51 protein-coding genes, 2 tRNA genes and 4 pseudogenes (1 of these 57 running past the window's edge) are annotated in these 57,671 nt (G+C 37.2%); 32 read left to right on the forward strand and 25 right to left on the reverse strand.

The features are described from left to right. Nucleotides 1–92: 92 nt before the first annotated feature. From ACFINY_RS03785 to ssb, 5 genes are all read right to left on the reverse strand, one after another. Complete coding sequence (locus ACFINY_RS03785; RefSeq protein ID WP_375612036.1) at nt 93–413, reverse strand: hypothetical protein; 321 nt, start codon at nt 411–413, stop codon at nt 93–95. Between the two features lie 387 nt (nt 414–800). Then, nucleotides 801–1,133: a type II toxin-antitoxin system PemK/MazF family toxin gene (locus tag ACFINY_RS03790; RefSeq protein ID WP_375612037.1), complete on the reverse strand. Its 333-nt coding sequence runs from the start codon at nt 1,131–1,133 to the stop codon at nt 801–803. Next, on the reverse strand, nt 1,133–1,390 hold the full coding sequence (locus tag ACFINY_RS03795) for an AbrB/MazE/SpoVT family DNA-binding domain-containing protein (RefSeq protein WP_375612038.1): 258 nt from the start codon (nt 1,388–1,390) through the stop codon (nt 1,133–1,135). Before ACFINY_RS03795 ends, ACFINY_RS03790 begins: the two co-directional genes overlap by 1 nt. A gap of 95 nt (nt 1,391–1,485) precedes the next feature. Continuing rightward, a complete protein-coding gene (locus ACFINY_RS03800; protein WP_375612039.1) occupies nt 1,486–2,034 on the reverse strand; it encodes a hypothetical protein in 549 nt (182 codons plus the stop codon). A 10-nt stretch (nt 2,035–2,044) separates the two neighbouring features. Further along, complete coding sequence (gene ssb, locus ACFINY_RS03805) at nt 2,045–2,497, reverse strand: single-stranded DNA-binding protein (RefSeq protein ID WP_375612040.1); 453 nt, start codon at nt 2,495–2,497, stop codon at nt 2,045–2,047. A gap of 181 nt (nt 2,498–2,678) precedes the next feature. Between ssb and ACFINY_RS03810 the strand changes: the two genes are divergently transcribed. Next, a complete protein-coding gene (locus tag ACFINY_RS03810; RefSeq protein WP_252619286.1) occupies nt 2,679–2,960 on the forward strand; it encodes a type II toxin-antitoxin system RelE/ParE family toxin in 282 nt (93 codons plus the stop codon). A gap of 16 nt (nt 2,961–2,976) precedes the next feature. Beyond that, the gene (locus ACFINY_RS03815; protein WP_004856691.1) at nt 2,977–3,270 is read left to right on the forward strand and encodes a HigA family addiction module antitoxin; all 294 of its coding nucleotides are present in this window, start codon (nt 2,977–2,979) and stop codon (nt 3,268–3,270) included. Nucleotides 3,271–3,418: 148 nt separating this feature from the next. On the opposite strand, the pseudogene ACFINY_RS03820 reads toward ACFINY_RS03815, so the two are convergent. From ACFINY_RS03820 to ACFINY_RS03845, 6 genes and pseudogenes are all read right to left on the reverse strand, one after another. Beyond that, a pseudogene (locus ACFINY_RS03820) lies at nt 3,419–3,935 on the reverse strand (hypothetical protein). Continuing rightward, nucleotides 3,922–4,269 (reverse strand): hypothetical protein, encoded by a 348-nt coding sequence (locus ACFINY_RS03825; protein WP_375612041.1) that lies wholly within the window; start codon nt 4,267–4,269, stop codon nt 3,922–3,924. Before ACFINY_RS03825 ends, ACFINY_RS03820 begins: the two are co-directional and overlap by 14 nt. Before the next feature lie 253 nt (nt 4,270–4,522). Continuing rightward, entirely contained in the window at nt 4,523–4,861 is a 339-nt protein-coding gene (locus ACFINY_RS03830) for a hypothetical protein (RefSeq protein WP_375612042.1), read from the reverse strand. Beyond that, a pseudogene (locus ACFINY_RS03835) lies at nt 4,845–5,958 on the reverse strand (DUF1376 domain-containing protein). Before ACFINY_RS03835 ends, ACFINY_RS03830 begins: the two are co-directional and overlap by 17 nt. Continuing rightward, the gene (locus ACFINY_RS03840) at nt 5,948–6,283 is read right to left on the reverse strand and encodes a DUF1376 domain-containing protein (protein ID WP_375612043.1); all 336 of its coding nucleotides are present in this window, start codon (nt 6,281–6,283) and stop codon (nt 5,948–5,950) included. Before ACFINY_RS03840 ends, ACFINY_RS03835 begins: the two are co-directional and overlap by 11 nt. Then, nucleotides 6,273–6,752 (reverse strand): annotated as a pseudogene (locus ACFINY_RS03845) (crossover junction endodeoxyribonuclease RuvC). The gene ACFINY_RS03840 and the pseudogene ACFINY_RS03845 overlap by 11 nt, the downstream one beginning before the upstream one ends. Nucleotides 6,753–6,789: 37 nt before the next feature. On the opposite strand from ACFINY_RS03845, the gene ACFINY_RS03850 reads away from it, so the two are divergent. Then, the gene (locus ACFINY_RS03850; protein ID WP_375612044.1) at nt 6,790–7,656 is read left to right on the forward strand and encodes a hypothetical protein; all 867 of its coding nucleotides are present in this window, start codon (nt 6,790–6,792) and stop codon (nt 7,654–7,656) included. An 8-nt stretch (nt 7,657–7,664) separates the two neighbouring features. On the opposite strand, the gene ACFINY_RS03855 is transcribed toward ACFINY_RS03850, so the two are convergent. Continuing rightward, nucleotides 7,665–8,057, reverse strand: a complete 393-nt coding sequence (locus ACFINY_RS03855) for a hypothetical protein (protein WP_375612045.1) — start codon at nt 8,055–8,057, stop codon at nt 7,665–7,667. Nucleotides 8,058–8,129: 72 nt separating this feature from the next. Next, on the reverse strand, nt 8,130–8,462 hold the full coding sequence (locus ACFINY_RS03860; RefSeq protein ID WP_375612046.1) for a hypothetical protein: 333 nt from the start codon (nt 8,460–8,462) through the stop codon (nt 8,130–8,132). Nucleotides 8,463–8,572: 110 nt separating this feature from the next. Between ACFINY_RS03860 and ACFINY_RS03865 the strand changes: the two genes are divergently transcribed. The 7 genes from ACFINY_RS03865 (at nt 8,573) to ACFINY_RS03895 (ending at nt 12,675) form a co-directional block, all read left to right on the forward strand. Further along, nucleotides 8,573–9,190, forward strand: coding sequence for a S24 family peptidase (locus ACFINY_RS03865; protein ID WP_038473481.1), 618 nt, complete (start codon nt 8,573–8,575; stop codon nt 9,188–9,190). Between the two features lie 240 nt (nt 9,191–9,430). After that, nucleotides 9,431–9,805, forward strand: a complete 375-nt coding sequence (locus ACFINY_RS03870) for a hypothetical protein (RefSeq protein WP_375612047.1) — start codon at nt 9,431–9,433, stop codon at nt 9,803–9,805. Between the two features lie 67 nt (nt 9,806–9,872). Continuing rightward, on the forward strand, nt 9,873–10,307 hold the full coding sequence (locus ACFINY_RS03875; protein ID WP_375612048.1) for an antA/AntB antirepressor family protein: 435 nt from the start codon (nt 9,873–9,875) through the stop codon (nt 10,305–10,307). After that, the gene (locus ACFINY_RS03880) at nt 10,300–11,028 is read left to right on the forward strand and encodes a Rha family transcriptional regulator (RefSeq protein ID WP_375612049.1); all 729 of its coding nucleotides are present in this window, start codon (nt 10,300–10,302) and stop codon (nt 11,026–11,028) included. Before ACFINY_RS03875 ends, ACFINY_RS03880 begins: the two co-directional genes overlap by 8 nt. A 356-nt stretch (nt 11,029–11,384) precedes the next feature. After that, a complete protein-coding gene (locus ACFINY_RS03885; RefSeq protein WP_375700859.1) occupies nt 11,385–12,116 on the forward strand; it encodes a phage antirepressor KilAC domain-containing protein in 732 nt (243 codons plus the stop codon). Then, complete coding sequence (locus ACFINY_RS03890) at nt 12,113–12,391, forward strand: hypothetical protein (RefSeq protein ID WP_375646213.1); 279 nt, start codon at nt 12,113–12,115, stop codon at nt 12,389–12,391. The genes ACFINY_RS03885 and ACFINY_RS03890 overlap by 4 nt, the downstream gene beginning before the upstream one ends. An 80-nt stretch (nt 12,392–12,471) precedes the next feature. Next, entirely contained in the window at nt 12,472–12,675 is a 204-nt protein-coding gene (locus ACFINY_RS03895) for a helix-turn-helix transcriptional regulator (RefSeq protein ID WP_375619679.1), read from the forward strand. 99 nt (nt 12,676–12,774) lie between these two features. Here ACFINY_RS03895 and ACFINY_RS03900 read toward each other — a convergent pair. Then, nucleotides 12,775–12,850 (reverse strand) — tRNA-Phe (locus ACFINY_RS03900). Nucleotides 12,851–13,250: 400 nt separating this feature from the next. On the opposite strand from ACFINY_RS03900, the gene ACFINY_RS03905 reads away from it, so the two are divergent. From ACFINY_RS03905 to ACFINY_RS03915, 3 genes are all read left to right on the forward strand, one after another. Beyond that, complete coding sequence (locus tag ACFINY_RS03905; protein WP_375612053.1) at nt 13,251–14,414, forward strand: phosphoserine transaminase; 1,164 nt, start codon at nt 13,251–13,253, stop codon at nt 14,412–14,414. A 382-nt stretch (nt 14,415–14,796) separates the two neighbouring features. After that, nucleotides 14,797–16,086: an adenylosuccinate synthase gene (locus ACFINY_RS03910; RefSeq protein ID WP_375612054.1), complete on the forward strand. Its 1,290-nt coding sequence runs from the start codon at nt 14,797–14,799 to the stop codon at nt 16,084–16,086. A gap of 237 nt (nt 16,087–16,323) precedes the next feature. After that, nucleotides 16,324–17,745 carry a hypothetical protein gene (locus tag ACFINY_RS03915; RefSeq protein WP_375612055.1) on the forward strand — a complete coding sequence of 474 codons (1,422 nt, stop codon included), beginning with the start codon at nt 16,324–16,326 and terminating at the stop codon, nt 17,743–17,745. A gap of 203 nt (nt 17,746–17,948) precedes the next feature. On the opposite strand, the gene rpoH is transcribed toward ACFINY_RS03915, so the two are convergent. The 3 genes from rpoH to ACFINY_RS03930 form a co-directional block, all read right to left on the reverse strand. Beyond that, complete coding sequence (rpoH, locus tag ACFINY_RS03920) at nt 17,949–18,833, reverse strand: RNA polymerase sigma factor RpoH (protein WP_375612056.1); 885 nt, start codon at nt 18,831–18,833, stop codon at nt 17,949–17,951. A gap of 148 nt (nt 18,834–18,981) precedes the next feature. Further along, complete coding sequence (locus tag ACFINY_RS03925) at nt 18,982–19,986, reverse strand: RluA family pseudouridine synthase (protein WP_375612057.1); 1,005 nt, start codon at nt 19,984–19,986, stop codon at nt 18,982–18,984. A gap of 29 nt (nt 19,987–20,015) precedes the next feature. Further along, nucleotides 20,016–21,446 carry an aldehyde dehydrogenase family protein gene (locus tag ACFINY_RS03930; protein ID WP_375612058.1) on the reverse strand — a complete coding sequence of 477 codons (1,431 nt, stop codon included), beginning with the start codon at nt 21,444–21,446 and terminating at the stop codon, nt 20,016–20,018. Nucleotides 21,447–21,906: 460 nt separating this feature from the next. Here ACFINY_RS03930 and ACFINY_RS03935 point away from each other — a divergent pair, with 460 nt between their 5' ends. Next, a complete protein-coding gene (locus ACFINY_RS03935; protein ID WP_375650662.1) occupies nt 21,907–24,480 on the forward strand; it encodes a DNA translocase FtsK in 2,574 nt (857 codons plus the stop codon). Between the two features lie 1,154 nt (nt 24,481–25,634). Then, nucleotides 25,635–27,341, forward strand: coding sequence for an ATP-binding protein (locus tag ACFINY_RS03940; RefSeq protein ID WP_375650666.1), 1,707 nt, complete (start codon nt 25,635–25,637; stop codon nt 27,339–27,341). Nucleotides 27,342–27,359: 18 nt separating this feature from the next. Here the strand turns inward: ACFINY_RS03940 and mscL are convergent, their stop codons facing one another. Then, nucleotides 27,360–27,767, reverse strand: coding sequence for a large conductance mechanosensitive channel protein MscL (mscL, locus tag ACFINY_RS03945; RefSeq protein ID WP_026500234.1), 408 nt, complete (start codon nt 27,765–27,767; stop codon nt 27,360–27,362). A gap of 1,316 nt (nt 27,768–29,083) precedes the next feature. Here mscL and ACFINY_RS03950 point away from each other — a divergent pair. From ACFINY_RS03950 to ACFINY_RS03975, 6 genes and pseudogenes are all read left to right on the forward strand, one after another. Next, nucleotides 29,084–30,166, forward strand: a complete 1,083-nt coding sequence (locus ACFINY_RS03950) for a quinone-dependent dihydroorotate dehydrogenase (RefSeq protein WP_375700860.1) — start codon at nt 29,084–29,086, stop codon at nt 30,164–30,166. A 137-nt stretch (nt 30,167–30,303) separates the two neighbouring features. Then, nucleotides 30,304–30,380: transfer RNA gene (locus ACFINY_RS03955), tRNA-His, on the forward strand. A gap of 71 nt (nt 30,381–30,451) precedes the next feature. Continuing rightward, nucleotides 30,452–30,649, forward strand: a complete 198-nt coding sequence (locus tag ACFINY_RS03960; RefSeq protein ID WP_375700861.1) for a hypothetical protein — start codon at nt 30,452–30,454, stop codon at nt 30,647–30,649. A 46-nt stretch (nt 30,650–30,695) separates the two neighbouring features. Further along, entirely contained in the window at nt 30,696–32,039 is a 1,344-nt protein-coding gene (locus ACFINY_RS03965) for an MATE family efflux transporter (protein WP_375700862.1), read from the forward strand. A gap of 341 nt (nt 32,040–32,380) precedes the next feature. After that, a complete protein-coding gene (locus ACFINY_RS03970; protein ID WP_375700863.1) occupies nt 32,381–32,737 on the forward strand; it encodes an NADPH-dependent FMN reductase in 357 nt (118 codons plus the stop codon). A 457-nt stretch (nt 32,738–33,194) separates the two neighbouring features. Further along, nucleotides 33,195–33,560: pseudogene (locus ACFINY_RS03975) on the forward strand (hypothetical protein). Between the two features lie 623 nt (nt 33,561–34,183). Here the strand turns inward: ACFINY_RS03975 and ACFINY_RS03980 are convergent. The 3 genes from ACFINY_RS03980 to ACFINY_RS03990 are packed head-to-tail and all read right to left on the reverse strand — an operon-like array spanning nt 34,184 to nt 37,228. Further along, a complete protein-coding gene (locus tag ACFINY_RS03980) occupies nt 34,184–34,516 on the reverse strand; it encodes a hypothetical protein (protein ID WP_375612066.1) in 333 nt (110 codons plus the stop codon). 59 nt (nt 34,517–34,575) lie between these two features. Then, nucleotides 34,576–35,796 (reverse strand): MFS transporter, encoded by a 1,221-nt coding sequence (locus ACFINY_RS03985; RefSeq protein WP_375612067.1) that lies wholly within the window; start codon nt 35,794–35,796, stop codon nt 34,576–34,578. A 10-nt stretch (nt 35,797–35,806) separates the two neighbouring features. Next, entirely contained in the window at nt 35,807–37,228 is a 1,422-nt protein-coding gene (locus tag ACFINY_RS03990; protein WP_375612068.1) for a coproporphyrinogen-III oxidase family protein, read from the reverse strand. A 1,594-nt stretch (nt 37,229–38,822) separates the two neighbouring features. On the opposite strand from ACFINY_RS03990, the gene ACFINY_RS03995 reads away from it, so the two are divergent. The 5 genes from ACFINY_RS03995 to edd all read left to right on the forward strand — a co-directional run bounded on the left by ACFINY_RS03995 (nt 38,823) and on the right by edd (nt 45,780). Then, a complete protein-coding gene (locus ACFINY_RS03995; protein WP_375612069.1) occupies nt 38,823–40,250 on the forward strand; it encodes a glutamine synthetase family protein in 1,428 nt (475 codons plus the stop codon). An 11-nt stretch (nt 40,251–40,261) separates the two neighbouring features. Continuing rightward, nucleotides 40,262–41,545, forward strand: coding sequence for an NAD(P)/FAD-dependent oxidoreductase (locus ACFINY_RS04000; protein ID WP_375612109.1), 1,284 nt, complete (start codon nt 40,262–40,264; stop codon nt 41,543–41,545). Nucleotides 41,546–41,665: 120 nt separating this feature from the next. After that, nucleotides 41,666–43,138, forward strand: a complete 1,473-nt coding sequence (zwf, locus tag ACFINY_RS04005; protein WP_375650687.1) for a glucose-6-phosphate dehydrogenase — start codon at nt 41,666–41,668, stop codon at nt 43,136–43,138. Nucleotides 43,139–43,148: 10 nt separating this feature from the next. Beyond that, nucleotides 43,149–43,901 carry a 6-phosphogluconolactonase gene (gene pgl, locus ACFINY_RS04010; protein ID WP_375612071.1) on the forward strand — a complete coding sequence of 251 codons (753 nt, stop codon included), beginning with the start codon at nt 43,149–43,151 and terminating at the stop codon, nt 43,899–43,901. A gap of 55 nt (nt 43,902–43,956) precedes the next feature. Then, on the forward strand, nt 43,957–45,780 hold the full coding sequence (gene edd / locus ACFINY_RS04015) for a phosphogluconate dehydratase (RefSeq protein ID WP_375638021.1): 1,824 nt from the start codon (nt 43,957–43,959) through the stop codon (nt 45,778–45,780). A 66-nt stretch (nt 45,781–45,846) separates the two neighbouring features. Here edd and folD read toward each other — a convergent pair whose 3' ends face one another. Then, nucleotides 45,847–46,746 (reverse strand): bifunctional methylenetetrahydrofolate dehydrogenase/methenyltetrahydrofolate cyclohydrolase FolD, encoded by a 900-nt coding sequence (folD, locus tag ACFINY_RS04020; protein ID WP_375629801.1) that lies wholly within the window; start codon nt 46,744–46,746, stop codon nt 45,847–45,849. Between the two features lie 315 nt (nt 46,747–47,061). Here folD and ACFINY_RS04025 point away from each other — a divergent pair, with 315 nt between their 5' ends. Then, nucleotides 47,062–48,942, forward strand: coding sequence for an AsmA family protein (locus tag ACFINY_RS04025; RefSeq protein ID WP_375700864.1), 1,881 nt, complete (start codon nt 47,062–47,064; stop codon nt 48,940–48,942). Between the two features lie 315 nt (nt 48,943–49,257). On the opposite strand, the gene ACFINY_RS04030 is transcribed toward ACFINY_RS04025, so the two are convergent. Continuing rightward, on the reverse strand, nt 49,258–49,401 hold the full coding sequence (locus tag ACFINY_RS04030) for a hypothetical protein (RefSeq protein ID WP_273790383.1): 144 nt from the start codon (nt 49,399–49,401) through the stop codon (nt 49,258–49,260). A gap of 234 nt (nt 49,402–49,635) precedes the next feature. Between ACFINY_RS04030 and ACFINY_RS04035 the strand changes: the two genes are divergently transcribed. Both ACFINY_RS04035 and ACFINY_RS04040 read left to right on the forward strand, forming a co-directional pair. After that, nucleotides 49,636–50,379 carry a 16S rRNA (uracil(1498)-N(3))-methyltransferase gene (locus ACFINY_RS04035; protein ID WP_375700865.1) on the forward strand — a complete coding sequence of 248 codons (744 nt, stop codon included), beginning with the start codon at nt 49,636–49,638 and terminating at the stop codon, nt 50,377–50,379. 68 nt (nt 50,380–50,447) lie between these two features. Next, entirely contained in the window at nt 50,448–51,821 is a 1,374-nt protein-coding gene (locus tag ACFINY_RS04040) for a glutamate--cysteine ligase (protein WP_375681149.1), read from the forward strand. A gap of 1,124 nt (nt 51,822–52,945) precedes the next feature. Here the strand turns inward: ACFINY_RS04040 and ACFINY_RS04045 are convergent. Then, nucleotides 52,946–53,383, reverse strand: a complete 438-nt coding sequence (locus ACFINY_RS04045; protein WP_375700866.1) for a type ISP restriction/modification enzyme — start codon at nt 53,381–53,383, stop codon at nt 52,946–52,948. An 815-nt stretch (nt 53,384–54,198) separates the two neighbouring features. Here ACFINY_RS04045 and ACFINY_RS04050 point away from each other — a divergent pair. Continuing rightward, entirely contained in the window at nt 54,199–55,554 is a 1,356-nt protein-coding gene (locus ACFINY_RS04050; protein WP_375638025.1) for an L-cystine transporter, read from the forward strand. Between the two features lie 7 nt (nt 55,555–55,561). Here ACFINY_RS04050 and ACFINY_RS04055 read toward each other — a convergent pair whose 3' ends face one another. Beyond that, a complete protein-coding gene (locus ACFINY_RS04055; RefSeq protein WP_375700867.1) occupies nt 55,562–56,440 on the reverse strand; it encodes a methyltransferase in 879 nt (292 codons plus the stop codon). 196 nt (nt 56,441–56,636) lie between these two features. Here ACFINY_RS04055 and ACFINY_RS04060 point away from each other — a divergent pair, with 196 nt between their 5' ends. After that, nucleotides 56,637–57,422 carry a ComF family protein gene (locus ACFINY_RS04060; protein ID WP_375612080.1) on the forward strand — a complete coding sequence of 262 codons (786 nt, stop codon included), beginning with the start codon at nt 56,637–56,639 and terminating at the stop codon, nt 57,420–57,422. 47 nt (nt 57,423–57,469) lie between these two features. Then, on the forward strand, nt 57,470–57,671 hold the 5' portion of the coding sequence (gene grxC, locus ACFINY_RS04065; protein WP_375612081.1) for a glutaredoxin 3. Its footprint extends 53 nt past the window's final position; only the first 202 of its 255 coding nucleotides appear in the window; it begins with the start codon at nt 57,470–57,472; the stop codon falls past the right edge of the window.

A 57,671-nucleotide genomic window follows, 5' to 3' on the forward strand; every position in this document is an offset into this window, starting at 1 on the left:
AGAGCCCAATTAAGGCGAGGGGCTTGAAGGCTTGTGAAGGTATCTTTTGCCTGTTGAAGATACCATTTTTGGTGGATGATTAACTTCAACTTCTAAGCCTTTTTGGGGGTAGGTGTTGATGGCTTGGAAGCTTTAGGTGTTTTGGGTTGTTCGAGTGGAATTTCCTCAGCTGCTGATTCAGTTGATGTTTGTACGGCTTCTTGTTCTATCTGCTTAATTTGTTCAACTCCCTTGTCAGGCTTTATCTTTGTTTTAACATCAACAAAAGGTTTAGCAGCATTTGCACGCTTGAGACGTGCGTAGACTTGATTAGAAATCTCCACAAATGGATTATTGGGAGTTGAAGTTTCAAAACGAACAGTGCTTTTATTATCGCCAACAACACACATTGGCTTGGTGATGATTGCTTTCATCTTCGCTCCTTTTGAGGCAATGAATTAATGACATCATTGGTTACTGAATGGCTTTTGATATGTGCAAAATAGATTAGTCTGTTTTAACAATAAAAACAGCAACTTAATCCTTTTTGAAAGCTTAAGATTTTACCAAACTTTAGGAGATATTTTTGAATTTTAGACACAACACACCTAGAGACAGCACAGCCATTAAATAAAAATTTTTACACATTGTCAAGAGAAAAAATCTATATTTTGTACATTTTTTGTTTCTAAAAATCTAGACTTAGTATTCAGATAAACAAGAGATGCAATAATAATCCCATTTAAATGAATCTTTTACTTGGCTTTTTGCCTCGTTTCAAAGAACGATGTTTTACGGCACGAGATAAAGATTTGAACCAACTACGTAAGAAATGTTGCTAGCTTAGCAAGGACTTCGTTCATAATCATGGGGGGAACTGCTTCCATTTTCTTTCCCTGACGCACTCCAATATCAAGAGCACGTGGTTGGTCACAACGTATTATGCCCGTTGTATGTAATCCCACTCCCATTAATGAGACAGCAAAGCCTGCTGTTCTAGCAAAATTTCCTCCGCTTGTAATAGGCAAGACAATAGGTGTTTTCGTTACACGATTAAACGCTTCCGGTGATACAATTAATACAGGACGCGTTCCTTTTTGTTCATAACCCGAAGATGGATCAAGAGATACTAGCCAAATTTCGCCTCGCTTCATCACAACAGCTCTTTACCAACAGGTTTAGCATCAAACCATTCTATATCCTCATCTACAAAATCATCTGACGGATTACATTGGGCTAACAATTCATCAAGAGTATAATTAGGAAATGTTTGTGGTTTCACAACTAATTGTCCATTATCAATAGTCAAACCAACTTGCGCATTTTCAGTAAGATGAAGGACATCAAGCAGTGAAGGTGGTATAGAAAGCATCACTGACCCTCCAACTTTACGTAATTTCGTTGTATGCATAAAAACAACCTCTCTAAAATATTATATAAAAATATAACATTTTAAAAGCTATTTCAAGAGCTTCTGATGCTTTTATAAATATACTAGTAAAACATTTAGCATTTATTTTTTTGGTTAAAATATTTCTGGAGAGCGTTAAGGACTATTCGCAATGAAGGTACAAGGTACGGTAATTCTTGATCTTCACTAACAAGATACTGTAGCGCAGCATAAAAATTATGCTGTCTGTAAAGGTGTTGTGTTTCTTTTATTACCTCTTGCATATTCAAAAATTGTTTTGTTGCAAATTCAACCCATTTTTTTCTAGCTTCTTCATTAGAAGATGAGGGCATTTTATCATAAATTGCACTAGGCAATGTTTTTGCACAGAGATAATCATTTCTCACTTCAAGATATTTTTGTGCAGCATCATACTGATCTTGATTAATCACACCTTGCAGATAAAGCCGTCCGATATAAGTAGCAGAAAGCGGATTTTTTGCTTCTTCTATGGTCAAGCCAAAACGTTTGGCCCGTATTTCTATTGCCAACTTATCAATGGGATCATGAGGCATTTTTGTCCGTGAGATACGACCATTTGGTTCTCTGATACATCCTTTAATTCGAGGACGACCACGTTTTGCATGTTTTTTTCTTTTAGCCATATTTTTTCAATCAGAATGGGACGCTATTGTTAAGAGCTGTTCTATAATCTTGAGCACCTGAAGCGATAGCATAATTTTGAGAAGTAATGGGTGAAGGGGTAGGGGATGCTGATTGCTCTTTCTTCGCATCAAGCAAATACAACTCGCCTTTGAATTGTGGTAAAACAATCTCTGTTGTGTAACGGTCATGCCCATTTTTATTTTGCCATTTGCGCGTTTGTAATTTTCCTTCTACGTAAACTTTTGAACCTTTGTTTAGATACTGAAGTGCAATTTTTGCTAAATGTGGATTAAAAATCACAACTGAATGCCATTCTGTTTTCTCTACTTTTTGATTGGTTTTTTTATCTGTATAGCTCTCAGAAGTCGCTATACTAAAATTGACTATTTCTGCTCCAGAATTCATTGTTTTGCTTTCGGGATTAGCACCAAGGCGTCCGATTAATGTCACTTTGTTTAGCATGTTTTTTCTTACCTTAAATTTGTATTTAAATATGTAAAAAATCTTAGCGTAATTTTATTATTTTTTCAATTATTTCAATGATATATTATTAATTATTAACATATAAAATTATGTTTAATATGCTCTTTGATAAATAATCAATTGACATAAATGCATGGTGTATAGTATCAAGAGGGTATATATGGCAATCGTTAGTTTTAAGCATAAAGGGTTGAAATTATTCTTTGAAAGAGGAGTCTGCAAAGGCATACAACCCGCGCATGCTAAAAAATTAGCAAACATTTTAGTAATTTTAGATACAATATCCGCGCCTGAACAAGTTACTCTTAAATCGTATCGTCTACATGCGCTTACGGGCGATTTAAAAGGTTACTGGTCAATGCGTGTCAATGGAAATTGGCGTGTTACCTTTCGTTTCATTGGGACAGACGTTGAACTGGTTGATTATCAAGATTACCATTGAGTTTTGAGGTGTTCTTATGATGTACAATCCTCCACACCCTGGCGGCATTTTGAAAGAAGAATTGCTTGATGAATTAGGGTTAACAGTAACAGAAGCTGCAAATCGTCTTGGCGTTGCACGTTTAACTTTATCCCGCGTCTTAAACTGCCATGCGGCGATTAGTATTAACTTAGCTTTACGGTTAGAAAAAGCGGGTTTAAATGATGCGGAATTCTGGCTTAAATTGCAACAAAAGCATGATTTGTGGCAAGCTCGGCATAACAGCCCAATCCCACATATTTCACCTCTAGAGCAAGTAGGGCATCTTTAAAAATACTTAGTCCATCTTTCTTCACACCTAGAGGTCATGTTCTTTAAAATCAAGCAGCCCACGATAGTTTTTTATGCTCTTGTTGATTTTATCGAACGTTGAGAAGAGACAACGTAATCTGAACAGTTTTATAAAATCGGAAATTTTACTATAGCTTTTTAACGGAGCACTGTAGTGTGTAAATAGATATATTTATTAAACTGCGTGTACGTAACATAAGGAAAAATACACAGACTAAAAAAGAATACCAAAGAGCAATATCTGAGTACCAAAGTACGGTATCCAATGGAAAAGAAAGCTTGTACTCCACATACTTAGAAATGAAAGGTAAAGAAACAGTTTCTTTATAACTATTTGGAAAAATTAAAACGATAAGCGCTAAACTTATTAGCTTTAAAAGTCTGTGCATATACTGTTGTAAATCACGTGTTAATGTCTTCCAACCTGTTGTATTGCCGCGTTTGTATTTTGGATTGTTCTGCAACTCAAAAGGAATATGAGAATTGCATAAAATTGCAAAAACCGCTGTGACTATTACCAAAGAAACAGATGCGAATGTCAAAATACTTTGAATAAAGTAGGGATTTTTTTTTAATTCCTAAAAAACATAAAAATATAAAAGTTATAATGCCAAACAAGGCTCTTAGCTGTTTATCTGTGAACATATTTATTTCCTGCGGTTTTCGATAATTTTTTGATCTCTCTGTTGATCTCATCTATAAGAGGTTCGTAATTGAGAATGCTTTTCGGAATAGCACCACCGTAAACCCATGCTTTCACCTGCGCTTTGGTACTAAAATCCGCATTTTCTGGTGTGGTATAATACTGTCCGCCATCAAACTTTTCACACTCTCTTGTACCGTCTTCATATTCGTAGAGGTTGTAAAAATACTCCTCTGCTCCATCCCCCCAAGGAACATAACCAACAGCTGTTGCAACAAACTCTTTTTGCATTGGCTGTTGACGGTTTTTTAAGAACAGGTGTTTTAATATTTTCATGTTTTTAGTCCATAATTTTACCAATTGGTCTATTTACCTAAAATTTGACCGTACAGAGCGTTTTATATTGCGGATATGGTTTCCCCATCGTAAAATCTTTAAATCGCTTTTTACGGTACATTTTTGTCGATTTAAATGCATGTCTAATCGTAAAATGATCAGCACTTTTCACTATTTTGCTAACTTGCAATGTTTTTCATTGTTCCCCCAATCCCATTTAAAACCTTTTCAAGCTCTTGCTTGTGAACAAGCGTTAGTGGTCTAAAATGCTCTTTCGCTGTTTTTTCTTTGAGTGCTTTCTCACGTGTGTTTTCAATTGCTCTACGTACACTTTCGGCTTTTGAAAAAGGGTATTTTCTAGTGCCTGGCAATAAGTTAAAAGCTCTCCACAAGTTGGCATAAATGTTTTTGATATCCCAATTGCTTGACCAGTTACGATATCTTCAACGCCCTTTTTCAGAGCATATGACGAAATGCGGTCCAGCATCATGCCATAGGATAAAACGACGGCTTTAGCGTCTGTATTCGCAGGGACTCTCATGCTTGAGAGTAGGAAAGAAGCTTGTTCAATTTGTTTAACTGAAGCTTTCACAGAGAGCAACGCTTGTAGACGATTGCAAGCATCTAAGGTTTGCGCTTCCTCCTGTTTCGTCAATGTATTCCCAGCCTTCAGCGTCAATGGATACCCCGGACTGATCATTTCCATAATCTTCTCCAGATGAGAGATGATCTCTGAGTTCGTTGAAGCCTTCTGCAAGCTGTTCTGTGAAAGTTTTCTGAGTGAATTTTCCATGATAACCACCTAACCGTTTTTCCTGTTCTAATCTTGCTTTTTTCTTTGCTAGCGTTCCGATAGGGCTTGTAACCCAATTGTACCAAGTCCTTTGCCAATCTCGTTTGTTTGCATTTTTACCTGGGTTTGCTATCCAGTAATTTGTGAACCGTTCGAACTCTAACAGCGCCTCATCATGCGTTAATCCTTGATCGATTGCGTATTGCAAATTAGGTTCAAAATCTTCTGGCAATCGACAACTGCGATTAGCTTGCGCTCGTTTTGCTTTTTTGGGAACGTTCTCTTGCTCGTGAATGGGGGGTTGGTTGTCTACACCCGTTGTGATTTGCTCTGATGTGGTCTCAACAGCAGCAACCTCTGTTGGTTCGTCAACCAAATCGATTGTTGCTAAACTTTCAGAACCAATTTCTTTTTTTGCTAAAACGATAGTTTTAGTTTTTTTATTATATATGTTTGTATTGTTTGTTATAGCATCACAAGCATCATGCTTAGCATCCTTAAGCATGCTGTTAGCATCATGCTTAATATCACAAGCATCATTTGTATGTTTATCCCATCTTGCCTTCGCTGCCTTCTGCGCTCTCTCTGAAAACTTATTCAAATTCTCATTAGAGTTGTTGAGTTCCTCTTCAACCTGTAAACTCCATAAACGACCGTCTTCTAAACGTATCAGTTTCTCATCACTCAATAAAAAATCTAGCGCTTTATTAAAAGCTTTTACTGAACAACCAGAAATGCGTGCTAATATAGAGGCATTCTCAAGAATTGGCTGTCTCTTCTTATACATTAAGCAATATCAACATCATATAAGTCGATATTTGATGCGACGTCATTCCACTAGCATCAGATACCCAATCAGAAGGAAAACAACGAACCCAAGTTAACTTAGTTGACATATTTCCCCTCCTGTTCTTTATTATTATTTAGATCTTCATTGAAGTTATTGAGTTCCTCCTCAACTTGTGAACTCCACAAACGACCATCTTCTAAACGAATGATGTATCCCTCTTCTAGCAAAACATTCAATGCTGTCTCAAATTTCTTTACTGAATAACCAGTGTAATGAGCTAAAACTTTAATATTATAAAAAAGAGGTTCACCAGTACGAAGCATGCGAAATCGCAATCTCATATAGATATTACCTTCTACAGGAGGTAAATAATCGACGACCACCGCCCATTTATCGGCAAACAGTCTCGTCCATGGTATTTTACTGGACATGTATATCCCCTTCTTTCATCAAATATAAAATTGCTAAAGCATCTGCTTCGTTGTCGTCTTTAGGTACATGTCCTTTTGCACATACCGCCTTAATCATTTCTTCTTTTGAGGCGTTGCCTTTTCCTGTCGTCGCCTTCTTAATTGTGCCAACAGGAATGCCTTCATATGGTATCTGATGATGTTCACATCACGCTGTTAAGGTTGCTAGAAAGCCCCCATAAATATGAGAAGCATCTGTACCCACATGCCGGCGCACCTCTTCAAAATACACCGCGTCAATTTCATCAACAGATCTCTTTAGTTCAGTAAGCCACCGTTTAAAGCGTAAATAACGCATACCACCGCCTTCAAAACGGCGTGATTGAAAATCTTCTGTATCGCTTGTTATATGACCATCCGCACCACGTATCGCCCAGCCTGTCTTAGTCCCTAGATCAAGACATAAAATGGTTTGTGCGTTAGTGATCATAATCCCCCTTAAGGCTCTACGTATTTATATGTGTGCTATGACAGAGCGTGTTGTGATTGCTTGTCTTGAAAAAATGTTTATGAAAAAGTATCCTCCCAGCGATTCTAAAAAATTGGGGGGAGTTATGATGCAAGAATGGGTAGTTGATAAGGTTGTATTTTTATTGCACCGGATAAATGATAGTGCTGTATTTTTGCTGCACTGGATAAGTGATAATCTTACGATTGCTCCTATCATTGCTACGATAGTTACTGGAATGGTGACACTTTTTGTACAACAACGAAGCTTAAAAAAACAACTTAAAATCTTCCAACGACAAACTATAGCATCAGAAACCCAGACAGCTATTCTATTAGAAGATAAAAAAGCACGGGATTTGGGACCATATTTGAAATTGAAGGCAGTATTCTTCCCACAAAAATATGAAGGCACTTTACGCGTTAGGGTGAAATTGTGCATTAAAAATCTTACTAGAGAAGATATAATGATAAGGAATATACGCATATCGAAAAAAAGTCCCTTTAAGTTTGTTAAAAATGCTTGCCCTTTCGTTAGATGGCCATCTAAAACTTCAGGTGAACACCTCGTCATTAAAAGAACAACTCCAAAACTCATTGCGTTATGTCCCCAAAATATAAAATCAAATGCTTCATCAGAGTTCGCTTTGAATTTTTTTATTATACGTGCTAAATGCTACACTTTTTTAGATTTCATAATTAGCTGCCGTAAGCCTAATTCCCGCAACATTGCAAATTTTACACTTGACCACACTTCGATTGTTAACCCAGAGGAAACATTCACTGTTCATTTTTGGGCCTCATATCCACGCTCAAAAGATACATATGACGAATTTGGCCCTGAATATTCCTTTTTGGCTGATAATCCTCATTTGTGGTTTTTTTGATGCCAAAATTAAAAGCATTCTCCTGCAAAAATAAAATCGATCAATCTTGGTTCTTCTTTTTTGTTGATTAACTCAATGATTTTATTGTTTAATTCATCAATAACTTTCATCTGTGAAGCTAACTTTAGCCTTTGGCTGTATAGCGTTTCATTTTTTTGCTTAATTAAAGAGGATAGGTTTTCAAGTACTACTTGCTGTTGTTCAATTGACTTATCTCGCTCTACAAGAGTTGCTTCATGCCATCTCATCCAATTATCAAATTGTGACTTATGCCATTCTTCTTGTTTTGCAAGAACTTTTGTATGAGTTCTATGTCGTTTTATAAGATCTTCTATGCTACAATCACGATCCGGTATTTGTATAAATTCTTTCACAAACTTATCTCCATTCTCAATTTTCATATTACAACCTATTAATCTACAAAACTGTGTGTAGAGTTTCTTTAATATTCCGTTTCTCATGATCTTTCTTCTTTAAGAGTGTGAATGATGCTGTGGGTGTTTGTTGTTATCTGTAGAATTATTCATACGAATTGCCCCATCCGATGTTGTAAATTTCTCCGTTAAAGAAATCGTACTTTTTCCTTGTTCTGTTATTAAAAGAGAAACACCATGAGATTTATTCTCATACATATGAAGAAACCAATCTAGTGTAACCCAAGGTGGACCTTTGGATTCAGACAATTGGATAATTATGTTCCAATATTTTGGAGAAATACTATTGCGATCGCGCATTTTACGTGCAGCTTCATAGCTACAACCGATTTCCTTCGCAAATTGACCTATAGATCCCCAAGACTCAATCAAATTTTTGACATAAAAATTATTAACTATGATCAAAATAGTATATTACGTACAATTTTAAATCAAGATAAAATCGTACACAATGAATGAAAAAAATAGTGGATAATGTACGAATGAGTTATTTGCCAAAAGATAGACTTAAAATAGCGCGTAAAAATGCTGGGTATGCAACACCGAGCGAGGCTGCGCGCGCTATATCAGCTCTTAATCAAAATACTCTAATTAGTCATGAAAATGGAAATCGTCCTGTTTCTCGACAAAAAGCCGAACTCTATGGACAAGTATTTAACGTCGATCCGGGATGGATTTTATATGGTGAATCTCCTCAAGAAAATCCTAGTCTTAATATAAGTATTCCTCTTATTTCATGGATTAGTGCTGGAGAGTTAAGCGAGCAAGATGGGATAATGGATTTTTCAGATTATCCTATGACAGAAGCTGTTAATCTTCCTGCCGGTGAATGGATTGCATTGCGTGTAGATGGTGCATCCATGAATAAAATTAGTCCTCCAGATTCCATAATACTTGTAAATATGCGAGACAAAAAGCTTGTACCTAATGCCTGCTATGTAATTGCAGATGAAACTGGGCAAGCTACATATAAGCGATATAGACCAAATGATAATCCTCCTTTTCAGCCTGCTTCGTACGATAAAACAATAAAAGCTCCAAAACTTGAAGGTGCCATTTCTATAATAGGTCGTGTACGACGCACTATTCTTGACATGTAAGTACAATTAAGATTCTCTATTTAAGTTATCAATTAGATGCCATCAGCAAGTCATAGCAGATTATTGATTCTACAATAAACTGCATGCTTATTGATTCTTAAATTAGTCGATGATTCGTCATTTTTTATTTTTTTGAAAAAATAGTACACTTTGTACTCGACTGTATTTCATTCATATTGTACTAATATATCCATAAACCACGCACAAACAATCGCCAAGAGGCGTTAGGGAGGAGAAATTATGGAAAATCCAATTCTTATAAATTCTGATGAAATCTTATTAGTTGTCTATGATGATGATCAAAACATTGGTCGGTCGGGACCACTGGATGAAAGCCAAGTTCTAAAAATTATTGACGAGGCAGATGATGCAATCCAAATCTTTCGCATCAATCCTTCTGAGAATAATTGTGAAGATATCTCTGAAGAAATTGCAGAAGTATATGTAAAAGAAAATATCGAACATCTCCATGATGAGAGTAAAGTTCATGACTTTGTACGCGAAAGTGATGCTTACCAAGAACTTTTAGACGAAATCGCAGACGAAAAATATAATGATGAGATTTACGGTACTTATGAACAACAACACCGTTTGCGTCCTTGTGATGTGCTTTAAAAATTCTAAAGGGCGCTTTTAAAAGCGCCCCCTTTCATTCATCAATCCCATCAACATGAGGTTCGTAATGGAAAAGCTTCTTGCTACTCAATACAATATTATTCAGCATCAAAAGGTTCAAACTATTAGCGCTCGTGATTTATATACCTTTTTAGAGGTAAAAACCGAGTTTAGAAAGTGGATAACAAACTGTATTAAAGAACTTAGCTTTAGAGAAGATGTCGACTTTGTACTTTCTACTAAAGAATTATCAAACTCCTCACGTGGAAATCCTTTTAAAGATTATGCTCTCACTTTAGACACAGAAAAACACATTGCCATTTGTGAACCTGGTCTCAAAGGTAAACAAGTGCGTGAATATTTTCTGAAATGCGAAAAAAAAGTAAATTCAAAAATCGATTATTCAAATCCTGAAACATTAGAAGATTTCTTAAGACATCTAAGACAGCAAATCAAGCACAATGACAATGTTGTCACAACGAATGGAGTGAAGCATGCATAATTTTATCACAACATCTGAAAGAAATTTTCAAAACACAACAGTTCAAACGATGTCTAGTCGTGAAATTGCAGAGTTATGCGGTAAGCAACATGCGCATATTATGCGTGATATTCGACAAATGTTAGGAGAATTATATCCTGAAGGGGGTCAATCCAAATTTGGATCCACCTATTTAGATAAACAGGGTAAGCCCCAAAACTGTTACAACCTCCCTAAACGCGAATGCCTCATTTTAGTTTCTGGTTACAGCATGACATTACGTGCTAGGATTATAGACCGTTGGCAAGAATTAGAAAAGCAAGCAGCAATACCACAAATCGACTACTCAAGTCCTCAAGTTATGCTTGGTGTTTTAACGTATCTCAAAAATGAAAATGAACAAAAAGATAATATTATTGCAAATTTAAAACCAAAGGTAATGGCTCTTGAAAGCTTACAGCGCCATGATGGACTCTTCGGTCTTACAGAAGCCGCTAAAATACTCGAGATGCAACCAAAACAGTTCATTCTCTTCTTACAGCAAAAAGGTTGGGTTTACAGACGAGCAGCAGGTGGAAATTTGCTTCCTTATCAAGACAAAATCCAAAAGAAACTTATGGATTGTCCAACCATCACATTTCAAACCGCAAGTGGAATAGAAAAGGTCATTCCTTGCGCAAAAATCACAGCAAAAGGAATTGGTGTGTTGTCTCAAGAACTTAAACGACAAAGCATGCATTAAGAGAAACAATCATGGAAAAGAAATACGAATTTACTGATAAAATCGATATAGTTTATAAGCGCCGATTTTTTAATTTTTTATTTGACAAAATACTATCAGTATGTCTATTGTCGAATCAGGTGCCTAGAGAACACCTTAAAATACCAAGCGGATTGGTTGCCGAAATAATCAGTCTTCTGAACATTAAAGATTTTGACTCATTATATGCTGTAGCATATAACGGTCTTGTCGGGTGTAGTTACACTATACAATACCCTCACGGGAAAGGTGTGACGACGGACTTGGTACCGTGTTTTCTAGCACCCGGCACTCTTTTAGAGTGTCAATAGAAAACCTCTATTACCAAGGAGTTCACAGTGAACACACTTATAGAAATTAAAGAAAGCACTGCTAATAGTGCTACCACTCAGACTATGTCGAGTCGTGAAATTGCAGAATTATGTGGTAAAGAACATCGGAATGTTATGCGGGATATTCGGCAAATACTCACTGAGCTCAAAATTGAGCTGAGTGATTTTTCAGGATTATATAAAGATTCCACAGGTCGTACCCTTCCTTGCTACAATCTTCCCAAACGTGAGTGTTTAATTCTTGTTTCGGGTTACAGCACTGCTTTACGAGCAAAGATTATTGACCGCTGGCAAGAATTGGAAAGACAAGTAGCAACACCACAAATAAATCTTGCCAATGCTTTGGAAAATCCTCTTACGATTAAACAGCTCCTTTTAGAGAGTATCAATCAATTAGAAGACTTAAGAAATGAGGTGAGTACACTCAAGCCTAAAGCAGAAGCTTTGGAAGGTTTAAAACGCTCTGATGGTTTATTCGGTCTTATCGAAGCAGCGAAGATGTTGGAGGTGCGCCCAAAGGACTTAACCAATTACTTGCGTAAACATGATTGGGTGTATCGACGGGCTCCAGGGGCGCCTCTGTTACCTTATCAGGATAAAATCAAAAAAGGTTTCATGGACTGTCCTGCTATCACTATCCAAAGACCAGATGGTACAGAAAAGGTACTCCCTTCAACAAAAATCACATCCAGAGGATTGGCTTGTTTGAGAGAACAAATCTTTGGGGGTGTGCAATGAATACCAGTATCGACTTTTTATGTGATTTGTGGATAGCGTTGTCTCAGTTTGTCAATTGTGAATACGTAGATGACAAAGACTGTAGTGACTTGGTTGACATCATGAGCATAGTAGAAAAAGCTTTGATTTTAAAACTTCAAGATGAAATTCCAAATATTACAAAGATTCTAGCAGTTTTAACGGATTTTGGAGATTCAGAGCTGCCCCATAGAATGGATTCTTTGTTGCGAGCTTATGATCCGAGTTTGCAGAAGCCTGTCACGAAAGCGGCTTAGTTTTAAACAATTGATTTCATCTCCTCGTCCTATAGGACGAGGAGGGGATTAAGTAACATAAAAAAAAGAAAGGTAATGAGATGATATTTGATGATGGAGATAGATATGTAACGACACGTGAGTGTGCACAGCTTTTTAGTGTATCCACAACAACGATTCGCAATTGGGTGCTTCAGGGGTTGTTTCCGGAGCCATATAAGCTAGGGAGAGCAGTGAGGTGGAGAAAAAAAGAGATCTTAGCCTTTATTCCAAAGAAAAATAAGGAGCAAATAAGAACAAATTAGATAAAATTATATAAGCTGTAGAAGGTGGTCTAAAAGGTGGTCTGAAAATGGCTATTTAAAGAAAAAATCTATATATTTCAATATGCTAAAAACAAAAAGTGGTGCCCAGACGCGGATTCGAACCACGGACACGCGGATTTTCAGTCCGCTGCTCTACCAACTGAGCTATCTGGGCATGCTTCATAAAAAATATAAAGCGTTTGCGGTTATAACATTAAAATTTTCTCTGTCCAGTCATCAAAAGAAAAATAATTGATTTTTTAATAAGTTTATCTCCCTATTCTAGAGCGTTATCAATGAATCTTTATCATAAAATAAATTTGATAGGTATATTGGACACTTTAGTGTATTGTTATTAGAATGCTGTCTAATCGTGGTGGTAATACGAAAAAAATTAAAAGAATCAATCGAGAAGAATGATTAAGAAAGATTTTTTTATAAAGTTTCCCTAAATTTTAAGCATACGAAATAATAGACAACATTTTTGACTTTTTTCTAAAAAGATTATTGATTAGTCTTTATAATAATTTGTTTTTCTTTATAAAGAAAGAGAAACATCTAAAAGGGGAGAAATAATGATAATGTTACAAAAACCAAGTAATCGTCCCAATAATACTAATTTTTCTTCAGGTCCTTGTAGCAAACGGCCTGGTTGGACTCTTGATGTTCTTAAAAATGCATTAGTTGGGCGTTCACATAGATCTAGAGAAGCAGAATTAAAACTTGCTGAAGTTGTTAATTTAACCCGTGAGATTCTTGAGGTTCCTTCTGATCATCGTATAGGAATTATGCCAGGATCAGATACCGGTGCTGTTGAGGCTGCTCTATGGTCTCTATTAGGTGAGCGTGGCATTGATATGGCAGCGTGGGAAAGTTTTGGGTTTGGGTGGAATAAAGATGTTGTCGAGCAATTAAAGCTTTCTGATGTGCGTCGTTTTGAAGCTCCTTATGGTGAAATACCAGATTTAACACAACTTGACTTTGATCGGGATGTTGTTTTTACATGGAATGGGACAACTTCTGGTGTGCGTATTCCTAATGCGGATTTCATTCCGCATAAGCGGGCTGGATTGACCATTTGTGATGCAACATCGGCAGCTTTTGCGCAATATCTTGATTTTTCAAAATTAGATGTTGTTACTTTTTCATGGCAGAAAGTTTTGGGAGGCGAGGCTGCACATGGTATGGTGATTTTAAGTCCTCGTGCTGTTGAGAGGCTTGAGAATCATGTTCCAGCTTGGCCTATGCCCCAACTTTTCTATATGACAAAAAATGGAAAATTGAACGAAGATATTTTTAAAGGAAAGATCATCAATACACCTTCTATGCTTTGTGTTGAGGATTTCCTTGATGGGTTGAAGTGGGCAAAATCTCTAGGAGGTGCAGCGGCATTAAGAGCACGGGTTGAAAAAAATTTTTCTGTACTTGATGCTTTTGTTCGCAAAACGCCATGGTTAGAATATTTGGCAAAAGATCCTGAAGTGCGTTCTAACACCGCTATTTGTTTAGATATTGTGGATCCAGTGATTACTGCTTTGGATACGGAAAGGCGAGTATCTTTTATAAAAGCGGTTGTGAAGCGTCTTGATGAGGAAGGGGTTGCTTATGATATCGGTTCGTATCGCGATGCTCCTCCTGGGCTTCGAATTTGGGCGGGTATAACAATTGAGGCTTCCGATCTTGAAATTTTAACACAATGGCTTGAGTGGGCGTTCCAAGTTGAAAAAGCACAGCTTTAAATAATTACGGGTGATTTTCAAAACGTGTTTTTAAACAAAAAAGGATACGAGAGATTATGATGATCTTTCATATTCTTGTATCAGACAAACAGCCTCTAAATATTACATGAATTGTAAAAGATTAAGACGGGGAATGAATGCTTTGTCAGGTGTTGGATACGCACAAATTAAAATCTCTAATGTTTTTACTTTTTGTAGCAAAATGACAGATTTAAAATATTTGGGTATTTGCTTATCTTTATTATCATAAATTTGAAAATTTAATCACTTGAAGATTGAGAAAAATCTGAAATGAGGAGTCGCACTTGCTTTAAGGTTTCGTTATAAAGAAGAGTTTGTTTTTGAATGCTGGTTTTTTTGACCAAACACGACGGAGAAAGTTATGGCCAATGTAGTTGTTGTCGGTACACAATGGGGTGATGAAGGCAAAGGTAAAATTGTAGATTGGTTGTCTGAGCGAGCAGATATCGTGGTGAGATATCAGGGGGGGCATAATGCTGGCCATACATTGGTTGTTGATGGAGTCAGTTATAAATTATCACTTTTACCGTCTGGTTTAGTGCGTGGCAAGTTATCAATTATTGGTAATGGTGTTGTTGTTGACCCTCATCATTTTGTTGCAGAAGTAAAAAAACTATGTAATCAGGGTGTAAAAATCACACCAGAAATTTTGCGTATTGCTGAAAATGCTCCTTTGATTCTTTCTTTGCATCGTGATCTTGATGCAATTCGAGAAAGCGGTTTATCTGGTTTAAAGATTGGTACAACAAAGCGCGGTATTGGACCGGCTTATGAAGATAAGGTGGGACGTCGTGCTATCCGAGTGATGGATTTAGCAGAAAAAGATACACTTATGGCTAAGATTGAGCGGCTTTTGAGGCATCATAATGCTTTGCGTCGTGGGATGGGTGTTTCAGAGATTGATTCTCGAGCACTTTATGATGAATTGATGCAAGTTGCGGATAAAATTTTGCCCTTTATGGATTGTACGTGGCGTCTTTTAGATGAAGGTTATCGAGGAGGGAAACACATTCTTTTTGAAGGTGCGCAAGGTGCTTTATTAGATAATGATTTTGGAACTTATCCTTATGTAACGTCATCTAATACAGTTGCTGGGCAAGCATGTACAGGTTCGGGGATGGGACCTGATGCAATTCATTATGTTTTGGGTATTGCAAAAGCTTATACTACACGTGTTGGAGAAGGGCCGTTCCCGACAGAGCAGATAAATGATATTGGTGAATTTCTAGGAGTGCGTGGACATGAATTTGGTGTTGTAACGGGTCGAAAGCGTCGATGTGGTTGGTTTGATGCTGTCTTAGTACGTCAGATGGTAACAATTTGCGGTGTTCAAGGTATAGCATTGACAAAACTTGATGTTTTAGATGGTTTGGATGAAATAAAAATTTGTATTGGTTATGAGCTTGATGGTAAAAGGATTGATTATTTACCTTCTTCCATGGGAGCTCAGGATCGGGTGAAGCCTATTTATGCAACATTAGAAGGTTGGAAGGAAGAAACAGCACATGCATTGAGGTGGGAAGATTTACCAGTGCAGGCTATTAAATATATACGCTATATTGAAGAACTGATTAATACAAAAGTGGCTTTATTATCCACAAGTCCAGAGCGTGAAGATACTATTCTTATTACGGATCCCTTTGTTAATTGATTATTGTTTTTAGATTTCTATATATGCTCTCTGTTCGTTTTTGTATCTTTTTACAAAAAAAGTTTTTAAGAGCACGTAAAAGAAAGGTGCAAAATAGCATTGTTTATTTTTCATATTCATTTTACATTATTGCAATAGTTGTACCAATATTAAATGGCAACCAATTTAGAAGGCTAAAATAAAGTTTTTTGGCTTTACTATTGATTTTTTCTCAGTTTAAGAGAGATTATAGAGGAAATGGTAGATTTCGTTGGAATCTTAAAAAAGACAATTAATGCACAAAATAATATTACACCACAAGTGCGTAAGCGGATTTATAAGCGGGCTACCGAAACACTAGAACATCAATTTGTAACAGCAAAAATACCACAAGCAATAGCGGATGAACAAAGAAAGATTCTTCAAAGTTCTATTGCAACTGTTGAAGGAGAATATTTAGCAGTTGAAAAGAAACGGCTTTCTTCAGTTATTGGGTGGAATCCCACAAATATAAATGAAGATAAGAAATATACAAAAAAAACTATATTACCAAAAAATAATGAATTGTCAGAGGTAAACATAAAAAGAAAGCAAGATTTTGTTACACGTTCAAAGGATAACAAGGTATTTGTTGAGCTTTGTGTATCAGATATACCAGATGCAGAACCTGTTAATATGGAGGCTGATGTGCCTTCTCAGCATGTTAATAGCAGTGTGTTAAAGATTTCTCCTTCGCAGGAAGATAATCCGCATATTGTTTCGCACATTTTTTCTCAGGCTTTACGTCGTGCTAATAAATCGTTAGTGCAAAGGCGTATTGTGATAAGTGCTGTTTCTGTTGTTAGTTTTGTTGTTTTACTTGTTGGTATTTTTTTTGTTGGTGAGCGTGTATTTGTATCAAATGATCATCAGTTTTTAGAAGAAAATCTTCAAGCTTCTCACAGAGTACCAAAGGCATTTCCAATTAAGAGAAAGTTAACACAACGCTTATTAGAGGATGGAAGTGAAATTGATGTTGGTTTAAAACAAGCGATAGATTCTTCGGATGAAGAAGTACTCTCAACAGTTGTTGATAGCAATTTGCAATCGCTTGAAAAATCAGGTGAAGCTGTTTTCTATCAAGCACGTACAAATTATGATGCAGAAAAGATAGCAACGGGAAGTGCTCGCTGGACGCTTATAAAAGAGTCTCAAGTGAAGGGGGCTCCAGAAGAAACAACTATACAAGGTGATATAACAATTCCTGATGAAGGGGTATCATTACGGTTAATTTTACGTCGTAATACCGATCAGTCATTTCCTGCTGCATATATTATGGACCTTGTTTTTATTCTTTCTGATAAATTTTCAGGTAAAGCTATAAGCAATGTTCAAGCATTAACCTTTAAAGCAAGTGAACAATCCATTGGACAGGCTTTAACAAGAACCATTGCTGCAAAGATTAACGATGACTTTTTTCTTGTCGCATTGAGTGGAAATCATCCATTTCTTGATCGAAATTTACAATTGATGCGAGAATTAGATTGGATGCGTTTGGTGTTAACGGATAAAAACGGGCGTATAAGTGAATTAACCTTTGCAAAAGGACCAACAGGTAAGTCTATTTTTAATGAAGTTATTGGACAATGGCTTGCACAACAAGATAAGTTAACAGTTCTTGGTCAAAAAAATAAAACATAGATGCAAAAAAATAAACGGCTGTGAAGAATTTTCTACGACCGTCTTTATCAATTATATACCAAATATATTAAATAAAGCTTTACATATCAATAACTTAAAGAATTCTATAGGCTGATTTACAAGTATAAAGCCAAGGCATGCTTTTTTTCATTTTCACATTTAAAGAATGTGCAAACCATTGGCTTTATACTTAACTCTAGGTTTTATACTTGACTTTGAGATAAAGTAGAATCTTTGATAGAGTTTTGCACTTTTTCAAATGCACGCATTTCAATTTGTCTTACTCGTTCTCGACTAATATTAAATTCACCAGAGAGTTCTTCTAGGGTTAGTGGTACATCGTTTAAACGACGCGCTTTAAATATACGCTTTTCGCGTTCATTGAGATTGTCCATGGCATTTATGAGCATGGAACGGCGATTTTCTAATTCACTTTTTTCAATTAAAATTTGTTCTTGATCGTTAGATTCATCCACCAACCAATCTTGCAACTCACTGTTTTCCCCTTCTTTTGTTCGAATTGGTGCGTTGAGTGAAGTGTCACCACCAAGCCTACGATTCATTGATACAACTTCATCTTCTGTGACATTCAACTGGATTGCAATTTTTTTCACTTGTTCTGCATTGAGATCGCCACTATCAAGTGCTTGAAGTTTACTTTTTAACTTACGAAGGTTGAAAAACAAACGCTTTTGATTAGCTGTTGTCCCCATTTTCACCAAACTCCAAGAGCGCAATACATATTCTTGGATTGATGCTTTAATCCACCATATTGCATAGGTTGCAAGACGAAAACCCCGCTCTGGTTCGAAACGTTTAACAGCTTGCATGAGTCCAACATTGCCTTCTGAAATGACTTCCCCAATGGGAAGTCCGTAGCCCCGATATCCCATCGCGATTTTAGCTACGAGACGCAAATGGCTGGTTACTAGCCTATGCGCAGCTTTTAGATCATTATGCTCACGGTAACGCTGAGCTAACATATATTCTTCTTTTGGCTCAAGCATTGGAAAACGACGCACTTCTTCCAAGTAACGGTTTAAAGCACCATCACCTGTCATTACTGATAATAAATTCATATGGGCCATATAGCACCCTCCTTTTGTTTGAATTCCCTGATAAGGCAAATTCTATGTTTTAGATAGCTAACTATCCTCATAACCTCACTCTAGCATATTTTTCAATTTTGTTCAAAAAAAGATATTTTATTGTGAAATCTTGAGAAGGGGAAAAGTTTCAATTCATTTTTTTTAAAAGTTTAATAAGTTTAGCCATATCTTGAGGCAGTGGTGCGGAAAACGACATAACTTTACCGGTAGAAGGATGTTCAAAAGTAAGACTTGCAGCATGGAGTGCATGTCGGTTGAATTGATCGATTGCATTTCTAATAGTGGAGTTGAATGTGTTTGATTTTGTTTTAAAAGCGTTTCCATAAACTGTATCGCCTATGAGTGGATGCCCAATATGAGTCATATGAACACGGATTTGATGGGTGCGTCCAGTTTCCAAGCGACATTCCAGAAGGCTAGCAAAAGATGTTGAGTCTGCATGAGAGCCATATTTTTCAAGCAGAGAAACATGTGTAACAGCATGACGAGCATAAGGGTTTTGGTTATGGATGACAGCTTGCTTTGTCCGGTTATGGGGCGAACGGCCAAGTGATGCATCAATTGTCCAGACATTGCGCTGAGGTGTTCCCCAAATCAAGGCATGGTAGCGTCGATCTAATGCGCAGGTACGTCCATGATCAGAAAATTGAGCACTGAGACTTTTATGAGCTAGATCATTTTTTGCAATAACCATAACACCGCTTGTATTTTTATCAAGACGATGGACAATACCAGGGCGTTTAACACCACCTATACCAGATAAACTATTCCCACAGTGGTAAATAAGGGCATTAACCAATGTACCGGTCCAATTGCCATTCCCAGGATGAACAACAAGACCAGCTGGTTTGTTAATAACAATGACATGATCATCTTCAAAAAGAATGTCCAATGCAATGGCTTCAGCGCTAGGTTCTGCATCACGAAGGTCCGGCATTTCCAATTCAATTATTTGGTTAGGTTTTAATTTTATTTTGGGTTCCTTTATGAATTGACCATCAATTTTAAGACAGCCTTCACGGATGAGAGTTTGCAAACGCGAACGTGAGAGCACATCATGATATTGTTTTGCGAGCCACTGATCAAGACGTTGCCCAAGAGCACCTTCATCCGTTATTTTCTGTATTACCATACGATTCCTATTAAGTTTTTAATAAGATTTTACCAGTACGAAATTGCTTTACTATCGAGAAATTCTTTAATTCCCCAATGTCCTCCTTCACGAGCGCGCCCAGAAAATTTTACACCTCCAAAGTAGCTTCCACTGGGTAATCCATGTCCATTAACTTCTACCATACCAGAGCGTACTTGTGCCGCAATACGACGACATTTGTTGCGATCTTGCGATTGAATATAGTTTGTAAGACCATACTCAGTCTCATTCGCTAAAGCGATGGCTTCTTCTTCTGTACTAAAAGAAAGAATCGAGAGAACTGGACCAAAGATTTCTTCTTTAAAAATACGCATATGAGGTTTTACATCAGCAAAGACTGTTGGACGGACATAATAACCGCGTTCCATTCCTTTCGGTAAACCAGTCCCGCCTGCAACAAGAGTTGCACCTTCATCAATTCCCGATTGGATAAGATCTTGAATTTTATCATATTGTTTTTTTGAAACAACGGGCCCAATATGATTTCCTTCTTGGCAGTTTGGTCCTACTTTTGTTGTTTCTGCAATATCTTTGGCTATTTTCACGGCTTTGTCATAGATGCTCTGTTCCACAAGCATACGAGTTGGTGCATTACAACTTTGTCCACTATTATAAAAGCAATGTCGTGCACCACGTTGAACAGCATCTGAGTCGGCATCAGCAAAGATAATATTCGCTCCTTTTCCCCCAAGTTCCAGACAGACTCTTTTTAAAGTAGCGCTGGCATTTTTAGAAATATCTTTTCCTGCTCTAGTTGAACCAGTAAAGCTGATCATTTCTAAATCTGAATGTGCAGAGAGGTAAGAGCCGACAGTCGCACCATCACCATTGATTAAATTAAAAACACCGGCTGGAAGTGCGGCTTCATCTAAAAATTCAGCAAAAAGCATAGCAGAAAGAGGCGCAATTTCAGAGGGCTTTAACACCATGGTACAGCCAGCCAAGAGAGCAGGAATAACTTTAAGAGTTACTTGATTCATGGGCCAATTCCATGGCGTAATTAATCCTACGACGCCGATAGGATCGTAGTGAAGGATTGCTTGCTCATTTCCCTTTATTAAAGTTTCTTGGAACGAAAACTCTTTATAAGCTTCGATAAAATTGCGAATATGGGAACTTCCGGTTGCAGTTTGCGCATTAAGCGCCATATCAATTGGTGCTCCCATTTCCATTGAAATGGTTTTTGCCATGTCTTTGGAACGTTTTTCGTAGATCTCTAGAATTTTTTCAACAAATCCAAGACGCTCATTTGGTGACGTTGTTTTCCATTTTTGAAAGGCTTCTTTAGCCGCATTAATTGCTTTATCAGCATCTTTTGTACTTCCAAGGCTAATGACAGCACAAGCCTCCTCTGTTGATGGATTAATGACGTCAAAATCGTGAGGAGTGCTTGGCTCATCCCATAGACCATTGATATAAAATTTCCGTTTATTAAACATAATTCACTCCCTTTTTTCTATTTATATTTATGTAATTATGATTGTCTTAGTCTAAGCCTTTTTAAACGAGGATAACAAGGATAATCTTATAAAAACGTGAGAAATTAGATTATATCGTGATAATTGAGCATGGAGAATTCAATAGAGCAATGCTTATTGTATTATTGAGACTAGTTTCTTTTATGAAAAGGGAGAGAAAGAGAGGCATAGACAATTTTCTTGAAGCTTTTTTATCATGAAGTTTTCTTCAAAACAAATGAAATACGAGCTCTATGACACCATAAACTGGGCAATTTATATCGTAAATATGCAAAAGGCAGATTATGAATATGCATTATGGCATTATTTTTTTCATTAAAAAGTAACCATCAGCAAAAGGTTATTAACCTTCGTATGATAGTTTCTACGAATTCTTTTTGAAAAGGTTATTTTTCTCATTGCTATAAATTTGTTGGGTGCCATGCATAATTCGAAAACAAAATCTATTTCTACGTCTTCTTTTTCTGATGATGGTACAAAAGGTGCATCAAGAGAAGATTTATCTGTTAAGATTACTGAGATATTTCCTTATCCGGAAGTGTGGAAAAAGGCATTTGCCCTCGGAAAAAACGTCCGTTTCACGAGAACCCCAGAAGTTGAGATTTTGCGTCGTCGTATAGAAACAGATCCAGTTTTTGCAAAACAGTTTAAAATTTTTACGAAGCAAGATCAAAAAAAAATTACAGATACAGATATTGTACGTTGTAACAAGAAAACAACAAATATTCTTTCGACAAAAAAAGTCATTAATCCTCAATCAATAGAGAATAAAACATCAGTTTGTCATTCAACGGTTCTGAAGCAGTTGTCACGACAAGCTATTCATATGCCGTCAGCAAATATTCCACTTGAGGAGGATAAACAAGAACATAAATTACAAGTGGAAAATGTGCTACAAAAAATAAAACCTGCGTTGCATCTTTCCGACGATGCATTTTTTGAGTGTGAATCTTTGATATTTGAACATGTGGAGACTCAAACATCAAAAGAGGATGGAACATCAATTGACACGACAAATGAAATTACACCGGATATTCCCACAGCCTTTGATGAGTCAATAACGGCTCTTTACCGTGTTCTTGAATACCGCTTTCCACAACTCTATGATTCAATTACATCAGAATCTCCAGCGGAAAGGATGCGAGGTGTTGAGAAAATTTCTGATTTAATGCATACAAATAATGATACTACTAAAGAGTGTCATTCTAAGCTTTCTGTTGAAGATTTTGCTCATACGTTAAGTAATACAGGGGCGTTAAGTGATGCAGGGGCTAGTATAGAGACTGAAAATACCAATAATATTGTCGCCAATAATACTGTTGATTGTATAAACAAAGCCGTCATAAAGAATTCAAAAGATTTTTCTGTGGTGCAAGCAAACAGTAAAACTAAAACATTGCAATCTACTCGTATGCCATTAGGTAATTATGATTCTGCTTTTATGCAAAATATTCAATCTATTGACTGTGATGTTTATGAATTTCCTCCGATCAACTTATTACAGGAACCTGTTTTTCATGAAGGTACGATGATTCCTCAAGAAACATTAGAACGTGGTGCTGGACTTTTGGAAAGTGTTTTGGAAGATTTTGGCATTAAGGGTGAAGTTATCCATGTTCATCCAGGGCCAGTGGTAACAATGTATGAATTTGAACCCGCTGCGGGTGTAAAATCATCACGCGTTATTAATCTTTCTGATGATATTGCGCGTTCTATGTCTGCTATTTCTACACGCGTTGCTGTAATTCCTGGACGGAATGTTATCGGGATTGAGTTACCCAATGCGGTTCGTGAAACCGTTTATTTACGGGAATTAATCCAAACACGTTCTTTTCGTGAAAGTGAATTTAAACTTGCTCTTGCTTTGGGGAAGGGGATTAATGGTGAACCGGTCATTGCAGAATTAGCAAAAATGCCTCATTTATTGGTTGCAGGAACAACAGGATCAGGCAAGTCTGTTGCAATTAATACAATGATTTTGTCGATTCTTTATCGTATGACACCAAAGCAGTGTCGTTTGATCATGGTTGATCCTAAAATGTTAGAGCTCTCTGTTTATGATGGCATTCCACATCTTTTAACACCCGTTGTCACAGATCCCAAAAAAGCAGTAACAGCTTTAAAATGGGCGGTTCGTGAAATGGAAGAGCGTTATCGTAAAATGGCTAAGTTGGGTGTGCGTAATATTGATGGTTTTAATGCACGCGTTGCACTTGCAGCTCAAAAAGGCGAAACAATCATGTGTACTGTTCAGTCGGGTTTTGATAAGGAAACAGGGGAAATGCTTTATCATGAAGAAGCCATGGATCTCACGCAGCTTCCTTATATTGTTGTGATTGTTGATGAGATGGCTGATCTTATGATGGTGGCAGGGAAAGAGATAGAGAATGCTATTCAGCGCTTAGCGCAAATGGCGCGTGCGGCAGGTATTCATCTTATTATGGCAACGCAACGTCCTTCTGTTGATGTTATCACAGGTACAATTAAAGCGAACTTTCCTACCCGCATTTCTTTTCAAGTAACATCAAAAATTGATAGTCGTACGATCTTGGGTGAACAAGGTGCTGAAACACTTTTAGGTCAGGGGGATATGCTTCATATGGCAGGTGGTGGACGCATTGTGCGCGTTCATGGACCTTTTGTTTCTGATGAAGAAGTTGAATCCATCGTTGCACATCTAAAAATGCAAGGTAAACCTGATTATTTAGCAACGGTAACAGATAATGAAGACGATAACAAAGAGGATAATTCTGCTGATTCAGCTGCTGGAAATTCTGAGGAAGAAAATTTTGATGAAGAGGGTGAGGAACTTTATAACCAAGCTGTAAAAATTGTTATGCGTGATAAAAAATGTTCAACATCTTATATTCAGCGCCGACTTTCAATCGGCTATAATAAAGCAGCTTCTCTTGTCGAGCGGATGGAAGAAAAAGGCATTGTTGGAGCCGCTAATCATGTTGGAAAACGTGAAATTCTACTCAATGAAGGAAAATAAACAAACACATTTAAAAATATGCAATTTTTAAAATATCTGACAGTCATTATTTAAATGTGCTTGTTTTATTTTTTTATATAATATTAAAAATTTAAATGGAGAGTAATAAAGCAAAAGCGATCTTTTGTATTAAGACTTCTGATGAGGTAAACAAGCTGATATCAAAGGAGATTATGAGATGTTTTTAACATTTCTAAATGATCTGGAATATAAAGAAATTAAACAAATCTTTATATGAAAACAGATAATTTGTGTTCTCTTTTTTACAGAGAAATTTTTTAATAAAATAGTGCGGTGGCATATTTTTTGTTTTTTCTTTTGTAGCGATTCTAATGAAAGAAAGATCTTTGGGAGATTATTGAGAGCATCATAAGAAAAATGCCCAATATGCAAGTTCTGTTGCATAGGATACTTTAAAGCGTCACGCTGAATTTATTATCATTTGATATTATTGGCTCAAGAAAGATGTTCTTACGAGAAGCTTTATTTGAAAAAGAGATTTTGATAATGCAGTATATTGATTTATAGTAATTTATCATTATTCACAGTGAATAAAAGTCTCAAACATTGTAAGATTTTCTCATTTCAAATCTGTTTCTGTTGAAACAATTAAAACCGTTTTCTTGCGTATCATAATAATGTAGGAGTAAAAAAGTTAAAAAATAAAAAGGCTGCTTATGAACGCCTTCAAATGCCGAGAACTATTGGTAACATTAGGGGCTGAAATTAGTATAATGATGGTGCTAACCAGCTCTTTTATAAGTATAAAAATGGTAATGCACAATGCCTTGATATCCTCTATAGGGACTTTTACATTACACCATTTACAGATGACGTCGTAAAATAAGCTTGGGGATCTTGGGAGATATCTTTTCAAAAAAGGCGCATGAATGTGTAAAATAAGTGTATTCTTTTTGAGTACTATTTATGCGAGGGAGATGTTACCATTATTGTAACAAGATTTATTACATAATGGGTGAATAAGCAACAAGAGCTGGAAGCTTCTTTTTATTCTTGTTTTGTTGATGAAACAGTCAAAATTTTGCTACAGACAATTGATATGAGATATCAAGTTATTTTAACCAGAATAGATAATTGTAAACAAATTAGCATTATTCATTTGAGAGTAAATTCAACACTTTTTAGTTTTAGTTATGCCATTAAAAGCAGATGAGTTAAAGTTAAATACAAATGAATTAAAATGTCAGCAAGAAGCTTTTCGTTTTACACCAGAGCTTTTGCCACGGCCTTTTACGTGGGAAATCGATCACAATGGTTTGTTTTGTGAAGTCTCAAAAGAGCTAGCTGAAGTTGTTGGTCCTCTCTCTTCTTCTATTTTAGGGTGTAGTTTTCATGAGCTTGCTCATCAATTTAATGATGATCGATATCTGGTTCTCAGTCGTTTTATTGAAGCGGCTATGCCTTGGAGTAAAGAGATTGTTCAATGGCCTGTTGATGGTTGCTTACAATGGCTTGATGTTGAATTGTCGGCTTTGCCAATTTTTGATGTTAAAAAGCAGCTTAAGGGGTTTCGTGGCTTTGGTGTTTTAAAAATACAAAAAAAAGTCCAAGAAAAAAGAAATGAAAAGCTAGAAACAGAAATGCCATGTCTTACGGAGATAGAACGCTCAGCTTTTCGTGAAATTGCAGAGCAATTGCGTGATGAATTGAATTCATCGGTAAAAGAAGAAAATTTAGTTGAAGAAACAGCTATTCAGTTACCATATGCACAAACATTGCCGGTAAATGCTATAGAACAAGCTCTCGTAAAAGAGCCCGCTGCAGTTTTATCATTGTTGGATACAGCAACAGATGGTGTTTTATGGTTGGATGAAGAGGGCTTTGTTCAATCAGCGAGTAGGGCAGCCTTAGCATTAATGGGTTATGAAATAAATGAACTACGAGGACAACCATTCTCTTCATTATTTACTTTGCAAAGCCGACTTTTGGTTGAAAAGTATTTTAAATCAATCCGTATGGAGGAAAAAAATCAGGTTTTAAATCGCAGTGAAACCGCTGATTTAATGACAAAAAATCATAAAAATATAACCGTTTTGATAACGATTGTATTTTTGGTAAAGCAAGGCAATTATGCTGTTATGTTGCGTGATAGGACACAAACAGTTCCATCAGGAGAAAAAAAAGCAGAAGAGGATAAAATCGTTGGAGTTGTTCATGAAATACGAACACCTTTGAATGCTCTTATTGGTTTTGCAGAAATTATGAGAGAAGGCCGTTTTGGTTCGATAGAAAATGAGCGCTATCATGGATATTTACGCGATATTATTTCCTCTGGAAAACATATATTATTGCTGATTAATCAATTACTAGAGTGCTCGAAGATAAATTATTCTGGTTCCGATAACCAGATTGATTCTTCCCTTATTTCTGAAACATTTGATGTAATATCTTGTTTACGTGCGACGATAGCTTTTCTTGAAACTCAAGCCAATCAGAACGGCATTATCATGCGTATTGTTGCTCCACCTCACGTTCCATTTATTCCTGTATCACAACAAGTGTTTCGCCAGATTATATGGAATCTTCTTTCCAATGCTATTCGTTTTACACCTTTGGGTGGACAGATTATTGTTCACGTTTCTTATAGAAAAGAACGTGTAAAAATTTCAGTGAGTGATAATGGTATAGGGATGAACGAAGAAGAGATTATACAGGCACTGCAACCTTATGGTCAAGTAGAGCGCAAAGATGGACGATCTGGTGATAGCGCTTTTATGGGAACAGGTTTAGGCCTCCCAATGTGTAAAGCAATGGTGGAAGAAAGAGGGGGACAATTTTTACTGTTCTCAAAACCCAATCATGGAACAACTGTGGAAATGTTTTTTCCTCGTGTTCCATGATGTAAATCTTGCATAAAATTATTTTTTCTTAGCCAAAAGATCTCTAATTTCTGTTAAAAGTTGTTCTTCTGAAGACGTTTTTTTGGGGCTTTCTTCTTCTTTTCTACGAATTTTATTCATAGCCTTAACGAATAAAAAAAGAACCCAAGCAATAATGAGAAAATTGATAAGTAAAGTAATAAAGTGTCCATAGCTAATGGTTGCTCCAGCTGCTTTGGCGGCACTCAATGTTGCTTGTTTTTCGCCAGCAAGTTGAATAAACATATTAGAAAAATCAATCCCACCTGTAATCAGCCCAATGATTGGCATAAAAATATCATTGACAATTGAGTTGACCAAGCTACCAAAAGCACCCCCTATAATCACACCGATAGCAAGATCAATCATGTTACCTTTTAGGGCAAATTCTTTGAATTCTTTAAGCATTGCATTTTCCCCTTTATATAAGCGATATACGGTAATTTACTTACCGCTTTTGATGAAAAAGGAAAGGGCAGATTTTATTTTTAGGATTATATTACGATATTAATATTATTTTCAAAGAACTTTATAAGGTTTAATAAAGAGCTTTAGGGCTCTATTTGAATGTACATAGAATATTTCCTAGAAAAAAGCTTTTTTGATAAAAACTATATCTGCTTTTTCAACAGAAAGTAGAAAACTGTAGCTTAATTTATATAATTGCCTCAAGATTTTTATGTTAACATTAAAAAGAGAGGTTTTTACACAATACCACAAAATAAGTAGTGTAGAAAGTTGAGCTATCAGAAAGCTTTTCAAATGAAGTACATATATTAGCATAACATTTTGTCATAAAAAGAGAATTTAGGAATAAAAAATATATTTCAGCACTGATAGAAGAAATAGATAGATGAGACAGGAGTAAAACTTATAATTTAATTCCTCTTAATTTAGTAAGCGATAATAGCAATTAAGAGGGCATTATGGCTTATCTAAAAGCTATTTGTATTGGGTTACATGAGCTAAAATGGCGATAATTCGGATGGAAGAAACACATTTCATCTGCTGGAAGATTGTATCAGTTTATAAATAGCAGAGCTCTAGGGTTTGCAAGATCATTTTGGTTTGGAAGTCGTTGGTATGATGTTTGAGTTCAATAATCAACTGTCATTACTTAAAATATATGTTAGGCAGAGCACTTAATAGATGCAAAATTGTATTTAATACATCAGAAATGGCAAAGAAAACAACGCAGATTATCAATAGAGTACAAATTGATTGAACATTCTGTTGCTCATAAATAGTGCAACAATAGTATGAATTTAGATGATTTTATGAACTATGTATCCTATAAATGCTAGGAAAAAATAGCTTTATAGAACAAGCTTTGTTTCTATTGAAAACAATATTACACAAAGGAACTTTGGGAATAGAGATAATTTGCCTGCATTTTTAAGAAAATTATGAGCGTGCCTGCATAAGGCGTCATAAAACCATGACTATGGTAAGAGCCATTGATGTTCCAATTCATGCTGAATTTTATAAGATTAGGATTCATATTTTAATCTTTAAAAAATGTCGAAAAAGAGAAACATTTTTTAAGAATAAAAAGTTCTTTACATAGTATAACCAATATAAACATGTATGGCTATTATGTGATGAGTTTTCTTCTAGAAGGGGAATATTATTTGGATAATATGCTTGCTTTGATTGGAAATCTTTTGTGTTAAAAGGTAGAGGTGAGGTGCGATGGATCATTTTTATGTTGTGGAGAAGAATTGATGAGTTTTTTTCGTTGTATTGGCCGTTCTGCCTTATTTATGTTGGATCCAGAGCAAGCACACGGTTTAGCGATTCTTGGGCTGAAAAGTGGATTAAATGGTTGTCAAAAGGTTATCGACAAACGTTTGTGTGTAACTGTTGCTGGTCTTGAGTTTGAAAATTTTATTGGTCTTGCAGCGGGGTTTGATAAAAATGCAGAGGTTGTAGATGGTATTTTTCGGTTAGGATTTGGTTTTACTGAAATTGGGACAGTGACACCAAAGCCTCAGATTGGAAATCCTAAACCACGGCTTTTTCGTTTAAAAGAAGATGAAGCGATTATTAATAGAATGGGCTTTAATAATGACGGACATCAAGTTGTTTACAATAGATTGCATGCGTGTAAAAAAACTGGTGTTATAGGAGTCAACATTGGAGCCAATAAGGATACGGTCGATAAGATTGATGATTATACTGTTGGTATTGCTCATTTTTATGATGTTGCTGATTATTTTACGGTTAATATTTCTTCTCCTAATACACCAGGTTTACGTGATTTACAGGCCCGTGACAGTTTGCATCTTTTGTTGAGTGCAATTTCGCAAGCGCGAAATGAGCAAGAGAACAAGCATGGATTCTCCATTCCCATTTTTTTAAAAATTTCTCCTGATTTATCAGAGAAAGAATTAGATGATGTTGCTGAAGAAATAAAACTTTCTGATTTTGATGGACTCATTGTTTCTAACACAACTCTTTCACGCCAGGGGCTTAGCAATAGTCACCTCAGCAATGAAGAGGGAGGGCTTTCTGGACGTCCACTTTTTGAACGTTCTACTATTGTGCTTGCAAAAATGCGTCAAAAGTTAGGGAAGGAGATTGCAATTATCGGTGTTGGCGGTATAAAGGATGCACAGACTGCTTTGGAAAAAGTAAAAGCTGGTGCAGATTTGATTCAATTATATAGTGGGATGGTTTATGAAGGTCCAAATCTTGTCATAACTATTCTGCAAGAGGTTTTGCAGATGATGCAACAAGATGGAGTTGATAACATAAAAGGCTATCGTGATCATAGTCTTGAGCATTGGGCAAAATTTCCTTTGTAAAAAACGCTTTTTTCTTCACAAAAAATTGCGAGATTTTTTTAAAGGGGCTTGCAAACTTTGTTGATCTTCCTTATGTCACATAAGCAAAGAATAAATGTTTACGAAATCGTGAATAGTTATGATACATTTGATTTTATGCGGTTGTAGCTCAGTTGGTTAGAGCGCTGGTTTGTGGCACCAGAGGTCGTAGGTTCAAATCCCACCAACCGTACCAAAAAATTTTATTGAAAATACTGAAAATGGATATACAAGACGAACAAACGGCTCGCTGAGGATCTTTGATCAATGACTGTAGTTGCTTGGGGGCATAATATTGTACAAAAAAACGCATGGCATAAAGTCCAAAAAACCAATAAAGGGGCATTGCGCTTCTTTTTTAAGAACTGGGCATCTCCTCTTACCTTAATGCGTTCTCATTATGCATCTTTTACACAAGACTTGCGATGGAAAGACTTTACGGAAAAAATCAATTGTTTTGTTTAAAAGATCCGAGCTTAATATGCCCTTCAATATGGAAGGGTATTTCACAATGTTTGTTGTGATGAAGCAATTGCTCTCTCTTGGCATGCCTCTGGCTGTTGGGTTTATCTCTCAGATGATGATTTCCTTCACAGATGCAGCGCTTGTAGCGCATTTAGGCGTGCAAGCCTTGAGTGGTACAATGTTAGCTCTGAGTATATTTAGTTTTGTTATGTTGTTTGGGCTAGGTATTATTACCGCGGTTGCACCAAAACTTGCGGAAAGTTTTCGTAGACAAGATAGATATGCATTGAAGGCATGGTTTGATCAAGGAATATGGCTTTCCCTTGTGATTGGAATGATGAGTGCGATCATTTTACTCAACACGAGAAATATTTTGTGTTTTCTCGGCCAAGATGGGACAATTGCCAATATAGCGCAGGAATATAATAGTGGTGCTGCTATAGGGGTGGTGTTTTTTTATCTTTATGTGAATAGCCGGGGATTACTGTCAGCAATTGGTAATCCAAAGCCGTTAACCTGGGTTATGCTTGCGGCTATCCTTGTGAATTTTCTTATCTCTTGGCCGCTTATTTTTGGTATAGGTTCTGTAAGCGGATTAGGTGTCTTTGGTGCAGGAATTGCGAGCAGTTTGATCCGTATTTTAATTGTTATTGCAGCAGCAATAATTTTGTCCCGCAATTCTGCTTTTCATTCTTTTCGCTTTAATTATTTGAGACCAAAGTTAGAGATTTCACGAATAATAAAATTGCTGCGAGTAGGGCTACCCATTGGTATACGTATTCTTATTGCGGAGGGCTTTCCTTCGTTCATTGCATTCATGATTACGGCTTATGGGGTCGAATCTTTGGCCGCGCATACGATAGGGATGCGTCTCGATATGCTTATTTCTGTGGTGGCTTTGGGGATTTCCAGCGCAGCCGCGACAATAGCAGCGTGGTATAGAGCAGATAGGAATAATATGGCTCTAAAACAGCTGCGTATGAGTGTCACTGTTTTTGCTGTAGCTTATGTCTTGTTTTTATCAGGGATTGTTTATCTCTCTTATGGATTCATCCTTACAACCATCTTTAATATTTCTTCAGAACGCGTTGTTGTTTTCTCTTGGAAGTTGCTTCCGTTCATTTTATTGTCTTTTGCTTTTGGCACTTTAGGTGCTATGCTCAATGGCATACTTGTGGGCTTGCTTGATACGTTTTGGTCAACAATTGTTGTAGCAATAAGTTATTGGGGGTTAGGCCTATTTGGGGGAGCACTAATGGCGCATTTTTTTGAATATGGCTTTATTGGCTATTGGCTTGGCATGATTGGTGCAAGCTTAATCGTTTCTATCTTTAATTATATGCGCGTGGGTTATTTAATAAAATGCAATCCTATGTTTGGGGCAGAGTGAGTGTTATAAAAGCGCTTGTAAAGCACTAGCTGTGAAGGCTTAGCTACTCATCGTCCATAGAGGCTGTTTTACTTCTATGGAGATAACAATATAGGTTACAAAACTTGCTTAATATTGAAAAGAAGTGTCTTTGATTGTAGTCTCAATATTATTTGTTGAGTTTTTAAAATAATATGGGTTTATTAAAATCATTCGGCTACAATTTAAGAGTAAGTTCGGTAGATTGGAAGAGTTTAATACCTTAAAAAATGACGAGAAAAAACGTGCTTATATTCATACGCCGTTGAGGAGTCATTTAAAAAGTTATTGTTTTTATAAGTTATTACCATTGCGATGCTAAAGTGTATACATTTGTCAAAACAATCGCAGACGCTGACGATGTTATTCTTGCAAGCCCTGTTTATCACAGGTCTTATTCAGAGACTTTGAAGAACGCTTTTGATAATTTAGATTGTGATGCTTTTTTGGATAAAGCTGTTGGTCTTCTCTCTCATGGCAGTACAGCAAAAAATGCGCTACTGTCATGTAAATATTTGGTACCAGTTGTGCATACGCTTTATAGACAAGCTCTACAATATCAAGTTGCTTCGGCTAAAGATGATTTTGTGTCTGAGAATGCAGGCCGTACATGGAGACTGAACAGCGAAGATGTACGGGCTCGCTGCGCACATCTTGTTGATGAAATGTATAAATTTTAAAATAATAAGGGTGGAGGATATGATCAAAAATGATAAGAAATACCGTTAGTTAGTCGTTGGTGGTACAGGAATATTGGCGCCCTTTTGCCGGTCATGAGGGCTGAACAACGTGATTATCGCAGCGCGTTTTCGTTCTCATTAATCCAGAATTGAGCTATTTCAGACAAGGGCTAAATGTATATTTTGGAGATTATTATAAGCCATAGACACAATTTTTAAAAGGGGTACCACTATGGACGGGCTTGAAATATTGCATATTATGGAGGGCATTCGCCTGCACATGCATTTTCGTGTAGGTTGAGATTGAGCGGTTGGCCTTCTTACCGAAGCCTCTGCGTATTGTTCATGTTTTTGGTTCTAATGCAGAGGATAAAATAATCTCTGGATGTGCGCATCATAATAAGATTGATTCTACATCTGTAAAATTAGGTCGGAAAAGGCGATCATAGGGCCGACGGTGGTCAATGAGAAAAGTATTTATGATCATGAGATTTGTGAGAGCCGTATTGAGAAAGAGTTTGCGCAAAATCTCGATAATGACTCTGATATAAGATTGTTTTTTAAACTGCCAAGAAGTTTTAAAATAGCCACTCCCATTAGTTCTTATACGCTTGATTGGGTGGTTTTTTTAGAGTGAGATGGCGCGCAAAAGCTTTATTTTGTACTGGAAACAAAAGGAACGAATAGCGAGTTTGATTTGCGCCTTAAAGAAATGCTGAAGATTAAATGCGGCAAGGCGCATTTTACCGCTCTTGAAACTGGTGTGGTGTTTAACGAGGCACCGGTGATGAGTTGGCGCGATTCTAAGCGGGGATGGTGGTAGAGAGAGTGGTGGCTGTGGTAAGAGTGGGCGGCACGAATGACGCTGTCTTTAGTTGCGTACCGCCCCAAGCTAATTTTGTGCTTTGCGAAATTCGCTAAGGCTTTTGGACGTACCGCGTTTACCGCGTAATAAAATCTTATGAATATCATGCAGAAGGCACGCAGAAATGGGTGATTGCGTGTCTAGCTTCCCAATGCCGTAATTAGGTACAGCTACATAATGAGATAGCTCTTCAATATCATCAGTTACACTGATACTTTTTCTTTATTTTCAAACAATAATAGGTCAGATGGTAACGATTATGTCCTTTCTATCTAAGAAAAGAGTAGCACCGCTTGCGTATATGTACGAGTAAAAGTCAATCAACATTGGTCTGAGGTAAAAACCGTCAATTATTTCTAATACACCTAAGGATTTCATAGCTTGCTCTAACGGTTTATATAAAGCCGCCCTTTTAAAAGGTGGATTGGGTGGAAAATTTATTGGAATATAGGCTTTATGAATCTCTCGAACTAAGCTTTCTACTATGCAGGCCCTAAGGCGTGATTGCATATATGGTCGCATCTGTTGCTGCGTTGTGTAGGCAGAGATCCTAAATGAGGAAAGGAGTGCTGCTCTTTTAATTACAAAGGAAGAATACGGCTAATTACAAAGGAAGAATACGGCGCGTAAGTGCAGCAAAATGTATTTTGAGGAGCAGAGGGGTGAGGCATTTGATGTCCAGCGGGTAACGGATTAACTGGAGTATAAGTGGGTATTGCTAGGGCGGAGTTTTTGGTTAAGAATTGCACTTCGTACGCTATAAGCTCTCTACATCCTTCATATAGGCGTTGGATCATCGCCCAATCAACGTAAAGGGGCTGTTTTGTCTTTAGCGTTTGTTTGGCTGCTTCTATAGTGCCGCTGGCTCTATCAGCCATTATGGTGATAATTTTCTCGTCCAAAGAACAGATCAATCGATTGCGTAATAGGGTATGTGTGCCTTTTTGACCGTGTCTTTTTTTTAAAGCAGCTGTTACCTCGTGGAAGGATTGGGTGTGTCTATATGATCAGCCTGCCAAAGAAAAGGAAGCGTTATTGCGATAGCCACCAATAGTAGTCCAGCGATAAAGGTGGCAGCAAACTGCAATGATATAAAAGAACCAAGGACGCCGACCAAAAAGCTTCCGACCGGCGTTCCAGCATAGCCTATCACTCGAAAAGCAGAATTAGCTCGCCCGAGAAGTTGCTTTGGTGTGAGGCGCTGCCTGAAGGCGGTAACACCAATAAACCATAAGCTTGCTCCAACGCCAGCAATAAAGATGACGCCCCATACGACGACAGCACTTTTTGAAAAGGCTGGAATCAAAAGCAAGACAACAGTTCCTAAACCGTCAGTGAGAACAGCTAGGCGCACCGGTGCATAGCGTATACGCGACGCAAATAGGGCACCTGCCATTGTTCCAAGCGCGTAGGCTGCAAACATCACGCCATATTGGCTGCTATGTAGGCCCAGATACCGACTGTCGGTAACGAAGAAGATGAACGAGGTTAGGAATGCTCCAAATACCACCGATAGAAAGAATGTGAGTAATGTAAGGGAGGTAAGATGCCGATTTGAAAAAATGAAACGAAATCCGGCAATGATATAACGGAAAGTGATGTTTTCTTTATCAGGTGTTGGCGATATCGGAACAGCACGGCGAGCGGTAAAAATCAATGTGATAAAAAGCACGATTAACAGGCCGAGAAATAGCAGTGTGCTATGCGCTAAAATGCTGCTTGTTATGACAGGGGCAAGAAAATAGGAGACTCCGAAATCTAAGAACAAGACAATTGAGTAGAAGGTCATCAATCGCTCTCCCTCCATGATAAGTGGTGGAATCGTCATTATATAAGCTTCGGCAGAAACGACGATGAATCCAGCAATGGTTGCATAGAAGAAAATTTGTTCGGCTGGAGTAATCTGTATCATGAGCAGTATGAACAGGACAATATGCAGTAGCATGAAGATGAAGAGAGCTGAGGTGGCAAGTTTTATTTTGTCGCAGCGATCAAGTAAAACGCCTGCAAGGATGCCGAAAATTGGCCACGCTAATGAGAAGAGACCTTGCGCCCAACTTACTCCGACTACGCCATATCCAGATTGTCTTGCTAATAGCGGGATGGCAGTGCGCAAAGCACCGCTGAGTAAGGCGAGCAGACTAACGGTTAGGCAAAAATAGCGTATGTTCTTGTTGGAAAAAAGCCTGAACATTCTGTTCTCCTTAAGATGCCACACAGGTTTCCACTGTTCCATCAAGTACGGCGGTTGTATTCAGCATGTTTGAGACATAGCCGTCCAAAATATTCCTATCCGCCTGAGGTAGAAGAAAATACATAAGGTTGGAATACCATTGCCAACCACGCTGAGTCAGCTGGAGATTGTTATCACTTTCTGCGATGAGACCTGCATCTATGAGCTGTTGTAGGTTATTGTATACGAAAGAGGGAAGTGCGGTCCAGTCAATTCTTTCTTTTTCGGCATGGCCGTTATAAGGTAGCCGCATAAAAAAAGCTTTGGAGGCTTGTTGCTCCGCTGATACCCAATTGTAGTATACTTTGGATTTTCCTTTAAGTTGTATGTCGGTAATGTATCCGCTTCGACTGGGATTGGCTCGTGTGACGAGTGAGCCGAGAATCGACAGTGCTGACGCCCCGAAGCCAACCACATAATCGTCATGATAACCATGCAAATATTTGTGATAGCGGAAATAATTAGCTGAACTCGTTTTAGCGAGCGTTAGAGGAGTGTTATTGGCAATTTTGATATAGGAATGCCCATTACACGGCGCATAGCCGCAGCTGCGCATAACGATGTCGCTAAATAATCGAAGCATCTGTCGATGCTGTAGGCTGGACGGTTTAAGCCCTTTTTGTGCGTAAGACTTATGCAGTTGCGACGTGATAGCCAGATTGTTGATTGCATAGAGGTTGATGGTTTCAGGGTGAAGCTCGCTGGTTTGCTTCAAATCGTATAATAGTTCTTCGGTTTGCTGGCTGTGCATGCCATATAGTAGGTCGAAACCGACATGTCCAATTATCTCTTGTGACCAAGCCACGGTATTGTTGATTTGTTCACGTGTTGAGGTGAGGTTAAACAATGATCGGAAACGCTCAATGAAACTCTGTATACCGAAGCTGATCCGGTTAACGCCGATCTCACGGGCAGCATAAAGTTTATCACGTGTGACGCTCTTCGATTCGCTTTCCAGTGTAAACTCGGCTAAGGAAGAGAGCTCAAATTCGGCATGCAATACTTTTCCGATGTGGCGGATATTATCTGCGGACAAGAGCGACGGTGTGCCGCCCCCTATATAGATGCTGCGGATGGGCCCTCTAAGCGAGCGAATGAAATTTCCTTTGGTTCTGATCTCTGTGGTAAGCGCTGACATATAAGATTCGATTTGCTTAACGTGCTTGTAGGCCCCTTTCTGAAAGGGACAGAAGGAACAGATGGTTTCGCAAAAGGGAATATGCAAATAAAGAGAAATGGTACGCGCTTGTGGAATCTGCTTACTTTGCGCTAGTTTATTAAAGTCTAGGTAATCGTAAAATTCATTTGAAATAGTGCGAAATAACGGATATGTGAAGTTGTAAATCGGCTTGAGTTGATCGAACTTCACAAAAGGATGATCCACGAGTTGCATAGTTTACTCCCCCAATTTCTTAACTCGCACTATATTATTGACGGGCGACTGGTGACCCAATCATCCGAGTGTATTACCAAAGATTTTCACGGAACATAATGAATCCTCCTTTTGTAGAAGTTATATGTATTATACATATAACTCATTATATGAACAGATGAGCTTGTTTAAGAGGCAATGTAAAGATAAAAATATAAAAGAACTTTCTCTTGCAGCCTTATGGTCTGATATTGTAATTGGTATCCTGTTTTACGTGGTCGGGCTATGAATGCCTAGGGCGAGAAAAAGCAGGGTATTTTAATGGACGTGCGGGGCATCTTTGTTATGTTGCTGGGATTTGGAATTTGCGTCTGGTTATGAAATATCATTAGCGCAAAAAGATGGTTTTAAAGGTAGATATATATTTTTTAATATCCCTGTAAAACTTCGAGAAGAGATAGAATTATCCTATTAGAAAACATATAAATGTCCAGTGTGATAATATTATCGAATTACATGACATCATCACTCGTGCACGCCATTTTGACATATTACCTAAAATCTCATTGAGATTGTGCCATGTACTGGAAAACGGGGATAGATCGTGTTTTGGTATGACTGCGGCGAAGTTACGTGCCGCATTATCTTTGCTAGAATCTAATAGGATTAGGCTTAATGGGGTGCATTTGCATGGGGGGCGTGTGCTCGGTCTGCACAGTATCACGAGATCATAAGTCAAAGTATGTGAAAGCAACTGATACAAAAAAGATTTTACGATGGTGGAAGATCGACGATGAAGGACGTTAGTTCAAAGAAAATTGATATTATTGTGTTTTCATATCCTGATTTTTGGGCTTTTGAGATATAAATAACACACCTCTTAGTGGGCTGGAGATTATCAAATGTTGAATCACGCATGGCGCAATTAGCAAAAAATCCTATCTATTGGATTTGGTATGCTCTACTGGATTCTCAGCTCTAAATATTGTGTGCGAAGTGCAATGTCAAGCGGTGGGAATTGATATAAGTGCAGAGTCGTACCATCCGCTCAGAACAAGGTTGATAGCTCTGTTATGCAGGCGATGGTTAAGTTTTATGTCGGAAATGTTGAGCGTATGACTTATCCTGAAAATACATTTACGCATATTATGGCGGGGTGAGTATTTGTAAGCACAGCTGTAAAGGCTACTCACCATCCTAGGGTGTTTACTTCTATGTGGATAACAATAGAGTTACAAAACTTGCTTCATATTAAAAGAAAAGTTTCTTTTCTTTTAATTAAGCATTGCTACAACCAAAAGGAAATTAAATATCTCGCCTTTATTATTCTCGCCAATGTTTGCTTATATATGATTATTTGAATCGGAATTAGGTTACGTACAATATGGTATTTCTCGCTGTTTTATATAAGGAGAAGGTTCGCACCGATGTATCGCGTGCAATATCAATTTTTTCACTATGGTGATAGGATAGCTTTTTGAGCGCAAAGTTCTTTTACCTTGATGGATCTTATAGTATTCTTCAAAAATATCAGTTGATAATTTTTTTTCGTGTCGTTTATGCATGGGCTGATACAATAAGAATAGGACTTGATTGTTTTTAAAGTTGGTATGTTATGGCTGTAAAAAATGGTGAACAAACGAAAAGTAAGAATTTTAAACCTGTCTCTCGTTTTCTCAAAAGTTTACGTGGTGTGTGCAATTGGGAACAAGTTTCACAATGGCTTGCTTCCCGTAAGGTAGAGGATATTGAATGTATTACGCCTGATCAAGCAGGGGTACCACGGGGCAAGATGATGCTTTCTAAAAAATTTACATCGGAAACATCATTGGCATTGCCTTCAGCAGTTTTTATGGCAACAATTTCAGGGGATTATCCGGAAGATGGTCATGGTTTTGAATATCCTAAAGCAGATGGTGATTTACGCCTTGAGCCTGATCTTTCTACGTTAAGCATTGTTCCATGGGAAGATGCTCCTACGGCACAGGTGATTTGTGATCTTGTGTATCAAAATGGTCAGGTTGTGGATTACACACCACGCAATGTTTTACGAACAGTGGTTCATTTTTACACAAAAATGGGTTTAAGCCCTGTTGTTGCACCAGAAATTGAGTTTTATTTGGTACAAAAAAATCCCGATCCTGATTATCCGTTAGTTCCACCAGTTGGTCGTTCTGGGCGTTCAATTGGTGGTGGACAGGGGTATTCCATTGCTGGTGTTAATGAATTTGATGATTTGATTGATGATATTTATCAATTTTCAGAGGCACAAGGATTGGAAATTGATACCCTCATTCATGAAGAAGGAGCAGGTCAGTTTGAAATTAATTTACGTCATGGTGATCCTATTGAGTTAGCGGATCAAGTTTTTATGTTTAAACGAACAATTCGTGAAGCAGCACTAAAACATAATATGTATGCGACATTTATGGCAAAACCCATTCAGGGGCAGCCAGGTTCTGCGATGCATATTCACCAATCGGTCGTTGATAAGAAAACGGGTATGAACATTTTTACACAGGAAAATGGTGAAGAAAGTATCTGTTTTCGCCATTTTATTGGTGGATTGCAAAAACATATGCCAGGGGTTCTTGTGATGCTTGCGCCTTACGTGAATTCTTATCGACGTCTTGTACCTGATAATTCGGCTCCTGTTAATTTGCGGTGGGGATATGATAATCGTACTACAGCTTTTCGTGTTCCTCGTTCTGCTCCTCAAGCGCGGCGTGTCGAGAATAGGCTTCCTTCATCAGATGCGAATCCTTATTTAGCTCTTGCAGCTTCTTTAGCGTGTGGTCTCATTGGTTTACAGCAAAAAATTGAGCCAGATGAGCCAACGACAAATAATGTGAATGCTGATAATATTGAGTTACCGCGTGGACTCATTGAGGCAGTTAATTTGTTTGAACAAGATACAGCAATACATGCTATTTTAGGGGATGTGTTTGTCAGTACTTATGCTGCAATCAAACGACAAGAGTTTGAAACTTTTATGGAAGTAATTAGTCCGTGGGAGCGTGAATATCTCCTGCTGAATGTTTAAATTTTATGACGATGATTGATGATAATTCAATTTCTCCAGGAATTTCTTGGTATGAAGATACTTTAAAAGAGCGCCCCTCTTATCCTTCTTTTTGTGAAAACAGACAGTGTGATGTTGCCATTATTGGAGGCGGATTTACGGGTCTTTCGGCTGCTTATCATTTAGCCAAGGCTGGAGTAGATGTTGTTTTATTTGAAGCATCACGTTTTGGTGATGGTGCTTCAGGGCGCAATGGTGGACAGCTGGGAACAGGGCAACGGCAATGGGTAGAAACATTAGAAAAAAAGTATGGTTTTGAGCGCAGTAAGGCTCTGTTTGATTTGGCAGAAGAAGCTAAAAGAGATATTTTAGCTTTATGCGCAATGCCTAATTGTCCGTGTGATTTGATAGGAGGACAGCTTTCTGTAACTCATAAAAGGCGTGAGCTTCTCTCTTATCAACGGCATATTGAGGCGATGCAGCGTTATGGCTATCACGCGCTTACTTTTATGGATAAGGCTGAAACATTTGAGCGACTTGGATCAACTTTTTATTGTGGTGGTATTTATGATGCGGATACCGGTCATATAAATCCCTTAAAATTGATTATTGGGTTGGCAAAAAGAGCACAAGATGCTGGTGCTAAGCTTTATGAGAAGTCACAAGTAACGACCATAAGGCGCAAGGGAGCACATTGGAAAGTAATAACAGAAAAAGGCAGTGTAACAGCAGAGCATGTTTTACTTGCAACAAATGGGTATAAACTTGGTCTGGAGCGTTTTATTGAGAAAAATATTGTTTCTATTCGCTCTTATATTGGAGCAACGGACCCATTACCAAAGCATAGTTCAATTCTTATAGGGGGGGAATCGGTTGATGATTCCCGTTTTATGGTTCGCTATTTTCGCAAAAGCATTGATAATCGTCTCTTATTTGGTGGTGTAGAAAGTTATGATAATAAGCATCCTCTAAATTTAGATGAACGTATAAAACGGCAAATTGTTGAAATTTATCCTCAATTACATTCTATCAATTTAAGCCATCGGTGGGGAGCAACGGTTGCCATCACAGTTGAACGCATGCCCTATGTTCGCCAACTTTTCTCAAGGATGACTTATTGTGGTGGTTATTCAGGGCATGGCGTTATGCTGGCTCCTTTCGTGGGAAAATTATACGCAGAATGGTTAACTGGAAAATATGAACGTTTTTCCTATTTCCAAGACTTAAAGATTTCATCTTTTCCGGGGGGACGCGTTTTGCGTTATCCGCTTATATTTTTAGCAATGCGTTGGTTTTCTTTATTGGATCGCCTTTAATGTAAACATTGCTTGAAATGAAGAAAATTAATGGCTTATTTAGTATCTGTCTGCTTTAATGATGAAAGCTTTTATAAGTGATATGGGATTTCATAATCGAATAGAAAAATAAACAAGTTCATGGTGCGTAAAATTATTCCAGTTTCTTCCTTTGATTGTATTGTTTTTGGTGGCAATGGTGATCTGGCGTTGCGCAAGCTTTTGCCGGCTTTGTATCATTGTCAGTGTGCTGGGCAATTCAGTGAGCCAACACGTATTATTGGGGTTTCGCGCACTTCCTTAAGTTGTGAAGAATATCAAAATTTTGTCCGCATTTCTTTAGAAAAACATATCCATCCAAAAGATCTCAATTCAACAGAACTCAATCGTTTTCTTGCACGTTTAACTTACATTTCTGTTGATGTTACCTCAAATCGAGGGTGGGAGGATTTAGCCCTCCTTCTGTCACAAGATTCAGCGGATATTCGAGCTTTTTATTTGGCTGTTGGTTCGTCACTTTTTGCTGATATTGCGATGAAGTTGGAAAAAAATGATTTGGTGACACCACAAACACGGATTATCATTGAAAAACCAATTGGTTGCGATGTAAAAACAGCTATTTCACTTAATGATGTATTTGCAAGCGCCTTTAATGAAGAGCAGATCTTTCGTATTGATCATTATCTTGGGAAGGAAACTGTTCAAAATTTAATGGCATTGCGGTTTGTTAATACACTTTATGAACCGCTATGGAACTCCAATTATATTGATCATGTTCAAATAACCGTTGCTGAATCTTTAGGGTTAGAAGGGCGTACAGAATATTATGAAAGCACTGGTGCTTTACGCGATATGGTTCAAAACCATATGCTACAATTACTTTGTTTGGTTGCGATGGAAATACCATTTACCAACAGTGCTAATGCTGTGCGCGATGAAAAACTTAAAGTTTTACATTCTTTAACACCGCTTGATGTCCATAATGTAGGGCAGCATACTGTACGTGGGCAGTATCTTTCTGGTCTATCAAATGGTATATCGGTAGAGTCTTATTTTGATGATCTGGGAAGAGTGAGTAAGAGTGAAACATTTGTAGCACTTAAGGTTAAGATTGATAACTGGCGTTGGGCTAATACGCCTTTTTATTTACGAACAGGTAAGCGCATGTTCACGCGAATGTCTGAAATTGTTGTGGTTTTTAAACCTATTCCTCATAATATTTTTAATGTGGATTTAGATGAAATTTTTTCTAATCGGCTTGTAATTCGTCTCCAACCTGATGAAGGTGTAAAACAATGGTTGATGATTAAGGATCCAAGTTATGGCGGTATGCGGTTTTGTCACATTCCATTAGACATGAGTTTTGCTTCTGCATTTTCTGAACGTAATCCTGATGCTTATGAACGTTTATTAATGGATGTTATTCGTGGAGATCAAACACTGTTTATGCGTCGTGATGAAGTTGAGGCTGCTTGGCGTTGGATTGATCCAATCATTGAGGGATGGGAAACAATACAACAGCCTGTTCATAGTTATAACGCTGGTTCGTGGGGGCCGTCTGCTTCGATGAGCCTCATGGAACGTGATGGGCGTATATGGAACAATTTAGTTTAGAGCAATAAGTATGTATAGAATGAATATTGACCGTTTAGATTTTGAAACCCCTCAGACTTTAGCCTTGGCATTGGCAGATCGAGTAGCCGCAGAGCTTAGTGTATCTGTTCTTGAGCGCAAGAGAGCAGTTTTAGCGGTGTCTGGTGGTAAAACACCAGAATTGTTTTTTCATTATTTATCAAAAGCGGATATTGATTGGCAAAATATTATTATCACTTTGGTCGATGAACGTTTTGTTCCTACACACGAGGAACGTTCAAATGAACATATGGTACGGTGTCATTTGTTACAAAATTTTGCCGAAAAAGCACGTTTTGTAGGGCTTTATCATAAAACAATTACTGCTGAACTTGCTGCTTTTTCAGCGGCGAGTCGTGTTAATACTTTGCCTAAACCCTTTGATGTTGTTGTTTTAGGAATGGGGGAGGATGGACATACGGCATCTTTTTTTCCTGATGCTGATCGTTTAAAGCAAGCGCTTGATTTACGAACACAAGCACTTGTTTTACCCCTTCATGCTAAGAGTGCTGTTGAGCCAAGACTCTCACTAACTTTGCCAGTTATTATGCAATCTCGTTGTATTATTCTCCATTTCGAAGGTTTTCAGAAACGCGATTGTTTTGAAGAAGCTTGTCAAGACGGGTCTGAAATAGAAATGCCTATTCGGGCAATTCTGCGTAATTCCCCTCATCTCGTTCAGGTTTATTGGTCGCCTGCAGAAAATGAAATAAGTGAATCAAAATATGTGACACAAAGTGAATAAAACGTAATCTCTCTCAATGAATGAGGGGAAGAAACAATGAAAGGGGGAGAGAAATATGGCACTTTCCAAGACAATTGCCACAGTTACACGAAGAATTTATGAACGTTCTCGATCAACACGAGAAATTTACTTAGATCGTATTGCGAAAGCACAAGTTCATCGCCCCAAACGGAGTTTTTTAGGATGTGCCAATCAGGCTCATGGCTTTGCTGCTTGTGGTGCAATAGATAAAGAGCGTTTGAAGGGAAATATCGTTGGGAATATTGGTATTATCACGGCATATAACGATATACTTTCAGCACATCAACCTTTTGAAAAATTTCCTCACTTAATTAAAGAGTCGGCCCGTATGGTTGGTGGTGTTGCACAGGTTGCAGGTGGTGTTCCCGCGATGTGCGATGGTGTTACGCAGGGAAATGCGGGGATGGAGCTTTCCCTTTTTTCGCGTGAAGTAATTGCAATGGCAACAGCTATAAGCTTATCACACGATGTCTTTGATGCAGCATTGTATCTTGGGGTGTGTGATAAAATTGTGCCAGGTTTATTGATTGGTGCCCTAACATTTGGTCATTTACCAGGAATTTTTATAGCTGCTGGTCCTATGACAAGTGGTCAAGGTAATGATGAAAAAGCAAAGATACGTCAACTTTACGCGGAAAATAAAATAGATCGCCAAACACTTCTAGCATCGGAAGCACGTTCTTATCATGGGCCAGGAACATGTACATTTTATGGAACAGCTAACTCTAATCAGGTGATACTGGAGATGATGGGGCTTCATATGCCTGGAGCTTCTTTTATTAATGCGAATACACCATTGCGTGATGCTTTAACAAAAGAAGCTACGAAACGTGTACTTGAAATGACAGATCTTGGTGATCATTATAGTCCACTTGGTATGATCATTGATGAGCGTTCTTTTGTGAATGCCATTGTAGGATTAAATGCAACAGGAGGTTCTACCAATCATGCGATTCATTTGATTGCTATGGCTGCTGTTTGCGGTATTAAATTGACATGGCATGATATTGCAGAAATTTCATCCGTTGTGCCTCTTTTAGCGCGCATTTATCCTAACGGTTTAGCAGATATTAATCATTTTTACGCTGCGGGGGGAATGGGATTTATTATTCGCGAGCTTATCGAGGCAGGCTTGGTCCATGAAGATGTTTCTACGGTTTTTGGTAAAGATCTCAATGCTTATGCAATTGAAGCAAAGCTTTCTGCTGATGGTCATGTGGTGCGTGAAGCGGCTCTTAAGGAAAGTGGTGATCATAAGGTGTTAGCGGGGTGGAGAAAGCCATTTCAGCTTGATGGTGGTCTTCGTGTTTTATCAGGAGATTTGGGAACAGCTATTATAAAAGTTTCCTCTGTTAAACCAGAGTATTGGCAGATTAAAGCACCAGTCTTTGTTTTTAATGATCAAGAGGAACTACAAAAATCTTTTAAATCTGGAGTGTTGCATAATAAAGACTTTATCGCTGTCATTCGCTATCAAGGACCAAAAGCCAATGGTATGCCAGAGCTTCATAAATTAACAACCATTTTAGGCGTTTTACAAGATCGCGGTCAAAAGGTAGCATTGATAACCGATGGGCGTATGTCAGGAGCGTCAGGAAAAATTCCTGCTGCTCTCCATGTGACACCAGAAGCAGTGGATAATGGCCCCATTGCACGTTTGCAGGATGGTGATATTGTTTTTCTTGATGCTCATGAGGGTAAATTAACTCTTTTGGAGGATTTAGCAAAATTTAACGCGCGAAAAATCATACCTCCGGATCTTTCAAAAAACGAACATGGTGTTGGACGCGAACTTTTTCATGTTTTTCGTCAATCCGTTAATCGTGCAGATCAAGGGGCATCTGTTTTTATGACATGAAAAATGCAAAAATAAATAAGCTGAATCATATACAATGAAACCATATACAAGGAATTGTTACAATTTTTAGAATTTTGGTATCGGCAGATTGTGTGATCGCGCGGCGGCTTTGAGTGTATTAACCATAAGCATGGCAATTGTCATTGGTCCAACGCCTCCTGGAACAGGGGTGATCGCAGCAGCTTTTTCTTTTACGTTTTCAAAATCGACATCACCAACAAGACGTGTTTTCCCTATACCTTTTTCTGGTGCAGCAACGCGGTTAATACCGACATCAATAACAATTGCACCATCTTTTATCCAGTCTTTTTTAATCATTTGTGGGCGGCCTACAGCTGCTACTAGAATATCAGCGCTTCGACACACATCATCAAGGTCACGGGTACGACTATGGGCAATTGTCACAGTGGCATTGGCTGCTGTTAAAAGGGCAGCCATAGGTTTTCCAACAATATTAGAGCGTCCAACAACGACAGCATCAAGTCCAGATAAATCTCGTCCACAGTGTTGTTCAATCATCATCATGGCACCAGCTGGAGTGCAGGGAATAATTGCATCTTCAAGTGCATTTGCCGCGAGTTTTCCTACATTAATATAATGAAAACCATCAACATCTTTTTGGAAAGCAACGGCTTGTGTTATGCGATTTGTATTCATATGAGCAGGGAGAGGCAGCTGTACCAAAATACCATGAATTTTGGGATCAGAATTTAATGTTGCAATAAGTTGAAGGAGTTCTTTTTCTTGCGTTTCTTTGGAAACGACATGTTTGATTGAAAGAAACCCACATTCTTCGGCTTTTTTATTTTTTGAGGTGACATATACTTGACTTGCAGGATCATCTCCAACGATAATAACAGCGATACTAGGTTGTATATTATAGTGATGGCGGAGCTTTGCTGTTTCGGCCTTAACTTTCACAATAATCTCTTCAGCAAGTTTTTTTCCGTCGATAATATTATTCATTCAGAGATCCTTTCGGTAAGGCTGTTTGTTTTTTTTGTAAAGCATTTTCTAATAATACGATAGAGTTTTATAGCAATATTCATATGAGAACAGTAAGAATGGTTTTATAATGTTGTGGATTTATAGTTTTGAAGACTTTTAAATAATTGCTTTATAAAGAAGCAGCAACATTGCTGTTTGAATAAATTTTGGATAAAGAACAAAAATAATGAAGATACAAAGTGGATATAGTGAATTATAGGATTATAAAAACTTTTTATGATCATTTAAGTTTGTTTTTAATCTGTTATAGGGGGATAAGTATAGAGGGATAATGTGCGCATCAGAATAATAAAATTTTTGAGCGGAGTTTTTATTACAATTATCTTTTTATTTGGAGTGGGGATTCTCGTTTTACCTTATCTTATTTCTACAGATGCGATTCGTATTCGTTTAGCGCAGGATTTAAGTGCGTGGACGGGTTACAATGTGCAATTGCGTGATCCACCGCGGTTACATCTTTTTCCTTATCCTAAAGCATTTCTTTCTGGCGTTACTTTAACATCAAAAATGGATGATGTTGCGCCATTAATGGAAGCTGAATCAATAGAAGTTGATCTTTCTGTCGTCGATCTTCTTTGGGGACATATTTCTTTTTCAGAGACGCGGATTATGCGTCCTCAATTTGTTATGGAAAAGCCTGTTAAAACAATAGCAGATTTTTTTGATCGGTTTTCTCGCTCACAAGGTGCATTAGGGGTGGCAATACGTAATACGCGTGAAATATTAAAACATAATCCTGAGCATCCAGAGATAGAGCACCTTTTAAAACAACCTTTTGGACGGATTGTCATTAAAAATGGTGTTCTTGTGTATCACGATAGTTTTTCAGGAGTAGCAGAAAAAATAACAGGATTAAATGCAACTTTAGATTGGCCGGAATCAACTCAGGAAGTACGGTTACGTGCAGATGCGCGTTGGCGCGGAGAGTTTACAAAATTATCACTTGATGCTTCTCAAGCATTACTGCTTCTTGCTGGAGGCAAAAGTCATATTAGGGCAAGTCTCAATTCTGTACGTGGGGGAATAACTTTTACAGGAAAGGCTCGATTATCTGAATATTATATTTTTGACGGAAAAGTGTCAATGCGTTCTCCTGGATGGAATCAGACATTGTCTTGGGTTGGTGGAAATCAGTTTTGGGGACATAAATTAAAAATACCCATTGTATGGGAATCTCATTTTTTAGCGCAGCCAATGCATATCCAAATGAACAATGTTACATTTACGATGGGGAAAGCCAATGCGCGAGGAGCTTTAAAACTCGATTTTCAAGATTATGTACCAAATGTCATGGGCTCTTTAGCCTTTGATAATCTAGACCTTAGCCTCTTGGGTTCAATGTTTTTTTCAGGTAAAAAGAAAAATGCCTGCTTTGACATGAGAACTTTTGATTGTATTGGCGTGGATATACGACTTTCTGCGCCACAAGCTAAAATAGGAAATATTTCACTCACAAATTTAGCTGCTGCAATACAAATAAGAGATGGTCATGGTATTTTTGATCTTGGACATGCGAATATTTTTGGTGGATCTGTGCAAAGTAATATTGAAGTTACCTCAGCTGGACAGAAAGTGCGTATTGGAGGAAATATTTCAGGTGCTTCTATTGATATGCAGGAGACTTTAGAAATCTTGGGATTTATTCCATTTATACAAAGCAAAACGAATTTTACTGCAACGGTACGAACACTTGCTGATTCTTGGCCAGAAATTTTTACGAAAATGCAGGGTGAGTTAACACTGAAGATGTCTTCTGGTCGGCTATTAGGGTATGATCCGAATGAATTACAAACAAGACTTTCAAATAAACAACAATTTCTTTTAATGAATAATGATACTTTTTCAACAACATTTGATCACTGGGATATTCAGACAAGCTTTTCAGAAGGTATGATGAAGGTAACAGAGTCATTAATGCGTACAGCAGACTTGAGCTTATCCATTCAAGGAACCATTGCAACTGCTATTGCGCAAGGGAAGGAAAATGAACTGATATTACAGGCACAACTACGCAAAAACTATAGATCAGAAACTTTATGTAAAGATGTCCAATGTCTTGCTAATAGCCTTGCATGGCCTTTTACATTTTCTCTAAGCTCTAAAGGACAAAATCATGGTGATTTTTGGGTTACAAAAGATATTAACGCAGATTGAGTATCGTTTTTCATCTGTATAATATTCTATCCTATAATGATAATTCGTCTTTTTGCAACTTAAAATTGTCTTTTAAATTTAAATAAGAAATTCCACTATCGTAAGATTCTCTCATTTTAAATCCGTTCGTCGTGAAGCAGTAAAAACCATCCTCACCGTCATAATAAGTGAGGTTGGTATAGATAAATGACTGAAGAGAGGAATAAAAAACCTTCTTATGGAATCTTTCAAATACAAGAGATTCATAATATTGGTGCTAATCTTATAAAAATTGCTAAAAAACATTAAAATTTTAAGGAGGATGTTGGCCAGTGCTTATTGAATCGCAGAAGAAATACCATAGCCATCTTTGGTAATTGTATGCTTCCCGTCGGCTCCAACAGAACCAATTCCCACTGTAATCAAAATAAAGGCTAAGAGGGTTGTAATCGTAATAATTGTAGCTTTTTTAGCAGACATATTTTTCCTCCACGGATGCATCAATGACTGAATGCAAAGATGAATGGTGCATTATTTAAACTTTTATGAAAGCAGAATCACTTAAGGATGTATAAGTTCCTATTATTATCTCATAAAGCTAAAAAACTCTATAATTCTTTAATATATTATAGTTCTATAGATATAATTTTTTCTTTTTGCTATATATTTTTCTTCATTTTCTCGATGACGATAGTGAGCATTGGCAAAATTTTTATGCGCATAAATTATAAACTTAAAAGATTATTTATCCGACAGACATTGGCTTTGAATGAAGAAATAAAGATAGAGGGGGCACAAGCTTCTTATCTTATGCATGTTTTGCGTATGAAAGAAGGAGCAGAAATTTTACTTTTTAATGGACAGGATGGTGAGTGGCTTGCTAAACTTATCACTGTTAAGAAAAAATTTGTTGTGGTTCAGCTTATCCATCAAGAAAGATTACAAACGACGCATTCCAATCTTATTTATTGCTTTGCTCCACTCAAAAATGCGCGGTTGGATTATATGGTGCAGAAAGCTGTTGAAATGGGGGTATCGATTTTGCAGCCTGTTATAACGCATCATACGCAGGTTACGCGTATCAATATGGCGCGTATGGAAGCCAATGTTATTGAAGCTTCTGAACAGTGTGGAATTTTATCTCTTCCTGAATGCGTAGCGGCTCTATCATTAGCAGAACTTTTAGCACAGTGGGATGAGACACAGCCTTTATTCTTTTGTGATGAAGAGCATAAATTGCATAATCCATTACCTTCTTTTAAAAAGCGTGACGTTACAACACCTGGTATTCTTATTGGACCGGAAGGTGGCTTTAGTGAAGAAGAGCGGAGCTTTTTAAAAAAACATCCTTTTGTGGTTCCAATATCACTAGGTCCGCGTATTTTACGCGCTGATACTGCCGCTGTTGCTGCTTTGGCTCTTCTTAATGCTACCGTGGGGGATTGGGCAATGGATTGAGAAATCTGTAAAATCATTCTAAACAATTTATTTAAGATGATGATACCAATTATAGGATACGGTAAGTTATGGCGCTTGATATAACTGATGAAAGTGAAATTTATAACTTAGATTCTTTGGTTAGCTATTTCCAAGGGGGGTATAAAGCAGAAGATGATTGGCGCATTGGTACAGAACATGAAAAATTTCCGTTTTATAGAGATGGTTTTCACCCTGTTCCTTATGAAGGAGAGAGGGGAATCCGAGCGCTTTTAGAGAGGATGCAAAGCGCCTTAGGATGGAAACCTATTTTAGATGAAGAGAATATTATTGGGCTCGTAGGATCAGTTGATCAGGGAGCCATTTCTTTGGAACCTGGGGGACAATTTGAATTATCTGGTGCACCATTAAAATCAGTAAGCCATACATATTACGAGTTGATGGAGCATTTAACTCTTCTCAAAAAAATTGCAGAACCATTAGGTATAGGTTTTCTAGGTCTTGGAGCTAGTCCAAAGTGGACTTTAGCTGAAACGCCGCGAATGCCTAAATCACGTTATCAGATTATGACTGATTATATGCCTAAAGTGGGGTATAATGGTCTTAATATGATGTATCGCACATCAACAGTTCAGGTTAATCTTGATTTTTCATCTGAAAGTGATATGCGGCGAAAAATGCAAGTATCCATGAAGTTACAGTCCATTGCAACGGCATTATTTGCAAGTTCGCCCTTTACAGAAGGGCGCCCAAATGGCTTTTTATCGTGGCGTTCTGAAATTTGGCGTAATACTGATAATCAGAGGACAGGCGTTCTGCCCTTTGTATTTTCTGAGCGTTTTGGTTTTGCTGATTATGTTGAATGGGCCCTTGATGTTCCAATGTATTTTGTTGTGCGTGATGGTCGTTATTATGATTGTACACACATAACGTTTCGTCAGTTTATGAATGGAGCATTAAAAGGACAAGTTGCAAATTCAATTCCAAACATGGGAGATTGGATTAATCACTTATCAACGTTATTTCCTGAAGTCCGCTTAAAAAGATTTTTAGAAATGAGGGGAGCTGATTGTGGTTCTTGGAAGCGCATTTGTGCGTTGTCGGCTTTTTGGGTTGGGCTTCTTTATGATAGGGAAGCACTTAATGAGGCAGAGGCTTTGACAAAAGATTGGTGTTTTGAAGAAGTTTTAGAGTTGCGCCAACGCGTTCCTAAAGAAGGGTTAAGAACTCCTTTTCGTCAAACTATTCTTTTAGAGTTAGCACGTCAAGCTCTCGCTATTGCTCGCAAAGGCTTAAAAAATCGCAAACAGTATGATACGAATGGTTTTGATGAAACAAATTTTCTTAATCCTCTAGAAGAGGTTGTTGCAATGGGACAAACAGATGCTGAAAAATTTTTGTCCCATTACTATTCTATTTGGAATAAGTCTGTAGAACCTTTATTTTTAGAATGTGCCTATTAAATTTGAAGCAAAGATACTTCCTACTTTTTTAAAAATACATATCACCGTGGTGGTTCATTCACTCATTTGCTCTAGAGAGCATGTCCTATCTTTCTTTTAACATTTCTCATAACGGAAAGGATACAATACAAAAATTTCTTGGGGAGTGTGATTTTTATACCCAATAATATCACGATATTTCCGTAATCATAATGTTGTCCCTTTGTACAAAAGATAGTTCATAAGAGATAAAGCTTATTATCAAACATTTTTTATTCACTTGGCTAAGCCTACTTATGAATAGGTCTGAAAATAATATTTTTTACTTTTAAAAGGGATAAAAAATATAATTTGCGGTTAATAGTCAATTATTATAATTCAATATACGATGCTTATATGAAAGAGTATTTTATTATACAAAAATTACGATATCAATCTTTCAGTGCGCTAAAAAGACAGTAGAAAAAATACCGATAGATCTATGTATGTATAACTAAATTTTATTTTTATAAAAAAAATAAATATATTATGTAAATAGATAGAAATAAAGATTATTATATATAATGAATGTGTTAATTACATCATTAAATATTGATAAATAAAAAATATTATCTTCATAGAGTTATATGAAATTATAAGCTATTCATAGATAAGAAATAACTATTTGTATGCAAAGGGGTATTATATTAAAATACTATTATTCTTGATAAAGAGGCACGAGATAAAGAGATTGAGCTTGTAACGAATGAGTGTTTGAATACGCACAAAAATTCAAAAAAGCACAACATTTCTATAGCAGAATAATCTTTATCAGTATGAGCGCAACTTATTATAGGCAATTAATCATCCCCATACATTGTAAATCTACTGTAAGACTGCTTTTAATGCTTTAAACTGTACTATTCATAAAATTTATAATATTTGTAGACTTAAAGCCTCTCATTTTAATCATATATCCTCAGTCTTTTCCATTGTTTTCATTATCTAGAAATTTGTAATCGTCTTTGTTATGCTCTCACTAGGATAAGCAGCTTTAAAATGTGCTCGTCCTTCATCCGTAATGGTATCACGCCTCTGTAAACCAGATGTTTTTCTTTCCTTTATTGAATTTGCAAACAAATGGGATTGTTTTTCATCATGAACAGTTACAGAGATTCAACGTTTTTATAAAGATACCGTGGAAAGTATTGACCTGTATCTATTGCATCTAGATTAGGCAAATTCTTAGCTATCAATACAGAAAAAACGCTTCGTGCTCCTATGCCTGTAATTTGTATCATCCTATTTTCAACTTTTTGTCCTATCAGGACTATACGAGGCATTTGGTAAATTCCATCGTTGAGATTCCGATTATAATAAAACCACTGTTGCGTAAAAGGATGATATGAACTCTGAGTGAGGCATGCCTCTTCAAATTCAAAAACCTTTCCTCTTATTAGTTCTTGCGTAACATTATAACTCCAACTTATCTTTTTTATATCTAAAGTGACAAAATTATCTATAGCACATGCACGTGTTGTTCGATCAGCATATGAATAGGTATCGTTAAAACGTTTTACTGCGCTATTATAAAAAGCAATCATATTATTTATATTTTCTGCTCAAGCTCCGCCCTCCAATGTTACGGCAACTCTTGCATTAAGATGTTTCATAAGAGGTCTTTCTACTCCTTTCTTATACATTTTTACTCATACGCCAGCCCTGCTTGTGACGTGCAAGCAAATGATTTTGATTGATTCAAGATAAACAGGTTTGAAATGAGAGAATCTTACGTTATTCGGGACTCTCATTTAATATGCAAAACAGTAAATTATGATTATAAATCAACATGTTGTATTTCAAAGCCTTTTTATGACTATAAAAAGAGTTTTGAAAAATAAAAAAGCTTTCATTGAGAGCAAAGAAAGAATGTATAAAAAGTATTTTCAATAAAATAATTATATTTGAAGTGCTGATCAAAGCTATTGAGAGTGCAGTCCATAAAATGAGCAGAAGTAGCTTGTTGGTGTATTTTCTAGAAAAATCATGAATGTTCGATTGTTAATTCATCCTTGCTTGGAAAGCTCGCTTCAGTTCAAATAGAAAAAGAGAGAGGTAAGGAGATTTATAGGATAAGATATGCTGGAATTATTCAATATTAAGATGCAATGAATGTTGTTTATATTTTTCTTATTTAACTATTTTATAAGAGCATAAATTTAAAGAATAAGAAAATAATTTTATTTATTTTCTTTAAACAGTTATTAGTAGATAAAAAATTCTCTTTTAATCTATAAATTAAAAAAATAATGATTTTGTAAAAGCCTTGTAAGCTTTATAGGTTAATTTTAAATATCATGCATTGATTTTGAATTATGCAGATTATTTATGTCAACCATAATAATAGTGAGCATAGACAATGACACTTAATTTTTTCGTCAATTTATTTCTATTTGTTATTTTTTTATTGTTGGTTTTTCAAAGTAAGAAAATGCAATGGAGTCTTTCACTACGTGTTATGCTATGGCTTATCCTTGGCTTGATTTTTGGAAGTGTTTTGCAGTTTATTTATGGAGAGGGTGAAAGCACTTTATTGAAATCCGTTGAATGGTTTAACATTGTCGGTGAGGGCTATATTTTATTGTTGCAAATGATTGTTATGCCATTGGTTTTTATCTCTATCGTTTCAGCAGTTGCTCATTTACATTCTGTTTATGCTGTTGGAAAGATGAGTATAATAACAATTTCAATATTGCTTTTTACAACGGCTCTTTCAGCATTGGTTGGTGTGCTTGTGGTTAATTTTTTTGGATTAACAACCGATGGTTTGGTGCATGAAGGGCAAAATGTTTCTGCTCTTCTTGAAGGTCATATTTCTAAACTTGGAGATATGAATATACCAAAGATGATTTTGTCTATGATTCCTAAAAATCCATTTGCTGAGTTGAGTGGAGCTAAACGTACGTCAATTATTAGTGTTGTGATTTTTGCGTCATTTTTAGGTGCATCGGTTCTTCTTTTAAAGAAAGATGAGCCAGAAAAAGGAGAAAAAGCGCTTTTATTTATTCAAGTGGCACAAGCTTGGATTATGCGGTTAGTCCGTATTGTGATTGCTTTGACGCCTTATGGTATTTTTGCACTTATGACGAAAGTAGGAGCAATATCGCGTATTACAGATATTTTAAATTTACTGGTTTTTATCATTGCCTCTTATGTCGGTATTATTTTAATTTTTGGAATTCATGGTGTATTGCTTGGTATTTCTGGGATTAATCCCTTTCGTTTTTTCAAAAAGGTTTTACCAGTTTTAACATTTGCTTTTAGCAGTCGTTCAAGTGCTGCAAGTATTCCTTTGAATATTGAAGCGCAAACACAGTGGATAGGTGTACCACAATCCATTGCGAGTTTTGCAGCTTCTTTTGGGGCAACAATTGGACAAAATGGTTGTGCTGGTCTTTATCCAGCGATGCTTGCGACCATGATTGCACCCTCTATGGGTATTAATCCTCTTGATCCTACTTGGATTGCTACGCTTATTGGTGTTGTAACGTTGAGTTCTATTGGTGTTGCTGGTGTGGGGGGAGGTGCTATTTTCGCTGCATTGATTGTGTTACCAATTATGGGGCTTCCTGTTACTTTGGTTGCTGTACTTATCTCTATTGAACCGCTAATTGATATGGGACGGACTGCTCTAAACGTGAGCGATTCAATGATAGCTGGAACGGTCACCAGTCAAATATTACGGACAACAGATAAAAGTATTTTTAAAAAATAATTTTAGATTATATTTTTGGGGGCTGTAAAACATCTGTAAGAGATATTTGCGCTGAACCAGGTTGTAGCGGTTTTTGTTGATTGGGATGAGGAGCCCAACCAGAGAGCCAGATGAAAGAAAAATGTGCACGAATACGTCCATCAGGATCACTAAATCGTTGTGCATAGATTTCAGCTGCGCGGAGAAAAAAACGTTTGGATACAGGGCGTCGTGAACGATTGATGAGTGCATTTTGCATTCCCATAGCTTTAAGATCGTGCATAAGGTCAAACATTGTATTATAACGTATTGTGATATCTTCAACGTCTGCTACAGGCAGGGCAAAGCCAATACGCTGTAAAAGAGCGCCTGCATCACGAATGTCGGCAAAAGGGTAGATTCTAGGGCTTGCTCCACCATAAATTTCACTTTCAGCTTGCAGCAGGCTTTCCCGCAATTCTCTTAATGTACCAGCTCCTGCCATAACAGCAAGAAATAAGCCATCTGGTTTAAGAGTATTTTTTATCTGGCTTAGAACACCAGGGGTATCATTGGTCAATTGTAATGAAAGAAGTGAAACAATAAGGTCACAGTAACTTTGAGGTAAATCAAGAAATTCTCGATGACGTAAATGAAATTTTTTATCATGGCTTTGATAAAGCGGATCGGTCTCAATGCGTTCTATGGAACAAACTTTTCCAGATTTCATTAAAGCTTGCGCAGCAAGGTCTGTATGGCTGTGTAAATCGAGAGCTAATGTAAAGAGGCGATCAACAGTGCTAAGGCGTTTATAGAGATCTTCTGCCATGTGAGAGAGTAAAAAGTCACATCCTTTTTTTGCTTTTTGAAAGGCACGTTTTCGGAATTGTTCAATGCGGTTATGATCAAAAATTAAAGGATGCGACATATTGTAGAACACTTTCGATCTATGAAAGAATATATTTTAAAAAGGTTCATTATTTGTGCAAGCTCTGTCAAGTTTATAATATGAAAGAAAATAAATTTATAGAAGGTAAGAGTTTTTAAAGGAATTAAAATTATAAATTGAGGAAATACAAAGGAACTTTTGTTCTGAGGGAAACTTGTAAAAGCCTAAATTTATAATGTTGTATTTTCGAGAAGCGGCGTTAAATAGCGGAGATATACTAAGTAAGTTCGTTGAACGCTTGAAAACGATGCTTTATCCACCAATTTGTCCTGGATGTAAGCAAAATGTTTTTACTTATGGTACGATTTGCTCCGAATGTTGGAAAGATCTTCAATTTATCACAAAACCTTATTGTCCTGTTATGGGGACTCCTTTTGTTTGTGATATGGGGGATGGTTTTCTTAGTGGTGAAGCACTCCGTAATTCCTATCCTTTTTCACGTGTTCGCTCAGTCATTGTTCATAAAGGGCTTGCACGAACTTTAGTAACGCGCTTAAAATATGGTGATCATATAGAATTGGCATCATTTATGGCCAATTGGATGATGTTTGCTGGACGCGAGGTTATTGATGATTGTGATGTTATTATTCCCATTCCATTGCATTTTCGTCGTTTTTGGGAGAGGCGTTATAATCAATCTGCTGAGCTTGCACGTTACATTGCAGCATCACAAAAAAAGCTTTTAAAACCGAGTTGGCTTGTTCGTTGTCGGCATACCCGTCCGCAGGTTAGTCTTTCTTCGAGAGAGAGAAAACTTAACGTAAAAAATGCTTTTAAGGTTTCGCATAAAGTTAAAAAATATCTCAAAGGATGTTCTGTTTTGCTGATTGATGATGTATTTACAACGGGTGCAACAGTTACAGCAGCAGCTGCTGCATTAAAAGATGCAGGTGCACGACAGGTTGATGTGCTAACATTTTCGCGTGTTCTCAAAGAAGATTCTATTTTTCCCTCTTCTTAAGAGGAATTTAAAATGAATATTATTAAAAAATATTGGAGGATAATACTATGAAAGAGGTAATAATTTATACACGCCCTAACTGTCCTTATTGTACAAAAGCACGTGATTTGCTTAATAAAAAAGGCGTAAAGTATACAGATATTGATGCTTCCACATCTCTTCGCCAAGAAATGGTACAGCGTGCAAATGGACGTAATACATTTCCACAAATTTTCATAGGTGATTATCACGTTGGCGGTTGTGATGATC

This window comes from Bartonella sp. AA23NXGY, from assembly GCF_042197165.1.
In the GTDB taxonomy this organism is placed as follows: domain Bacteria; phylum Pseudomonadota; class Alphaproteobacteria; order Rhizobiales; family Rhizobiaceae; genus Bartonella.

Excerpts from the sequence above, each read along its gene's own strand:
- ACFINY_RS03785 (WP_375612036.1), bottom strand. The coding sequence starts at position 413 with ATGAAAGCAATCATCACCAAGCCAATGTGTGTTGTTGGCGATAATAAA.
- ACFINY_RS03790 (WP_375612037.1), bottom strand. The coding sequence starts at position 1,133 with ATGAAGCGAGGCGAAATTTGGCTAGTATCTCTTGATCCATCTTCGGGT.
- ACFINY_RS03795 (WP_375612038.1), bottom strand. The coding sequence starts at position 1,390 with ATGCATACAACGAAATTACGTAAAGTTGGAGGGTCAGTGATGCTTTCT.
- ACFINY_RS03800 (WP_375612039.1), bottom strand. The coding sequence starts at position 2,034 with ATGGCTAAAAGAAAAAAACATGCAAAACGTGGTCGTCCTCGAATTAAA.
- ssb (WP_375612040.1), bottom strand. The coding sequence starts at position 2,497 with ATGCTAAACAAAGTGACATTAATCGGACGCCTTGGTGCTAATCCCGAA.
- ACFINY_RS03810 (WP_252619286.1), top strand. The coding sequence starts at position 2,679 with ATGGCAATCGTTAGTTTTAAGCATAAAGGGTTGAAATTATTCTTTGAA.
- ACFINY_RS03815 (WP_004856691.1), top strand. The coding sequence starts at position 2,977 with ATGATGTACAATCCTCCACACCCTGGCGGCATTTTGAAAGAAGAATTG.
- ACFINY_RS03825 (WP_375612041.1), bottom strand. The coding sequence starts at position 4,269 with ATGAAAATATTAAAACACCTGTTCTTAAAAAACCGTCAACAGCCAATG.
- ACFINY_RS03840 (WP_375612043.1), bottom strand. The coding sequence starts at position 6,283 with ATGTCCAGTAAAATACCATGGACGAGACTGTTTGCCGATAAATGGGCG.
- ACFINY_RS03850 (WP_375612044.1), top strand. The coding sequence starts at position 6,790 with ATGACAGAGCGTGTTGTGATTGCTTGTCTTGAAAAAATGTTTATGAAA.
- ACFINY_RS03855 (WP_375612045.1), bottom strand. The coding sequence starts at position 8,057 with ATGAAAATTGAGAATGGAGATAAGTTTGTGAAAGAATTTATACAAATA.
- ACFINY_RS03865 (WP_038473481.1), top strand. The coding sequence starts at position 8,573 with ATGAGTTATTTGCCAAAAGATAGACTTAAAATAGCGCGTAAAAATGCT.
- ACFINY_RS03870 (WP_375612047.1), top strand. The coding sequence starts at position 9,431 with ATGGAAAATCCAATTCTTATAAATTCTGATGAAATCTTATTAGTTGTC.
- ACFINY_RS03875 (WP_375612048.1), top strand. The coding sequence starts at position 9,873 with ATGGAAAAGCTTCTTGCTACTCAATACAATATTATTCAGCATCAAAAG.
- ACFINY_RS03880 (WP_375612049.1), top strand. The coding sequence starts at position 10,300 with ATGCATAATTTTATCACAACATCTGAAAGAAATTTTCAAAACACAACA.
- ACFINY_RS03890 (WP_375646213.1), top strand. The coding sequence starts at position 12,113 with ATGAATACCAGTATCGACTTTTTATGTGATTTGTGGATAGCGTTGTCT.
- ACFINY_RS03895 (WP_375619679.1), top strand. The coding sequence starts at position 12,472 with ATGATATTTGATGATGGAGATAGATATGTAACGACACGTGAGTGTGCA.
- ACFINY_RS03905 (WP_375612053.1), top strand. The coding sequence starts at position 13,251 with ATGATAATGTTACAAAAACCAAGTAATCGTCCCAATAATACTAATTTT.
- ACFINY_RS03910 (WP_375612054.1), top strand. The coding sequence starts at position 14,797 with ATGGCCAATGTAGTTGTTGTCGGTACACAATGGGGTGATGAAGGCAAA.
- ACFINY_RS03915 (WP_375612055.1), top strand. The coding sequence starts at position 16,324 with ATGGTAGATTTCGTTGGAATCTTAAAAAAGACAATTAATGCACAAAAT.
- rpoH (WP_375612056.1), bottom strand. The coding sequence starts at position 18,833 with ATGGCCCATATGAATTTATTATCAGTAATGACAGGTGATGGTGCTTTA.
- ACFINY_RS03925 (WP_375612057.1), bottom strand. The coding sequence starts at position 19,986 with ATGGTAATACAGAAAATAACGGATGAAGGTGCTCTTGGGCAACGTCTT.
- ACFINY_RS03930 (WP_375612058.1), bottom strand. The coding sequence starts at position 21,446 with ATGTTTAATAAACGGAAATTTTATATCAATGGTCTATGGGATGAGCCA.
- ACFINY_RS03935 (WP_375650662.1), top strand. The coding sequence starts at position 21,907 with ATGCATAATTCGAAAACAAAATCTATTTCTACGTCTTCTTTTTCTGAT.
- ACFINY_RS03940 (WP_375650666.1), top strand. The coding sequence starts at position 25,635 with ATGCCATTAAAAGCAGATGAGTTAAAGTTAAATACAAATGAATTAAAA.
- mscL (WP_026500234.1), bottom strand. The coding sequence starts at position 27,767 with ATGCTTAAAGAATTCAAAGAATTTGCCCTAAAAGGTAACATGATTGAT.
- ACFINY_RS03950 (WP_375700860.1), top strand. The coding sequence starts at position 29,084 with ATGAGTTTTTTTCGTTGTATTGGCCGTTCTGCCTTATTTATGTTGGAT.
- ACFINY_RS03960 (WP_375700861.1), top strand. The coding sequence starts at position 30,452 with ATGACTGTAGTTGCTTGGGGGCATAATATTGTACAAAAAAACGCATGG.
- ACFINY_RS03965 (WP_375700862.1), top strand. The coding sequence starts at position 30,696 with ATGTTTGTTGTGATGAAGCAATTGCTCTCTCTTGGCATGCCTCTGGCT.
- ACFINY_RS03985 (WP_375612067.1), bottom strand. The coding sequence starts at position 35,796 with ATGTTCAGGCTTTTTTCCAACAAGAACATACGCTATTTTTGCCTAACC.
- ACFINY_RS03990 (WP_375612068.1), bottom strand. The coding sequence starts at position 37,228 with ATGCAACTCGTGGATCATCCTTTTGTGAAGTTCGATCAACTCAAGCCG.
- ACFINY_RS03995 (WP_375612069.1), top strand. The coding sequence starts at position 38,823 with ATGGCTGTAAAAAATGGTGAACAAACGAAAAGTAAGAATTTTAAACCT.
- ACFINY_RS04000 (WP_375612109.1), top strand. The coding sequence starts at position 40,262 with ATGATTGATGATAATTCAATTTCTCCAGGAATTTCTTGGTATGAAGAT.
- zwf (WP_375650687.1), top strand. The coding sequence starts at position 41,666 with ATGGTGCGTAAAATTATTCCAGTTTCTTCCTTTGATTGTATTGTTTTT.
- pgl (WP_375612071.1), top strand. The coding sequence starts at position 43,149 with ATGTATAGAATGAATATTGACCGTTTAGATTTTGAAACCCCTCAGACT.
- edd (WP_375638021.1), top strand. The coding sequence starts at position 43,957 with ATGGCACTTTCCAAGACAATTGCCACAGTTACACGAAGAATTTATGAA.
- folD (WP_375629801.1), bottom strand. The coding sequence starts at position 46,746 with ATGAATAATATTATCGACGGAAAAAAACTTGCTGAAGAGATTATTGTG.
- ACFINY_RS04030 (WP_273790383.1), bottom strand. The coding sequence starts at position 49,401 with ATGTCTGCTAAAAAAGCTACAATTATTACGATTACAACCCTCTTAGCC.
- ACFINY_RS04035 (WP_375700865.1), top strand. The coding sequence starts at position 49,636 with ATGCGCATAAATTATAAACTTAAAAGATTATTTATCCGACAGACATTG.
- ACFINY_RS04040 (WP_375681149.1), top strand. The coding sequence starts at position 50,448 with ATGGCGCTTGATATAACTGATGAAAGTGAAATTTATAACTTAGATTCT.
- ACFINY_RS04045 (WP_375700866.1), bottom strand. The coding sequence starts at position 53,383 with ATGATTGCTTTTTATAATAGCGCAGTAAAACGTTTTAACGATACCTAT.
- ACFINY_RS04050 (WP_375638025.1), top strand. The coding sequence starts at position 54,199 with ATGACACTTAATTTTTTCGTCAATTTATTTCTATTTGTTATTTTTTTA.
- ACFINY_RS04055 (WP_375700867.1), bottom strand. The coding sequence starts at position 56,440 with ATGTCGCATCCTTTAATTTTTGATCATAACCGCATTGAACAATTCCGA.
- ACFINY_RS04060 (WP_375612080.1), top strand. The coding sequence starts at position 56,637 with ATGTTGTATTTTCGAGAAGCGGCGTTAAATAGCGGAGATATACTAAGT.